The organism is Pseudomonas sp. BF-R-26, from assembly GCF_019947395.1.
Taxonomy (GTDB): domain Bacteria; phylum Pseudomonadota; class Gammaproteobacteria; order Pseudomonadales; family Pseudomonadaceae; genus Aquipseudomonas; species Aquipseudomonas farris.
In genome coordinates, this window is sequence record NZ_JAGYGK010000005.1 from 230686 (window position 1) to 287787 (window position 57102).

The 57102-nt window shown below is 55.6% G+C and carries 55 protein-coding genes (2 of these 55 cut by a window edge); 42 read left to right on the plus strand and 13 right to left on the minus strand.

Annotation, left to right across the window (positions count from 1 at the left end):
* The 17 genes from KGB18_RS08835 to KGB18_RS08920 all read left to right on the plus strand — a co-directional run.
* Positions 1 to 1108: the 3' portion of a bifunctional prephenate dehydrogenase/3-phosphoshikimate 1-carboxyvinyltransferase gene (locus tag KGB18_RS08835; RefSeq protein WP_261984325.1), read on the plus strand. 1100 nt of this gene lie to the left of the window's left edge; the window shows 1108 of its 2208 coding nt (coding positions 1101–2208); its start codon lies off the left edge, out of view; it ends in the stop codon at positions 1106 to 1108.
* Positions 1105 to 1794 carry a (d)CMP kinase gene (gene cmk / locus KGB18_RS08840; RefSeq protein ID WP_123723142.1) on the plus strand — a complete coding sequence of 230 codons (690 nt, stop codon included), beginning with the start codon at positions 1105 to 1107 and terminating at the stop codon, positions 1792 to 1794. The genes KGB18_RS08835 and cmk overlap by 4 nt, the downstream gene beginning before the upstream one ends.
* A gap of 120 nt (positions 1795 to 1914) precedes the next feature.
* A complete protein-coding gene (gene rpsA / locus KGB18_RS08845; RefSeq protein WP_008005961.1) occupies positions 1915 to 3606 on the plus strand; it encodes a 30S ribosomal protein S1 in 1692 nt (563 codons plus the stop codon).
* Positions 3607 to 3815: 209 nt separating this feature from the next.
* Positions 3816 to 4094, plus strand: coding sequence for a hypothetical protein (locus KGB18_RS08850; RefSeq protein WP_123723143.1), 279 nt, complete (start codon positions 3816 to 3818; stop codon positions 4092 to 4094).
* Between the two features lie 150 nt (positions 4095 to 4244).
* Positions 4245 to 4541 (plus strand): integration host factor subunit beta, encoded by a 297-nt coding sequence (ihfB, locus tag KGB18_RS08855; protein ID WP_020299643.1) that lies wholly within the window; start codon positions 4245 to 4247, stop codon positions 4539 to 4541.
* Between the two features lie 24 nt (positions 4542 to 4565).
* Positions 4566 to 4805 carry a LapA family protein gene (locus KGB18_RS08860; RefSeq protein WP_123723144.1) on the plus strand — a complete coding sequence of 80 codons (240 nt, stop codon included), beginning with the start codon at positions 4566 to 4568 and terminating at the stop codon, positions 4803 to 4805.
* Positions 4806 to 5032: 227 nt separating this feature from the next.
* Positions 5033 to 6109: a dTDP-glucose 4,6-dehydratase gene (rfbB, locus tag KGB18_RS08865; RefSeq protein ID WP_123723145.1), complete on the plus strand. Its 1077-nt coding sequence runs from the start codon at positions 5033 to 5035 to the stop codon at positions 6107 to 6109.
* Complete coding sequence (rfbD, locus tag KGB18_RS08870; protein ID WP_123723146.1) at positions 6106 to 6999, plus strand: dTDP-4-dehydrorhamnose reductase; 894 nt, start codon at positions 6106 to 6108, stop codon at positions 6997 to 6999. Before rfbB ends, rfbD begins: the two co-directional genes overlap by 4 nt.
* Positions 6996 to 7889 (plus strand): glucose-1-phosphate thymidylyltransferase RfbA, encoded by an 894-nt coding sequence (rfbA, locus tag KGB18_RS08875; protein ID WP_123723147.1) that lies wholly within the window; start codon positions 6996 to 6998, stop codon positions 7887 to 7889. Before rfbD ends, rfbA begins: the two co-directional genes overlap by 4 nt.
* A complete protein-coding gene (gene rfbC / locus KGB18_RS29890; RefSeq protein WP_123723148.1) occupies positions 7886 to 8866 on the plus strand; it encodes a dTDP-4-dehydrorhamnose 3,5-epimerase in 981 nt (326 codons plus the stop codon). The genes rfbA and rfbC overlap by 4 nt, the downstream gene beginning before the upstream one ends.
* Complete coding sequence (locus tag KGB18_RS08890; protein WP_123723149.1) at positions 8853 to 9527, plus strand: acetyltransferase; 675 nt, start codon at positions 8853 to 8855, stop codon at positions 9525 to 9527. The genes rfbC and KGB18_RS08890 overlap by 14 nt, the downstream gene beginning before the upstream one ends.
* A gap of 11 nt (positions 9528 to 9538) precedes the next feature.
* On the plus strand, positions 9539 to 10456 hold the full coding sequence (locus KGB18_RS08895; protein ID WP_123723150.1) for a hypothetical protein: 918 nt from the start codon (positions 9539 to 9541) through the stop codon (positions 10454 to 10456).
* Positions 10457 to 10548: 92 nt separating this feature from the next.
* The gene (locus KGB18_RS08900; protein WP_201060671.1) at positions 10549 to 11391 is read left to right on the plus strand and encodes a GNAT family N-acetyltransferase; all 843 of its coding nucleotides are present in this window, start codon (positions 10549 to 10551) and stop codon (positions 11389 to 11391) included.
* Positions 11384 to 12484, plus strand: coding sequence for a DegT/DnrJ/EryC1/StrS family aminotransferase (locus tag KGB18_RS08905; protein ID WP_123723152.1), 1101 nt, complete (start codon positions 11384 to 11386; stop codon positions 12482 to 12484). Before KGB18_RS08900 ends, KGB18_RS08905 begins: the two co-directional genes overlap by 8 nt.
* 81 nt (positions 12485 to 12565) lie before the next feature.
* A complete protein-coding gene (locus tag KGB18_RS08910; RefSeq protein WP_222839692.1) occupies positions 12566 to 13831 on the plus strand; it encodes an O-antigen translocase in 1266 nt (421 codons plus the stop codon).
* Positions 13832 to 14103: 272 nt separating this feature from the next.
* Positions 14104 to 14997, plus strand: coding sequence for a glycosyltransferase (locus KGB18_RS08915; protein ID WP_123723153.1), 894 nt, complete (start codon positions 14104 to 14106; stop codon positions 14995 to 14997).
* A 361-nt stretch (positions 14998 to 15358) separates the two neighbouring features.
* Entirely contained in the window at positions 15359 to 16399 is a 1041-nt protein-coding gene (locus tag KGB18_RS08920) for an MraY family glycosyltransferase (RefSeq protein ID WP_123723154.1), read from the plus strand.
* 120 nt (positions 16400 to 16519) lie between these two features.
* Here the strand turns inward: KGB18_RS08920 and KGB18_RS08925 are convergent, their stop codons facing one another.
* Positions 16520 to 16903, minus strand: a complete 384-nt coding sequence (locus tag KGB18_RS08925) for a hypothetical protein (RefSeq protein WP_123723155.1) — start codon at positions 16901 to 16903, stop codon at positions 16520 to 16522.
* A gap of 235 nt (positions 16904 to 17138) precedes the next feature.
* Between KGB18_RS08925 and KGB18_RS08930 the strand changes: the two genes are divergently transcribed.
* From KGB18_RS08930 to KGB18_RS08950, 5 genes are all read left to right on the plus strand, one after another.
* Complete coding sequence (locus tag KGB18_RS08930; RefSeq protein ID WP_123723157.1) at positions 17139 to 18053, plus strand: glycosyltransferase family 2 protein; 915 nt, start codon at positions 17139 to 17141, stop codon at positions 18051 to 18053.
* Positions 18050 to 19177, plus strand: coding sequence for a hypothetical protein (locus KGB18_RS08935; RefSeq protein ID WP_123723158.1), 1128 nt, complete (start codon positions 18050 to 18052; stop codon positions 19175 to 19177). The genes KGB18_RS08930 and KGB18_RS08935 overlap by 4 nt, the downstream gene beginning before the upstream one ends.
* A gap of 397 nt (positions 19178 to 19574) precedes the next feature.
* The gene (locus tag KGB18_RS08940; protein ID WP_123723159.1) at positions 19575 to 20372 is read left to right on the plus strand and encodes a Wzz/FepE/Etk N-terminal domain-containing protein; all 798 of its coding nucleotides are present in this window, start codon (positions 19575 to 19577) and stop codon (positions 20370 to 20372) included.
* A gap of 53 nt (positions 20373 to 20425) precedes the next feature.
* A complete protein-coding gene (locus KGB18_RS08945; protein ID WP_123723160.1) occupies positions 20426 to 21364 on the plus strand; it encodes an NAD-dependent epimerase/dehydratase family protein in 939 nt (312 codons plus the stop codon).
* A gap of 262 nt (positions 21365 to 21626) precedes the next feature.
* Positions 21627 to 23621 (plus strand): polysaccharide biosynthesis protein, encoded by a 1995-nt coding sequence (locus KGB18_RS08950; RefSeq protein WP_123723161.1) that lies wholly within the window; start codon positions 21627 to 21629, stop codon positions 23619 to 23621.
* Positions 23622 to 24066: 445 nt separating this feature from the next.
* On the opposite strand, the gene KGB18_RS08955 is transcribed toward KGB18_RS08950, so the two are convergent.
* The 3 genes from KGB18_RS08955 to KGB18_RS08965 are packed head-to-tail and all read right to left on the minus strand — an operon-like array spanning position 24067 to position 26831.
* Positions 24067 to 24468: a GtrA family protein gene (locus KGB18_RS08955; protein ID WP_123723162.1), complete on the minus strand. Its 402-nt coding sequence runs from the start codon at positions 24466 to 24468 to the stop codon at positions 24067 to 24069.
* Entirely contained in the window at positions 24419 to 25345 is a 927-nt protein-coding gene (locus KGB18_RS08960; RefSeq protein ID WP_123723163.1) for a glycosyltransferase family 2 protein, read from the minus strand. Before KGB18_RS08960 ends, KGB18_RS08955 begins: the two co-directional genes overlap by 50 nt.
* A 4-nt stretch (positions 25346 to 25349) precedes the next feature.
* Positions 25350 to 26831 (minus strand): hypothetical protein, encoded by a 1482-nt coding sequence (locus KGB18_RS08965; protein ID WP_148710225.1) that lies wholly within the window; start codon positions 26829 to 26831, stop codon positions 25350 to 25352.
* Between the two features lie 979 nt (positions 26832 to 27810).
* Here KGB18_RS08965 and KGB18_RS08970 point away from each other — a divergent pair.
* The 5 genes from KGB18_RS08970 to KGB18_RS08990 all read left to right on the plus strand — a co-directional run bounded on the left by KGB18_RS08970 (position 27811) and on the right by KGB18_RS08990 (position 32051).
* Complete coding sequence (locus KGB18_RS08970; RefSeq protein WP_052964079.1) at positions 27811 to 28146, plus strand: ComEA family DNA-binding protein; 336 nt, start codon at positions 27811 to 27813, stop codon at positions 28144 to 28146.
* 207 nt (positions 28147 to 28353) lie between these two features.
* Complete coding sequence (locus KGB18_RS08975) at positions 28354 to 29148, plus strand: SDR family NAD(P)-dependent oxidoreductase (RefSeq protein WP_123723166.1); 795 nt, start codon at positions 28354 to 28356, stop codon at positions 29146 to 29148.
* A 33-nt stretch (positions 29149 to 29181) separates the two neighbouring features.
* Positions 29182 to 30456, plus strand: coding sequence for a beta-ketoacyl-ACP synthase II (gene fabF / locus KGB18_RS08980; RefSeq protein ID WP_223569679.1), 1275 nt, complete (start codon positions 29182 to 29184; stop codon positions 30454 to 30456).
* Positions 30457 to 30530: 74 nt separating this feature from the next.
* Positions 30531 to 31184, plus strand: a complete 654-nt coding sequence (locus tag KGB18_RS08985) for a GntR family transcriptional regulator (protein WP_123723168.1) — start codon at positions 30531 to 30533, stop codon at positions 31182 to 31184.
* Positions 31185 to 31199: 15 nt separating this feature from the next.
* Positions 31200 to 32051 carry an urea carboxylase-associated family protein gene (locus tag KGB18_RS08990; protein WP_123723169.1) on the plus strand — a complete coding sequence of 284 codons (852 nt, stop codon included), beginning with the start codon at positions 31200 to 31202 and terminating at the stop codon, positions 32049 to 32051.
* 114 nt (positions 32052 to 32165) lie between these two features.
* Here the strand turns inward: KGB18_RS08990 and KGB18_RS08995 are convergent, their stop codons facing one another.
* Together KGB18_RS08995 and eat are read right to left on the minus strand one after the other, a co-directional pair.
* Positions 32166 to 32333, minus strand: a complete 168-nt coding sequence (locus KGB18_RS08995) for a DUF2897 family protein (RefSeq protein WP_008006000.1) — start codon at positions 32331 to 32333, stop codon at positions 32166 to 32168.
* Positions 32334 to 32477: 144 nt separating this feature from the next.
* Positions 32478 to 33842, minus strand: coding sequence for an ethanolamine permease (gene eat, locus KGB18_RS09000; RefSeq protein WP_008006002.1), 1365 nt, complete (start codon positions 33840 to 33842; stop codon positions 32478 to 32480).
* 404 nt (positions 33843 to 34246) lie between these two features.
* Between eat and kdpF the strand changes: the two genes are divergently transcribed.
* The 6 genes from kdpF to KGB18_RS09030 all read left to right on the plus strand — a co-directional run bounded on the left by kdpF (position 34247) and on the right by KGB18_RS09030 (position 42423).
* Positions 34247 to 34336 carry a K(+)-transporting ATPase subunit F gene (gene kdpF / locus KGB18_RS09005; RefSeq protein WP_007899818.1) on the plus strand — a complete coding sequence of 30 codons (90 nt, stop codon included), beginning with the start codon at positions 34247 to 34249 and terminating at the stop codon, positions 34334 to 34336.
* A gap of 8 nt (positions 34337 to 34344) precedes the next feature.
* Complete coding sequence (gene kdpA, locus KGB18_RS09010; RefSeq protein ID WP_223569680.1) at positions 34345 to 36039, plus strand: potassium-transporting ATPase subunit KdpA; 1695 nt, start codon at positions 34345 to 34347, stop codon at positions 36037 to 36039.
* Between the two features lie 10 nt (positions 36040 to 36049).
* The gene (kdpB, locus tag KGB18_RS09015; protein ID WP_223569681.1) at positions 36050 to 38107 is read left to right on the plus strand and encodes a potassium-transporting ATPase subunit KdpB; all 2058 of its coding nucleotides are present in this window, start codon (positions 36050 to 36052) and stop codon (positions 38105 to 38107) included.
* A gap of 213 nt (positions 38108 to 38320) precedes the next feature.
* A complete protein-coding gene (gene kdpC / locus KGB18_RS09020; RefSeq protein WP_123723173.1) occupies positions 38321 to 38866 on the plus strand; it encodes a potassium-transporting ATPase subunit KdpC in 546 nt (181 codons plus the stop codon).
* Between the two features lie 158 nt (positions 38867 to 39024).
* Positions 39025 to 41676 carry a sensor histidine kinase gene (locus tag KGB18_RS09025; RefSeq protein ID WP_201062677.1) on the plus strand — a complete coding sequence of 884 codons (2652 nt, stop codon included), beginning with the start codon at positions 39025 to 39027 and terminating at the stop codon, positions 41674 to 41676.
* A 48-nt stretch (positions 41677 to 41724) separates the two neighbouring features.
* Entirely contained in the window at positions 41725 to 42423 is a 699-nt protein-coding gene (locus tag KGB18_RS09030; RefSeq protein ID WP_008006017.1) for a response regulator, read from the plus strand.
* A gap of 141 nt (positions 42424 to 42564) precedes the next feature.
* Here KGB18_RS09030 and KGB18_RS09035 read toward each other — a convergent pair whose 3' ends face one another.
* The gene (locus KGB18_RS09035) at positions 42565 to 43605 is read right to left on the minus strand and encodes a patatin-like phospholipase family protein (protein ID WP_123723175.1); all 1041 of its coding nucleotides are present in this window, start codon (positions 43603 to 43605) and stop codon (positions 42565 to 42567) included.
* A 219-nt stretch (positions 43606 to 43824) separates the two neighbouring features.
* Here KGB18_RS09035 and KGB18_RS09040 point away from each other — a divergent pair, with 219 nt between their 5' ends.
* The 3 genes from KGB18_RS09040 to KGB18_RS09050 all read left to right on the plus strand — a co-directional run bounded on the left by KGB18_RS09040 (position 43825) and on the right by KGB18_RS09050 (position 45945).
* Positions 43825 to 44103, plus strand: a complete 279-nt coding sequence (locus KGB18_RS09040) for a hypothetical protein (protein WP_123357718.1) — start codon at positions 43825 to 43827, stop codon at positions 44101 to 44103.
* A gap of 46 nt (positions 44104 to 44149) precedes the next feature.
* On the plus strand, positions 44150 to 44917 hold the full coding sequence (locus KGB18_RS09045; protein WP_123723176.1) for a CHAD domain-containing protein: 768 nt from the start codon (positions 44150 to 44152) through the stop codon (positions 44915 to 44917).
* A gap of 230 nt (positions 44918 to 45147) precedes the next feature.
* Positions 45148 to 45945, plus strand: a complete 798-nt coding sequence (locus KGB18_RS09050) for an acyl-CoA thioesterase (protein WP_052964055.1) — start codon at positions 45148 to 45150, stop codon at positions 45943 to 45945.
* Here KGB18_RS09050 and KGB18_RS09055 read toward each other — a convergent pair whose 3' ends face one another.
* The 3 genes from KGB18_RS09055 to KGB18_RS09065 all read right to left on the minus strand — a co-directional run bounded on the left by KGB18_RS09055 (position 45946) and on the right by KGB18_RS09065 (position 49031).
* Positions 45946 to 46314, minus strand: a complete 369-nt coding sequence (locus tag KGB18_RS09055) for an Mpo1-like protein (protein WP_123723177.1) — start codon at positions 46312 to 46314, stop codon at positions 45946 to 45948.
* 218 nt (positions 46315 to 46532) lie between these two features.
* Complete coding sequence (locus tag KGB18_RS09060) at positions 46533 to 48014, minus strand: methyl-accepting chemotaxis protein (RefSeq protein WP_201062675.1); 1482 nt, start codon at positions 48012 to 48014, stop codon at positions 46533 to 46535.
* 207 nt (positions 48015 to 48221) lie between these two features.
* The gene (locus KGB18_RS09065) at positions 48222 to 49031 is read right to left on the minus strand and encodes a TatD family hydrolase (RefSeq protein ID WP_223569682.1); all 810 of its coding nucleotides are present in this window, start codon (positions 49029 to 49031) and stop codon (positions 48222 to 48224) included.
* A 237-nt stretch (positions 49032 to 49268) separates the two neighbouring features.
* Between KGB18_RS09065 and KGB18_RS09070 the strand changes: the two genes are divergently transcribed.
* The 3 genes from KGB18_RS09070 to KGB18_RS09080 all read left to right on the plus strand — a co-directional run bounded on the left by KGB18_RS09070 (position 49269) and on the right by KGB18_RS09080 (position 51797).
* Positions 49269 to 50690, plus strand: coding sequence for a transglycosylase SLT domain-containing protein (locus tag KGB18_RS09070; protein WP_223569683.1), 1422 nt, complete (start codon positions 49269 to 49271; stop codon positions 50688 to 50690).
* A gap of 103 nt (positions 50691 to 50793) precedes the next feature.
* Positions 50794 to 51228: a DoxX family protein gene (locus KGB18_RS09075; protein WP_223569684.1), complete on the plus strand. Its 435-nt coding sequence runs from the start codon at positions 50794 to 50796 to the stop codon at positions 51226 to 51228.
* A gap of 260 nt (positions 51229 to 51488) precedes the next feature.
* Complete coding sequence (locus KGB18_RS09080) at positions 51489 to 51797, plus strand: hypothetical protein (protein WP_052964043.1); 309 nt, start codon at positions 51489 to 51491, stop codon at positions 51795 to 51797.
* A 33-nt stretch (positions 51798 to 51830) separates the two neighbouring features.
* On the opposite strand, the gene greB is transcribed toward KGB18_RS09080, so the two are convergent.
* The 3 genes from greB to KGB18_RS09095 are packed head-to-tail and all read right to left on the minus strand — an operon-like array spanning position 51831 to position 55561.
* Entirely contained in the window at positions 51831 to 52328 is a 498-nt protein-coding gene (gene greB, locus KGB18_RS09085; protein WP_033057207.1) for a transcription elongation factor GreB, read from the minus strand.
* Positions 52329 to 52373: 45 nt separating this feature from the next.
* Positions 52374 to 54878 (minus strand): ABC transporter permease, encoded by a 2505-nt coding sequence (locus KGB18_RS09090; RefSeq protein WP_223569685.1) that lies wholly within the window; start codon positions 54876 to 54878, stop codon positions 52374 to 52376.
* Complete coding sequence (locus KGB18_RS09095) at positions 54878 to 55561, minus strand: ABC transporter ATP-binding protein (protein WP_007899869.1); 684 nt, start codon at positions 55559 to 55561, stop codon at positions 54878 to 54880. Before KGB18_RS09095 ends, KGB18_RS09090 begins: the two co-directional genes overlap by 1 nt.
* A gap of 10 nt (positions 55562 to 55571) precedes the next feature.
* On the opposite strand from KGB18_RS09095, the gene KGB18_RS09100 reads away from it, so the two are divergent.
* The 3 genes from KGB18_RS09100 to KGB18_RS09110 form a co-directional block, all read left to right on the plus strand.
* A complete protein-coding gene (locus tag KGB18_RS09100) occupies positions 55572 to 56177 on the plus strand; it encodes an arylesterase (protein WP_223569686.1) in 606 nt (201 codons plus the stop codon).
* A 56-nt stretch (positions 56178 to 56233) separates the two neighbouring features.
* Positions 56234 to 56527 (plus strand): hypothetical protein, encoded by a 294-nt coding sequence (locus tag KGB18_RS09105; protein WP_007899882.1) that lies wholly within the window; start codon positions 56234 to 56236, stop codon positions 56525 to 56527.
* Positions 56528 to 56799: 272 nt separating this feature from the next.
* A protein-coding gene (locus KGB18_RS09110) for a L,D-transpeptidase family protein (protein WP_123723185.1) crosses the window boundary here: on the plus strand, positions 56800 to 57102 show its 5' end (the start). Its footprint extends 669 nt past the window's final position; only the first 303 of its 972 coding nucleotides appear in the window; the start codon lies at positions 56800 to 56802; its stop codon lies beyond the right edge, outside the window.

Genomic DNA, 57102 nt, shown 5'->3' on the forward strand with positions numbered 1-57102 from the left:
CCACGGTCGCGTGACCATCCACGGCGTCGGTCTGCATGGCCTGAAGCCTGCGCCGGGCCCGATCTATCTGGGCAACTCCGGTACCTCGATGCGTCTGCTGTCTGGCCTTTTGGCTGCGCAGAGCTTCGATAGCACCCTGACCGGCGACGCTTCTCTGTCCAAGCGTCCGATGAATCGCGTGGCCAATCCGCTGCGCGAAATGGGCGCCGTGATCGAGACCGCTGCTGAAGGTCGTCCACCGATGACCATTCGTGGCGGCAACAAGCTCAAGGGCCTGACTTACACCATGCCAATGGCCAGCGCCCAGGTTAAATCCTGCCTGTTGCTGGCGGGTCTATATGCCGAAGGCAAGACCACCGTCACCGAGCCGGCACCGACTCGCGACCACACCGAGCGCATGCTGCGCGGCTTCGGCTACCCGGTGACCGTCAACGGCGCGACTGCCTCGGTCGAGTCCGGCCACAAGTTGACCGCGACCCACATTGAAGTGCCGGGCGATATCTCGTCCTCGGCATTCTTCCTGGTGGCAGCGTCGATTGCCGAAGGTTCGGAGCTGGTGCTTGAACACGTCGGCATCAACCCGACCCGTACCGGCGTGATCGACATCCTACGCCTGATGGGCGCTGACATCACCCTGGAAAACCAGCGTGAAGTTGGCGGCGAACCGGTAGCGGATCTGCGCGTGCGGGCAGCTAAACTCAAAGGTATCGAGATCCCTGAGGCGCTGGTTCCACTGGCTATCGACGAGTTCCCGGTGCTGTTCGTGGCTGCTGCATGTGCCGAAGGGCGCACCGTGCTGCGTGGCGCCGAAGAGCTGCGCGTGAAGGAGTCGGACCGGATCCAGGTGATGGCGGATGGTCTGCTGGCGCTGGGCGTCAAGTGCGAGCCAACCCCGGACGGTCTCATCATCGACGGCGGCCAGATCGGCGGCGGCGAAGTGCACGGTCACGGCGATCACCGGATTGCCATGGCCTTCAGCGTGGCTTCTTTGCGCGCTAGCGCACCGATCCGCATCCATGATTGCGCCAACGTCGCGACCTCGTTCCCGAACTTCCTCGCGCTGTGCGCGCAGGTCGGTATCCGCGTTGCACAAGAGGCTCAGTCGTGAAAATCATCGCACCGGTCATCACCATTGATGGGCCAAGCGGCTCTGGCAAAGGTACTGTCGCCGGGATGCTGGCCAAGCGTCTGGGCTGGAACTTGCTGGATTCCGGTGCGCTGTATCGATTGCTGGCGTTCGCGGCGTATAACCATGGCGTCGATCTGACGAATGAAGAGCTGCTGAAAAAACTTGCCGCTCATCTGGATGTGCAATTCATCGCAGCGACCGACGGTCAGCTGCAGCGCATTATTCTGGAAGGCGACGAAGTCAGCGATATCATTCGCACCGAAAGTATCGGCTCGGGCGCCTCGCAGGTCGCTGCGTTGCCCGCCGTTCGTGAGGCGCTGCTTCAGCGCCAGCGGGCCTTTCAGGAATCACCGGGTCTGGTGGCCGATGGCCGCGACATGGGCACGGTGGTATTTCCCGACGCACCGTTGAAGATTTTCCTGACCGCCAGTGCCGAGGAGCGTGCGCGACGTCGATACTTGCAGTTGAAGGGAAAAGTCGATGGTGTTAGTCTGTCGAGTCTGCTAGATGAGATACGTGCGCGCGATGAGCGTGACACCCAGCGAGCGGTAGCCCCGCTCAAACCGGCGGCTGACGCCATACAGCTGGATTCCACGGAATTATCCATCGATCAGGTGCTGGAACGCATCATGAGTGAAATCGCCATTCGCGATATTGCCGGGTGACCAAGAAACGACCCAGGGGACCAGTCATAGTCCTGTGCCGTTTCTTTAAATGAACGTAACCCACATCGTCTGGGATGTGGAGATGGGCGTATCCTTCGCCCTTATTCAACAGGAATTAAAATGAGCGAAAGCTTTGCGGAACTCTTTGAAGAAAGCCTAAAAACCCTGAACCTTCAGGCAGGCTCCATCATCACCGGTGTTATCGTTGATATCGATTACCAAGCTCGCTGGGTAACCGTTCACGCTGGCCTGAAGTCTGAAGCACTCATCCCGCTTGAGCAGTTCTACAACGATGCTGGCGAACTGACTATCAACGTCGGTGACGAAGTTCACGTTGCTCTGGACTCGGTTGAAGACGGCTTTGGTGAAACCAAGCTGTCCCGTGAAAAAGCCAAGCGCGCTGAATGCTGGATTGTTCTGGAAGCAGCCTTCGCAGCCGAAGAAGTGGTCAAGGGCGTTATCAACGGTAAGGTTAAAGGCGGCTTCACTGTCGACGTTAACGGCATCCGTGCGTTCCTGCCAGGTTCTCTGGTTGACGTCCGTCCAGTGCGCGACACCACGCACCTGGAAGGCAAAGAGCTGGAATTCAAGGTCATCAAACTCGACCAGAAACGCAACAACGTTGTCGTTTCCCGTCGCAGCGTCCTCGAAGCCGAGAACTCCGCCGAGCGTGAAGCTCTGCTGGAATCCCTGCAGGAAGGCCAACAAGTCAAAGGTATCGTCAAGAACCTCACCGATTACGGCGCATTCGTCGATCTGGGTGGCGTCGATGGCCTGCTGCACATTACCGACATGGCTTGGAAGCGTATCAAGCATCCTTCCGAAATCGTCAATGTTGGCGACGAGATCGATGTCAAGGTTCTGAAGTACGATCGCGAACGCAATCGTGTTTCCCTGGGCCTCAAGCAACTGGGCGAAGATCCATGGGTTGCTATCAAAGCCCGTTACCCAGAAAGCACTCGCGTTACCGCTCGTGTAACCAACCTGACCGACTACGGCTGCTTCGCTGAGCTGGAAGAAGGCGTTGAAGGCCTGGTACACGTTTCCGAAATGGACTGGACCAACAAGAACATCCACCCTTCGAAAGTCGTACAAGTCGGCGACGAAGTGGAAGTTATGGTTCTGGACATCGACGAAGAGCGTCGTCGTATCTCCCTCGGCATCAAGCAGTGCAAATCTAACCCATGGGAAGATTTCTCTGGCCAGTTCAACAAGGGCGATAAAATCTCCGGCACCATCAAGTCGATCACCGATTTCGGTATCTTCATTGGTCTGGACGGCGGCATCGACGGTCTGGTTCACCTGTCCGACATCTCCTGGAACGAAGTGGGCGAAGAAGCCGTTCGCCGCTTCAAGAAGGGCGACGAGCTGGACACCGTTATCCTGTCGGTTGACCCAGAGCGCGAGCGCATCTCCCTGGGTATCAAGCAACTGGAAAGCGATCCGTTCTCCGAGTACGTTCAAGAGAACGACAAAGGCGCCATCGTTAAAGGCATCGTGAAAGAAGTTGACGCTAAAGGCGCCATCATCACTCTGGCCGACGATATCGAAGCGACTCTGAAAGCCTCCGAAATCAGCCGTGACCGCGTTGAAGACGCGCGCAACGTTCTGAAAGAAGGCGAAGAAGTAGAAGCCAAGATCATCAGCGTTGACCGCAAGAGCCGCGTAATCCAGCTCTCGATCAAGTCGAAAGACGTTGAAGACGAGAAAGAAGCCATCCAAAGCTTGAAAGACAAGCCTTCGGATAGCATCGCTGCTGGTCCTACCACTCTGGGCGACCTGTTGCGTGCACAAATGGAAAAACAGAACTAAGTTCTGTCAGACCATAGAAAAAGGGCGACTTTAGTCGCCCTTTTTTGTGTCTGCGATTTGGTGAATCCTAGGGGGCGCTTTATTTCTTTCGTGAAACCAATGATCTACATAAGCTGTCTGTAACTTCATACAGGTCAATCGTCTATTCAAGGCTAGGCTTAGTCTGAAGTGAACGACCGCTGGGTAATGCGCCTGGCATAAGGAAGTGAATGAACAAGCTCATTGTCGTGATAGCAGTACTGACATTGGCGGGCTGTACCACGAGCGCCAAGACTCATGCGGTACGTGGAGTCAGTGGTATAGAGATCGATTGTTCAGGATTGGGCTCCGGATGGGAGAAGTGTCACAAGAGAGCTGCCAAGGAGTGCAAGGGTGCAGGTTATAAAGTCGTCGTAAGGTCCGATGACGCGAAGGAGGACGATGAGTTCCCTTTTGGCTTCAATCCCGCGGGTTATCTGACGCGCACCATGCTGGTTATCTGTAGATGAATACCGGGTTTGAGCAATGTTCCGATGTTCTGAAATCGGGCACCTCATTGCAAGGAAAGATATGTCAAAACTCGGGCTGTTCAAATTTCTCCGGGCATGCTAAAACCTTTGAAGCGCTTTTCCTAGCTGCTTGAAAAAGAAGGGAAAAATATGACGAAGTCGGAGTTGATCGAACGAATTGTCACCCATCAAGGGCTGCTCTCATCCAAGGATGTGGAGCTGGCCATCAAGACCATGCTTGAGCAAATGTCCCAATGTCTGGCCACCGGTGATCGAATCGAGATCCGTGGTTTTGGCAGCTTCTCCCTGCACTATCGCGCGCCGCGCGTAGGCCGCAATCCGAAAACCGGTCAGTCCGTCAGCCTCGACGGCAAGTTCGTTCCGCATTTCAAGCCAGGCAAAGAACTGCGCGATCGCGTGAACGAGGAAGAGGAGGAGGGGTTTTGACAGCTGCACTTCAAGGAACCACTGATGCGTAACCTCAAGCGCGTACTTCTCGCTGTATTTGTCCTGTTGCTCGTTCTCGCGATCCTGGCGTTCGTACTTGAGAACCAGCAAGGTGTGTCACTGCTGTTCCTGGGCTGGGCGGGCCCGCAGTTGCCAGTTTCGCTGGTCATGGTGATTGCGCTGCTGATCGGTATGGTAATCGGGCCGATTCTTGGCTGGTTTCTGGGACGTACGTCCAGAGCCTCTCGCAAGCGCCTTGTCTGATCGAGACAAACCTGCGGTACGCGTTGAACTTGCATCCCGGCTTGTCCATATCCATTAGTAAAACCTTCATTAAGCTGTAAAATGCTGCGCTTGACCGATTGAGGTGTTCCCGCATCGGTTCAGACTGACTCTGTCAGAAGCCACGGCTGACTTGATGGCTTTTGCATTCATGGATTAGACAGTGCGCGATTGGCGGCCCTGTCAGCAACTTAAGGGTATGGTTTCGCGTGAAAATTCTAGTAACCGGCGGCGCCGGGTTTATCGGCTCGGCAGTCATTCGTCATATCATCTCCAACACTACCGACTCCGTCGTTAACGTTGATAAACTGACTTATGCCGGTAACCTTGAGTCGCTGGCCGAAGCCAGCCAGAACTCGCGTTACGTGTTCGAACGCGTCGACATCTGCGACCGTGATCAAGTGGACCGTGTCCTGCGTGAACACCAACCGGATGCCATCATGCACCTGGCCGCAGAGTCTCACGTTGACCGCTCCATCTCCGGTCCGTCTGAATTCATCCAGACCAACATTATTGGCACTTACACCTTGCTGGAAGCTGCACGCCACTATTGGGCGGCACTGAATGAAGCGCGGAAAGCCAACTTCCGCTTCCACCATATTTCCACCGACGAAGTCTACGGAGACCTCGAAGGTCCGGAAGACCTCTTCACCGAAACCACGCCGTATCAGCCAAGCTCGCCGTACTCGGCCAGCAAGGCCAGTTCCGATCACCTGGTTCGCGCCTGGAGCCGTACCTACGGCTTGCCGACTCTGGTTACCAACTGTTCGAACAACTACGGTCCTTGTCACTTCCCTGAGAAGTTGATCCCGCTGATCATCCTCAATGCACTGGAAGGCAAGCCGCTGCCGGTCTATGGCAAAGGCAACCAGGTCCGTGACTGGCTCTACGTCGAAGACCACGCCCGCGCACTTTACAAAGTCGTGACCGAAGGCGTAATCGGCGAGACCTACAACATCGGCGGCCATAACGAGAAGCAAAACATCGAAGTGGTGCATACCCTGTGCGCACTGCTCGACGAACTGCGTCCGGACTCCGCTCATCGTCCACACGCCAGCCTGATCACCTACGTTCAGGATCGCCCAGGTCACGACCAGCGTTACGCGATCGATGCCAGCAAAATCCAGCGCGAACTGGGTTGGACACCGGAAGAGACCTTTGAAACCGGCATCCGCAAAACCGTCGAGTGGTACCTCAGCAACACTGAGTGGGTAGCTCACGTGAAGAGCGGCAGCTACCAGCAATGGATCGACCAGAACTATACGGATCGTTCGGACAAGGTATGAAAATCCTCCTGTTGGGAAAAAACGGCCAGGTCGGCTGGGAGCTGCAACGTTCCCTTGCACCGCTTGGCGAGTTGATCGCCCTGGATCGTCACCCGGTGGATGGTTTGAGCGGCGACCTGTCTGATCTTGATGCATTGCGTGCGACGATCCGTCAGGTCAGGCCCGACGTTATCGTCAATGCTGCCGCTTACAACGCCGTGGATAAAGCCGAGTCCGAGACGGAGCTGGCCGACCTTGTGAACGGTCAGGCAAGTCAGGTCATGGCTGAAGAAGCCGCATCCTTGGGTGCCTGGCTGATTCACTATTCGACCGACTATGTTTTCAGTGGTGAAGGCCTGACGCCATGGCAAGAGACAGATGCCGTCGCTCCGGTTAATCACTACGGCTCCAGCAAACTGGCCGGCGAGCAAGCAATTACTGCCTCGGGCTGCAAGCATCTGATCTTCCGCACCAGCTGGGTCTATGGCGCGCGCGGCAACAACTTTGCCAAGACCATGCTGCGCCTGGCTAAGGATCGCGACATCCTGAGTGTCATCGCCGACCAGATCGGCGCCCCCACCGGCGCAGATCTGATCGCTGACGTGACGGCGCTCGCCATTCGGCAAGTCTTGCAGCGTCCTGAACTGGCGGGCTTGTATCACTTGGCGGCCACCGGCGAAGTGTCCTGGCACGGCTACGCCAGCCATGTGATCGGTTTTGCCAAGGTCAACGGTGAAGAGCTCGCCGTCACGGCAATCAATCCAATAGATACAATGGCCTACCCAACACCGGCGCGTCGCCCTCTGAACTCACGGTTGAATACTCAGAAGCTGCGCGACAATTTTTCTCTACACTTGCCGGATTGGCAAAGTGGTGTCACCCGAATGCTTATGGAAGTCCTGAATAAATGACCACGACAAATCGTAAAGGCATCATCCTCGCTGGCGGTTCGGGCACTCGTCTGCATCCGTTGACCCTCGGCGTGTCCAAGCAGATGCTGCCGATCTACGACAAACCGATGATCTTTTATCCGCTATCAGTGCTGATGCTCGCAGGTATGCGAGAGATTTTGATCATTTCCACTCCCGAAGACTTGCCTTGTTTTCGCAAATTGCTGGGTGACGGTAGTCTGTACGGCATTAAGTTGACATATGCGGAGCAACCTAGTCCGGATGGCTTGGCACAGGCTTTCATCATCGGTGAAGAGTTCATCGGCAAAGACCCTTGCTGTCTGATTCTGGGTGACAACATTTTCTACGGCCAGCACTTCTCAGACAACTTGCGTTCCGCAACGGCCAGAAAGGAGGGCGCAACTGTATTCGGTTATCACGTTTCTGACCCTGAGCGATTCGGTGTAGTTGAATTCGATGCCTCGGGTCGTGCTTTGAGCATTGAAGAAAAGCCAGTAAAGCCTAAATCCAATTACGCGGTCACCGGACTGTATTTCTACGATAACGATGTAGTTGAAATCGCTAAGAGCATTAAACCTTCAGAGCGGGGTGAACTGGAAATCACCGATGTCAATCGGGCTTATCTGGAACGCAAGACACTCAGCGTGGAAATGCTTGGACGCGGTTTTGCCTGGCTCGACACAGGCACGCATAACTCCCTCTTGGAAGCCAGCCATTTCGTTCACACCATCGAACAGCGCCAAGGCCTGAAAGTGGCTTGCCTGGAGGAAATTGCATTCAATAATGGTTGGATATGCCCAGAGCAACTACAGACTCAAGCTGATAAATTAATAAAAACTGGATATGGGCAGTATTTACAAAAAATTCTAGATGAGGGACGTCACTCGTGAAGCTCCTTCAAACTTCTTTACCTGATGTAGTTGTTCTAGAGCCTGTGATTTATGAAGATTCGCAGGGTTGGTCTATGCAGAGTTTTAATGAACCTGCATTTCACAAGGTACTTAAAAAGGCCGGTTTTTCGGTGCCGCGGCCTCTAATTCAGGATAACCATTTCTGTTCAAAGAAGGGTGTGATCCGAGGCTTGCATTATCAGCTTCCTCCCCATGCCCAAGGCAATTTGATCAGGGTAGTAAATGGTTCAGGTTATGTTGTGGTCGTCGATGTACGTCGCGATTCTCTGACATTCGGAAAATGGGTTGGCGTTGAGCTAGATGCTGTTAGTCAGCGCATGTTGTGGGTTCCCGAGGGCTTCGCACACGGCTTCGTTGCCTTAGAGGATAATACGCATTTTTTCTATAAGACAACCAATGATCACCATAAGGAATCGGAGCGAAACGTCAGGTGGAATGACCCGAGTATAGGTATAGATTGGCCTAAATTTACGGAAATATCCATTAGCACTAAAGATGAAGTTGCTCCTCTCTTAAAGAACAGCGAGCCACACTCTGAGTTTCTTCAAGGCACTACCGAGTTAATGGATCTAAAGGTAATTGGTGATAAGCGCGGAAGTTTGATCGCTCTCGAGCAAGGCCTAAATATTCCCTTTGCGATAAAGCGGGTTTATTATATATACGATACTCTCTCTGATGTTGGTCGTGGTTTTCACGCGCATCGGCGTTTAGAGCAAATGGCAATTTGTGTATCTGGAAGTTGTAAAATAGTAACCGATGATGGAGTCACCAGGCAGCAGATAGGCTTGGATTCAGCGAGTAAAGCCTTGATCATACGCAATATGATATGGCGTGAGATGCATGAGTTTAGTAATGATTGCGTCCTTCTTGTGTTGGCCAGTGAACCCTATGATGAGTCCGACTATATTCGGGATTATGATCAATTCATTAAGGAGGTGAGTTGTGGAAAAAAATAAAAAGCTAGTAATCGCTGGGGCGGGCGAGTTAGCAATGATCGCCTATGAATATTTTACGTATGACTCTGCTTACGAAGTTTGTGGATTCGCCGTTGAGCGAGACTATATCGAAAGTGATACACTTTATGAGTTGCCTATCGTTCCCTTTGAGGATATGCAGCAACAATTTCCCCCTTCCGAGTTTGAAGTGTTTGTGGCGATTCCCGCGTCACAACTCAATCGCTTGAGAACGCGTTTGTATCAGAGCGTTAAAGAGAAAGGCTACACCTGTGCCACCTATATCAGTTCTCGCGCATTTGTATGGCGGAATGCGAAAATAGGGGAGAATTGTTTTATATTCGAAAATAATACCGTGCAACCTTTTGTTGAGATTGGGAATAACGTAATTCTTTGGAGCGGTAATCATATCGGTCACCGCTCGGTGATTGAGGATAACTGCTTTATTTCCTCGCATGTGGTTGTTTCGGGCTATTGTAGAATCGGGGAGTCTTGTTTTTTAGGGGTGAACTCTACGCTTAATGATCATGTGACGGTCGCACGGGACTGTATTGTGGCTTCCGGTTCGTTAGTATCGAAAGACCTGAAAGAGCCTGAGCGTATTTATTATGGTTCTCCAGCAAAAGAACTACCTAAGAAAAGTTCACTCAGCGTTAAATTGTAGAGGAAGGCGTCATGAAGTGGAACAAGCTAGGTCATGTCTTTTCTCCAACCGGAACTAACGATTGGAAGAAAAATTCTGCGCTGACGCCTACACCGATTCTACTGAACGATAATGTAATCCGTGTATATGCAGGGTTCAGGGATGAAGAGGGTGTTAGTAGGATTGGTTATGTGGACGTCGATGCGCAAGACCCTACTAAAGTCCTCAAGGTTTCTGAGGTTCCAGTTTTGGATCGGGGGCGAGACGGGTGCTTCGATGACAATGGCGTTATTCTAGGTGACATTGTTAGATGTGGTAACGTCCTGCGGATGTACTATGTTGGTTTTCAAATAGTTAAGCGTGCAAAATTTTTAGCATTCACAGGATTGGCGGAAAGCACTGATGGTGGCGAGACATTTTCGCGTGTTTCTGAAGTGCCTGTCATGGACAGGGCTGAAGCCGGAACAACGATTCGTGCGATCCATTCTGTTCTGTTCGAGGACGATGTCTGGAAAGTATGGTATGCGGTGGGTGACTCTTGGACATTAATCAATGGCAATCACTACCCTGACTACAATATTTGGTACACAGAGTCTGTCGACGGCCGAATATTTAACCAGCAAGAGTTGTTATGTATAGATGTGGAAGGAGATGAGTATCGGATAGGGCGGCCCTCAGTATACAAAGTAAAAGACAAATATTATATGTTTTATACTAAGGGCGGCACATCCGGTAGTGACTATTTTCCAGGTGTGGCCGTATCCAGCGATGGGAAGCATTGGGAACGTCGTGATTCGAGCCTTGGTTTGACACTTTCTGAAAGTGGCTTCGACTCTGTGCATCTTTGTTATCCAAGATTAGTCACTGCAGCAGAAAAGACGTTCTGTTTTTATAACGGAAATAATATGGGGGCAGAGGGGTTTGGTGTGGCGGAGTTGTTGGAATGGTAGTTTGCGAGTTTTATTCAGCCACCAGAAAAAACGAGTGGGATAGTTTTGTTGTAGACTCCAAGACTCCATTGTTTCTATTTAAAAGAGACTTTATGGAGTACCACTCGGATCGATTTATTGACGCCTCATTGATGATTTATGAGGAAGAAGTACTGGTCGCTGTGTTGCCTGCGTCTCGTAACGAGGATGTTTTGGTCAGCCACGGTGGTTTGACATACGGCGGCTTGATTCTGTCTCAAAAGGTAAAGGCTGAAACTGTTCTAGAAAGCGTTGAAGCTATGATGCTTTTTGCTAGATCTCACAAATTTAATAAGATTTTATACAAGGCTACTCCTTACATATTTTCAATTCATGGTGCACAAGAAGACCTGTATTCATTGTTTAGAGTCGGAGCTGAAATTGTTCGTAGGGATCTGTCGAGCATTATTTTCCTAGATCGGCGATTGAAGCTTTCCAAAGGCAGAAAGTGGCTTATTGCTCGGGCAAAAAAGAATAATTTAGTTGTGACTGACTCCAATGACTGGGGTGAATTTATTGGTTTGCTGAATGGTGTGTTAGAGAAACATGGGGCTGTAGCAGTTCATACGCCACAAGAACTTGAGTTATTGTCATCTCTTTTTCCTGAAAACATATCTCTCAGAATCGTCAAGTCTGAAGGAAAGTTGCTGGCTGCGACCTTGCTTTTTAAATTTGGTACTGTCGTCCATACTCAGTATTTAGCGACAAACTCCGAAGGCAAAGAGGTGGGGGCGTTAGATTATCTTATTGAAGCCTGTATTCAAGAGAGCCTAGACAGCGGATTTAAGTATTTTAGTTTCGGGGTGTCTACTGAGAATGGTGGAAAATACATCAACTCAGGTCTGCTTGCTCAAAAAGAAAGTTTCGGTGCCCGTGGTATGGCAATTGATTTTTATGAGATTAAACTAAATGATTAATTTTCTTGACTTGAAAAAAGTAAATCAGGCCTACGCTGTTGAATTGAAAGAAGCCTGCGCAAGAGTTATTGACTCTGGTTGGTATATTGGTGGTCAAGAACTATCAAAATTTGAGCAAGAATTTGCAACCTATTGTGGTTCTCAGCACTGTGTTGGTGTTGCTAATGGGTTAGATGCTTTGAGTTTGACCCTCAGAGCCTGGAAGGAAATGGGTAAGCTGGAAGACGGCGACGAGGTAATTGTTCCCGCCAATACTTATATTGCCAGTATTCTGGCGATCACAGAAAATGGCTTGGTGCCAGTTCTCGTTGAGCCCGATGAGCATAGCTTCAATTTGTCACCTCAACGTGCAGAGCGCGCGATAACCAATCGGACTAAAGTCATTTTGGCGGTGCACTTGTATGGTCAACTGGCAGAGATGCCGTCACTGTGCGCGCTGGCAAAAAAATACAACCTATTGGTGCTAGAAGATTCCGCTCAAGCTCACGGTGCGAGCATTAATGGCCGCAAGGCAGGTACTTGGGGAGACGCTTCAGGGTTCAGCTTTTATCCAGGTAAAAACCTAGGGGCTCTCGGTGACGCAGGGGCAGTCACAACCGACGATGTTGAACTGGCGTCTGTTGTCCGTGCACTAGGCAACTATGGAAGTTATAAAAAATATGAAAACCAATATAGGGGTGTGAACAGTCGTTTGGACGAAATTCAAGCGGCAATGTTGAGAGTTAAATTACGTCATCTGGATCGTGAAATAATGGTGAGGAAAACATTGGCTAATCAATATATAGCCAATATTGATAACGCTCTGATTCAGGTTCCATCACTTGCTCTTCAAGAACAGCATGTATGGCATTTGTTTGTTGTGCGTAGCGAAAGGCGTGATGAGTTGAAAAGCTATCTGTACGGCCATGGTATTGAAACGCTGATCCACTATCCTATCCCGCCACACAAACAAAACGCTTATAGAGCCTTGGCTTCGGAACATCATCCAGTAACGGAAGCTATACACCGGACAGTACTAAGCTTGCCGTTAAGCCCAGTCACTTCTGCTGCTGAAGTCAGTATGGTAATCGACCATTTGAACGCCTTTTCTTAAAATCGTTGTGTTTTAGCTTGGCCGGGGAATAAGTTAGCTTTAGAAGGGGCTAAAGCTAATATTTTTACAATGCTGCGTTAAATGGTTTTGATTTTGAATATACTAAAAACTGGTTTGCTAACCTCTATCGCTACAGTTGCTCGATTACTGTCGGGTTTCTTGGTGATGAAGTTTGTAGCGATTTTAGCTGGGCCTGAAGGCGTTGCACAACTCGGCCAGTTTATGAGTCTCACAGCCTTACTGGTTGTATTTTCGGGAGGAGGAGTTGGCGCAGGTGTAGTCAAGTATTTGGCGGAATACCGTGAGCAAAATATCTCTCTACAAATACTACTAAACTCAGCATTTTGTTTTTCCCTCGCCTCGTCGTTAGTGATGTGTATAGTGGTGCTCGCTTTTAGCGAGCATTTGTCGATTTGGTTGCTTGGTGATCTGCGCTATAAAAGTCTGATTATCGTACTAGCGTTCGCACAGATTTTTGTAGCACTGCATAATTTAATTATCGCAATCGTCAATGGCATGATGGATGTGAAGCGTCTTGCTGCGATACACGTAGGAGGGGCCGCTCTTGGGGTGCTCGCCCCATTGGTATTGGGCTATTATTATCAGTTGTACGGTGTGCTTCTGGCTTTTTTGTTGGCTCAAGCGAGTCTGTTGTTTGTTAGTTTTATGTTTTATAAGAAAAGTGACTATTTCAACTGGAGTTATTTTGCTCTAGTCTGGGATGTTGAGATGGTTAAAAAGTTGTCACATTTCTCGGTGATGACGTTAACTTCAGCCCTTCTCGCTCCAGCAGTCCAAATTGCTACTCGAAATATTTTAGCTGAAAAATTTTCCTGGGAGCAAGTCGGGTATTGGCAGGCGGTTAGCAAAGTATCGGAAGCCTATTTGCTGTTCATAACCATGGCGATCAGTGTTTATTATCTTCCCAGGTTGTCTGCAATTATAGATAAAAAGTTGTTCATTTCTGAAATTAGAACTGCTTATCAATACTTGATCCCAATTGTTATTGTGTCAGCGTTGGGTATATATTTTTTTCGTGATTTCATTACTCAGGTGCTGTTTTCTTCCGAATTTTCGAATGCGCTTTATCTTTACGCTCCGCAACTGCTCGGCGATGTCATTAAGGTAATGTCTTTTATACTATCTTTTATAATGCTCGCTAAAGCCATGACGAAATTATTCATATTCTCTGAGGTGTTTTTCAGTCTGACCTATGTGGCCTGGGTGTATTTTTTGACGGAGCACTTCGGACTGGTTGGTGCGATGTACGCTTTTGTTGTGAATTACGCGATTTATTTTGTATTCAGTTTTGTGGTTGCTCGTCGGTTTATAGTGAGTATGAGGTGAGGAAGGTCATTGTGGTAATGGCATTTAGGTCGAAGATTATTGCTCGGCCGAGATAATTGATTTTATGATGATTACTAGTATGTATTATTGTAAAGTGTTTTTTAGCAGTGATCATTGTTTAGGCGGAGTTAGCATCTCTCAATGTGGGATTTAGAATTATTCCGATTTCCTGCTCTTGGTAGTGGTGAGGCTAATGCCTCAGCCGTTTGAATACCTGTTGGCTAGGGATGTTATTGAGCGATCGGTGATCGAGAAGGGAGGTCTTGTTGGATATGGTTAAAATTGCTGTACTATTAGCTGCCTATAATGGCGTTAAATGGTTGCCTGCACAGGTTGAATCAATTCTTCAGCAAAAAAATGTTGATGTAAATATTTTTATTAGCGTCGACTCTTCTAGCGACGCAACAGAGGCATGGGTTAGCGAACTGGCGTTAAATAATACCCAGGTCAAAGTTCTTCCTCACGGCGAACATTTTGGTGGGGCGGGTAGAAATTTTTATAGGCTTATCCGTGACGTAGATTTTTCTGAATTTGATTATATAGCTTTAGCTGATCAAGATGATATTTGGTTAGCCGATAAGTTGAGCGCTGCTCACGAGAGGATTTCGGAATCGTGCGCTTCGGGTTATTCCAGTAATGTAACTGCATTTTGGTCTGATGGGCGGAAAGTCTTGCTTGATAAAGCACAGCGGCAACGTAAGTATGATTTTTTGTTCGAGGCAGCTGGGCCTGGCTGCAGCTATGTTCTTAAAGTGTCTGATGCGCTTGAGTTCAAGCGATTTGTAATAGCGAATTGGTCGCGTGTATGTGAAGTATCTTTGCATGACTGGTTGGTGTATGCCTGGTTTAGGTCAAGTGGTCTGAGTTGGTACATAGACCCGGTCTCTCATATGCTCTATCGTCAGCATTCAAACAATCAATTCGGCGCTAATACTGGTATTAAAGCTCTCGTGGCCCGTTTGTCTTTATTGCGAAGCGGGTGGTATCGTGGCGAGGTCAGTAAAATTTCAGGTTTATTGGCAGATAAGGCCCAAGGATTACCGGCTTCCTTGCTCAAGCAGGGTAAGATTCCTTCCTCTTTTTTGATTCGCAACTGGGCTAGCTTGCGTCGTCGATTTCGCGATCGAGTTTTTTTGTTGGTAATGGTTGTTCTGGGGATTTATTAGGTATGAGTTGTGCAGTGGCCTGACTTTTTGTGACTTTCACCCCTATGCTCTTAGGTTAAGCGGTATTGAGTGTTTGACATTAAGGTTTTTGAATGTTGGAAGAGCTATCCCGCTCTTCTGGCAGAAAGTCAATTATATATCGATCAAAATATTGGCGCGCAGGCGGGTCGTTTTGAATTTTCAGCAGGGCGTTGAAATCTTGAGTAGAATTTTTTGGGATGTATAATCCTATCGAAATCTTTGCGAATCAATGAGATTTCGCATGTTAATAACTTACGCTCTTGTGCAATCGAGTTCACTTGTATCAGCTGGGGAAGCGGCTGAAATCTGCTGCGGAGCAATAAATGGAGCATAAAAAATAATGATTCAGTGGCTGTTCCTTCCTTTCGTTATTCTCCTGTCTTTAACGCTGACTGAGCTGTTGAGGCGTTATGCCCTTGCGCGCAGCATTATTGATATTCCAAATGCTCGAAGTTCTCATTCGGTTCCAACGCCTCGTGGTGGGGGGGTAGCGATTGTTTTGGTTTTTCTCTCGTGCCTGCCATTTTTGGCATGGATGCAGTTGGTGCCGGTCACTACGTTGGTCGCGGTAGGCGGAGCTGGAGCATTGATCGCAGTGATCGGATTTATTGATGATCATGGTCATGTCGCCGCTAGATGGCGCTTATTAGGACATTTCGCTGCCGCTGCCTGGGCATTGTTTTGGCTGGGTGGTTTACCTGCGATCGTCATTTTCGGCTTGACTATTGACCTGGGATGGTTTGGGTACGTTCTATCTGCGCTTTACTTGGTATGGATGCTAAATTTGTACAATTTTATGGATGGGATCGATGGCATCGCCAGTATCGAAACGATCTGCGTATGTATGGGGGTCTGTTTGCTTTATTGGGTAAGTGGTTTTGATAGCATGGTTTGGCTTCCCCTTTCACTCGCTAGCGCTACTGCAGGTTTTTTGTTTTGGAATTTCCCGCCTGCGCGAATTTTTATGGGCGATGCCGGAAGCGGGTTTTTAGGGGTTGTATTGGGAGTGATTTCCATTAATTCTGCCTGGGCTTCTTCACAATTGTTTTGGGCAATGTTGATTTTGCTTGGCGTGTTCATCGTAGATGCTACTTTTACTTTAATGCGTCGTTGTGTGCGTGGTGACAAAGTCTATGAAGCACATCGCAGTCATGCCTATCAGTTTGCATCTCGACGCTTTGGTAAGCATTTACCGGTAATACTGGCGGTCGCAGCTATCAATGCGTTTTGGCTGCTCCCAATTGCCCTAAGTGTGGTTTTGCTAGGAATGGACGGTGTGTTCGGTCTGATTTTTGCCTACTTTCCTTTAATAATTCTGGCGGTGAAATTTCACGCTGGTGAATTGGAAAATGCCGACGGCCTCGGTGGTGGTAAGATTTAACGGATTGCTAAGATAAGTTTTTGTCGACAAACATAGACATGCATCATGTAGATATAGTGATGCGGCTAGGTGAAGCTTGTCGCAAATTTACGGGCATTATTACTAGCATCAACTGCTTGTTCAAAAACAATCCTCGTGAGTTATTGCTTGGGCTGTCGCGCCGTAAAAAGCGACAGCTTCAAGTTTCAATCGACGTCGTATTCGTGTAACTGCCTCATCAATTTGCGAGCGACCAAGGACTCCGGCACCTTGCAGACGTTCGATGATTCCCACCGATTCATCGACACTCTGATCATCAGGATTGATACTCGTGATGCCTCTGTTTTCAAGAAAGTAGCGCTTCGAACCCTTAATCAACTCTGCGTACGGCTCCTGTACTGGCTTAGCCACAAATACGATTGCTGTCTGTAGACCATTGCGGTCTTGACCCAGCTGTAGGTCGGGAATCTGACCCTTGGCGCTGACCTCAAGTACTCCTGTAAGGTTGCCTACACGGAAAACCATGAAATATCTCAGTGCGGGAGACTCGCAAGGCACCGCGAAACGACTAAAAGATCAGCTTTCCGCAGCCCTCACAGAGGCAAAAGGCGCTCGCATAAGAAGCCTGGATGGACTGAACCTGATGCAGACAATTGTTTCAAAGGGGGACCCTTCGGTTGACTCTCTGCAAGCCATAGTATATAAAATACGATTATTCAATTAGGCCTTATTTCGGTCGCAACAATGTCCGGAGGACGTATTGGTACCTTTAGTATCTTACATCGTACCTGCTTACAATCATGACCAATACGTTCAATGTTGCCTTGATAGTATTTTAGCCGATGTTTATGGCAATAAAGAAATTGTAATCATTGATGATGGTTCTACCGATAACACCGCGAAGGTGATCGAGCAATGGCTGTCACGCCATGCCGAGAGCATAAACGTTATCTATAAGAGTCGCCCAAACAAAGGTGTAACGGCGACTATAAATGAGCTCACAAGTTTGGCAAACGGCGATTTTCTCAGGTTGGGCGCCAGTGATGATTATTTCTTGTCGGGAGGCAGCCAAAAGCTGGTCGACTATTTGCTAAACTGCCCGGATAAGTTGGCTGTCATTGGTGACTCCATCGTTGTCGACGAGCATGGCAAAGTGATCCACGACAGCGGTATGACCGGCTTGCACCGAGCGAACAAGCAAAGATACCTATCGGAGAAAGGCATTATAGCGTCGGTTATTAGCGACTGGGCGGTTGCGGGCCCTGTCCCGATGGTGCGTAGAGCATTCGTTACCGACGGTGAAGGCTGGGACGAGGGGCTACGGATTGATGATTGGGATTTTTTTCTCCGGATTGCGGCACAAGGTGGGCTGGGCTTTATCGATGAGCGCGTATGTGCATACCGAGTACACAACACCAATACCTGCCGGACTCCCGACGTCGTGTCCAGAATCAGGAATCTCGAAGAGTCCGGAAAAGTAGCAAAACGGCACATCGCAAAATTCCACGGTCCTTATAAAAAAATGCTTCAAGCACAGTGTTACTTGGTCGACGCAAAGGTCGCATTTTTAAAACACCAGTGGCTCAAGACGTCATTTTATATGGCAGGATATTTTGCATTTAACATTGCGGGGGAGTTGCAAGGCATGAGCAACTCTAAAAAGGGCGGCGTGTGAAAGATTTTCATCGGTCTCCCTCGATATTTTTCTCATTGCCCTTGCTGGGCAGTTGCATTATTGCGCTGCTTACATTTGAACTGCCTAAGGGTTACGGCGTCGGTATTTCGATTTTGATGGTGGTCGCCGTCTTGGCCATAGTGTTCGATTCGATACTAGGTATTCGTTTGCCCGCGCGCCGCGCACTACAACTCGTGCCCTTTGATCGCTCGCCCGAATGCTATTGGGTGAAGGTGTTGGCTTGGTCGGTGCTGGTGGCCTGCATCCTCGACTTGACCTTATTTCCATTGCCATTACTTAATCCTGAGATCTATGCCAACTTCGACGGAGGTCGATCGCATGTTCGACATATCTCGAATATGTGCTGGGTACTTCCCATTGTAGGATTGCTTTGCTACCCAGACAAACGCATCAGAGTTCTTTTCATTGCTATAGGACTGGCATTTCCTGTTCTGGTACTGGACCGAAACCGGCTTTTTGCCTCGGTGTATGGATTGGCCGTAACCATGGTCTTTTTCTCCAAGCGGCAAATTCCCTGGAAAACCCTGATTGCCAGCTTGCTAGGGGCACTGCTTCTTTTTGCTAAATTGGGGCAATTTCGTTCGGGGCGCCTTGATTGGGTGGCATTACCTTTCAGCGACTTCTATGTCGCGGCTTCAGCCGGCTTTAAATGGATTTTACTCTACATTGGTGCGGGAATTTATAACTTTAGTTCCATAATGGCCAAAGGTTACATCGACTCAGATTTCTTGATTAATCAATTGGTCCCCCAGGCAGGCGGAGTAGAAACCTTGGGATCTACTATCCCATTTGATGAGCCTGTCATTAACGTTGGAACTGAATACTTTCCCTTCCTGATGGCGTGGGGGTCTGTGGGGGCGGTGGGTGCGGCGTTGTTTTTGTACCTGTCGCTAGTCGCGTCCGTTTATTTCTTCAGGAAGCGCCCAAATATAATCTCGTTCTTGATATTTTTACGCATCAGTTACTGTTGTGTGATGGCAGGCTTCGCTCCCCAAGCCTACACTTGGACCAATTTGGGCTTCATTGCGTTGTGTCTACTCATGCAAATCTTTACATACCGGGTGCCCTTAATAGCCCTATCGAAATATGACAGAAAAAGCTAAGCCTGAGTCTGATTTATGCAGCGGGTGTGACAGCTGTACTCACACGTACCTGTATTTCAGTACAATACATCCCGAATTTATTTGTGCCAGTAGTGGCACGGTATTCTCTTGCACCTTGGCGTTATCGAGGTGGAGGTCGCATCGTATGGTGGCAGATCAATACGACTCCACGTATTTGCGCAAAAATTTAGCGGAACCCGGCCCTTTTTTATATGGTTTTAGATGATCGCTTCTGGTCGTCCGACAGCTGGGCCAGCTTGCTCCTGCAGATGTGCAATTTGTCCGCGAGCTTATGCTGGGTTTGCATTTCCTGTGTCTTCTCAACAGTCTTGGGAAGGGCGCGGATTATCGAGTTCGGACCAGATAGCCTAACTTCAACTTACGCGAGTGATGCTTTATGCACGACCCTGAAGTGAAAAATGATGTGGAAGCTTTTACATTTGTGTCATTGCTGAAATTTTTGACACAAGGCTGGAAATTTATCACTGCCGGCGCTGTTTTGGGCTTAGTGGGAGCTAGCGCCTATTTATGGGTTACCCCATCAGAGTACGAAGCCTCTGCGATAATAAAAATGGCTGAAAACCGTGGGTTGGATGGTGACGGCACTCCGATTTCAAACCAGATCGAATCTGCAACTTCAGTCATCGCGCGGCTGAACAGCCCTGCTGCTTATTCGGGCGAAGTCCTGCGTGAGTGTGGCCTCGACGATGTGCCAGAGGCTAAACAGCGGATGACTAGGCTGGCTCGGTACACCGCCGAAGGTCAGCCAGCTTTCCTTATGGTCAACGTCCGAGCTCGAGGCGCGGAGCTTGCTTCAAAATGCGCCGAAGGTATCTTCGAGTTGGTTCGCCAGCAACAGGATGTCTTAAGCCAACCCGGCCGGGAACGTCTTTCGCAAATGGTTGCTGACCTTCATAAATCGAGACAAGCTCATTTAGACGCGCTAGGGGGCGGGGGTGGGTTGGCAGAGGGAATGGCTATCTACCTCGCGCACCGAGATGCCATCAACAAAATCGAAGCTGTATTGCGCAGGTACGAATACGCATTGGGTTACATGCCTACGCAGTTGATTTCTGTTTATCCTATTCCTAAAGCCGTATTCCCGCGGCAAACACCCGTTATTCTTTTGGGGCTTATCACCGGGTTGCTGGTGGGGCTTTTGGCGGCTTGCCTGAGGCGCGTTGGCAAAAGCTGAAAGCATGTTCCAGTCGCAGGGCTGGCGCATGACAGTTTAGCTAAGGGGGGTGCATGAAGATATTTGTGACAGGAGCCTCCGGGTTCATTGGCCGTAACTTATGCGAGCAACTTTTGGCTGAGAGGCATGAAGTTGTGGCGCTGCATCGTAGGCTTCCGGAAATCGCTTGCGGCGAAGTAGTGCTTGGAGAGCTCGACGACATCGGAGCCTGGTCAGACCGACTGGAATCAGTCGACTGCGTCATTCATCTGGCGGGACGGGCACATGTGAAAAATGCCAATGAGCAAAACCCGCTGGAGGCGTTTCGGAAAGTCAATCGAGATGCATGCATTCGACTAGCTGAGGTCTGCTTGTTACGTGGTGTACAGCGGTTTGTTTTCATTAGTTCCATCGGTGTGAACGGAAATGAAACACACGGAAAGGCATTCACTGAGCTGTCACCAGCAGCCCCCCACGCTCCTTATGCGATTGCCAAGCACGAAGCTGAAGTGGGTCTGACTTCTCTTTTTAAAGACACGCCTACCGAACTGGTGATTATTCGCCCACCGCTGGTGTACGGGGCTCACGCACCGGGGAATTTTCGGCGTCTATTGAAACTGGTCGCCAGCGGTGCGCCGATGCCGTTCGCTGGGGTAGCCAACAGGCGCAGTGTTATCGGCGTTGAGAGCCTTTGTAATTTCATCTTGCTCGCTGCACAACATCCTAAGGCGGCGGGGGAATTATTCCTGGTCGCTGATGAGCCAGCAATATCCACTGCTGCTATGGTGCGAGCACTGGCGCGAGGGATGGGTAAGCGAAGTATACAGTTGCCTGTTCCGCCAGTATTGCTGAAGACATTGTTCTCACTGGTAGGCAAGCAAGCACTTTATCAGCAGCTTTGCTGTTCACTGGAAGTGGACAGCTCCAATGCCCAGCGGACGCTGGGCTGGATTCCCGAACGTAACGTCGAGGAAAACCTTCGGAAAGAGAGCGCCAGTTACCGAGGTTTGTAGTCTTGAAATCGGTGGGGTTATGGAGCGCTTACAGTAAATCTGCTTTTACGCTGCTCGTCCTGAGCGCCGGAACCGGCCTATCGCGCGCTCAGATTGTCCATCGCAACGTCCGCCACGATTAACCCACATTAGTCTAATGGGTCGCACAAACCTGTCAGTAGATCCTGGATGTCGTTTTTTCCTGTTACGACGATGCTTACCTACGTACAATGGACTTAAACGAGTTCAAGCAAGGGAGTAGGGCGTTTTGGGGCAAGGCTATATGGATAGGCTGAGGATGTTTTTGCTGGGACTTCCGCGTCGGCAGAAGCGGTTAATCCAAGTGTTCACAGACGTTATACTCGTTTGGGTAGCACTGTGGATGGCGTTCGTGGTGCGTTTGGGGATTGATGAGATGATCAATCCTTTCAAAATTCCTATATGGCTATTCGCCTGTGCGCCAGTTGTCGCGATTCCCTTGTTCATACGGTTCGGCATGTACCGAGCCGTAATGCGGTATTTTGGTAACGATGCCCTTGTTGCCATCATTAAAGCGGTCAGCCTTTCCTCGCTGATCCTGGCTTTGATAGTCTACTGGTACAGCAATCACGAGGCAGTTGTTCCCCGGTCTGTCATTTTCAACTACTGGTGGTTGAGTCTCGTCATCATCGGCGGCCTGCGCCTATGCATGCGCCAATATTTCATGGGCGACTGGTTCACAGCCGCCCAGCACGTTCCTTTCACAAACCGTGATGACGGTTTGACCAAAGTTGCTATCTACGGCGCGGGCGTAGCAGGCAACCAACTGGTAGCAGCATTGCGTATGGGGCGTGTCATGCGACCGGTCGCATTCATCGATGACGACTCCAGCATTGCCGATCGCTCCATTTCCGGTTTGCACGTCTACAAACCCAAACACATTCAGCAGATGATCGATGTCACTGGTGCCCAGGAGATCCTTCTTGCGCTGCCGTCTTCGACCCGCGCTCGGCGCCGGGAAATTCTCAATGTACTGGAAGGGTTTCCGCTACACGTGCGCAGCGTCCCCAACTTTACCGATTTGGCCAGCGGCCGCGTGAAGGTTGAAGATATTCGGGAAGTCGATATCGCCGACTTGCTAGGTCGCGACTCGGTGCCTGCGCAGCCTGAGTTGCTGGAACGCTGTATCCGCGGTAAAACGGTCATGGTAACAGGCGCTGGCGGCTCGATCGGGTCTGAACTGTGCCGACAGATTTTCGCCCTGGGACCCACTACGCTGCTGCTGTTCGAACACAGTGAATTTAATCTCTACAGCATCCTGTCCGAACTTGAGCAGCGCAGTTGTCGAGAGTCGTCTGCGATTCGGCTGTTGCCAATTCTTGGGTCCATCCGTCATAAAGAAAAGCTTCTGGATGTGATGAAAACCTGGCGTGTCGACACGGTCTACCACGCTGCCGCCTACAAGCATGTGCCGATGGTCGAGCACAATATTGCTGAAGGCGTGCTGAATAACGTAATTGGAACGCTCAACACGGCTCAAGCGGCACTACAGGCGGGTGTGTCCAATTTCGTGCTGATATCGACCGACAAAGCGGTCCGTCCAACAAACGTAATGGGCAGCACCAAGCGTCTCGCCGAGTTGACATTGCAAGCGCTGAGCCGCGAGATTGCCCCCGTATTGTTCGGCGATAAGATGAACGTTTCGCACGTCAACAAAACACGTTTCACGATGGTTCGTTTCGGCAATGTCCTTGGCTCGTCGGGTTCCGTCATCCCGCTATTCCATAGCCAGATCAAGTCGGGCGGACCGCTGACGGTTACCCATCCAAAGATCACCCGCTATTTCATGACCATTCCTGAAGCAGCGCAACTGGTAATCCAGGCAGGCTCCATGGGGCAGGGCGGCGATGTGTTCGTGCTGGACATGGGCGAGCCGGTGAAAATCGTTGAGCTTGCGGAGAAAATGATCCATTTGTCGGGATTGAGTATTCGTTCGGAGAAGAACCCGCACGGCGACATTTCTATCGAGTTCACTGGGTTACGTCCAGGCGAAAAACTGTACGAAGAGCTGCTGATTGGCGAAAACGTATCGGCTACGCAGCACCCGATGATTATGAGCGCGAACGAAGATCACCTTGCCTGGGACGTCCTGAAAGGTCGTTTGATTGACTTGTTGGCGGCAGTTGATCAAGACGACTACTCACGTGTTCGCCAACTTCTGCGCGAAGCAGTCAGCGGCTACACCCCCGACGGCGAAATCGTCGACTGGATTTACCAACAACGTCGCCTCGAACCCTGATTGTTTCACATCTCGGTGGAGGAGTTTTGGAAGCGAAGGGGATCGGGAAAGCGATTTTGGATAAGCGTCGCGAATAAAATCGTGGTGAGCTAAGCTTGTAGCTCAACACCAGGGCCGGTCATTGACCGGCCTTTTTGCATTCTGGTGGTGGTGGCGGTGCAGCCCCTTCCAGCGGCGGATTTAAAGTTACGACTATGATATCTCGATTAAATGATTGACCAGTCAGCAAACCGTGTACTTGGTTTTCGCCAGATTGAACATACCATTGCGAGTGCTGACGCGGATCTTCTTGCAGGGTGAATCTTGAGTGCGGACTATTCCGTGTTACGCATCATGTCGATGGCCTTTACATCCTTGAAGCACTCGGGTTTTTAGCTCATCGAGGTCGTTCAGTACCCAAGCCCGGTGTGCCAGCCCGAGCAGTGGTGTTTTTCACCGCGCCACGCTATTTCACAATAAACCGAGCAAGTAGGAAGGTGATCGGCAGGGTGATAACCACAACTAGGAGCGGAGCTAGGGTGATGGGGATAGATAGCTGTTCAACAGCGAGGTATATCAAGCATAAACCACTTAGGTATTGAACGATGTAAACAAGCGGGAACGAAAGAAGCTTTTTCAGGGAGAGGGGTTCGTTGAAGACGTAGCGCGCATTGAGAACGTACGAAATTACGATACTTAAGGCATACGAAAGAGAATAAGCATATGTGTATACCATCACTTGAATAAACACTAGATAGAAAATATATCCGGCGCCGGTATTGATGCAGCCAACGATAAGAAATTTAATGAATTCGAAATTAAAGAATTTCTTCTTCAATAACTGCATGAGGGTGTCTGTTGACCTCATCAAATATCCTCCAAATATATTCGCTCATTACACCAAGCATTACTATGATCAGGCCCAACAGGAAGGATACGAGGGTGGCCAGTGTCGCAAACCCAGGCACTTCAACCTTGCCAAACAGAGCACTCAGCACCACAACGGTGCCATAAGCGAAGCTACCCAGCGACACTATCAGGCCTATTGCCGAAATCAGCCTGACCGGAGCGAAGGAAAACGAAAAAATGGAGTCGATAAGCAGCTTCCATTTTTTTCCGAAAGTCCACCTGGATTTTCCATGCTCACGAGCCACGCGAACGTAAGGTATTTTTTCGGGGGTGAACCCTAGCCAAAATGGGAATAGAGGGAAGTTGATATGCTTGCCACTGTCTTTAAGGTAGGGCAGAAGCTGGGCGTCCATGAGAGCGAGGTCAAAACCATTTTTCGGATAGCTTGCCATTACGAACTTGCGCAATAGCTTGTAATACACTGCTGAAAATATTTTTGACCCCAATGGGTCTTGTCGATCTGTGCGCTCACAGATGATGTACTTGGAACCGTTTTTCCAGCGGCTAATCATTTCCGGGATAAGCTCTGGCGGGTCCTGAAGGTCAGCGGCCAAGAACAGAAAACAATCCCCAGTGATGTAATTGAGGCCAGTTTTTACCGCGCTGATGGCTCCGAAATTACGACTTAGCTTGATCACTTTGCTGCCCGGGCGCGTAATCACAAACTGTCTGAGCAAATTCAGTGAGTTGTCTTGGGAGCCGTCGTCGACGAAAATGAGCTCCAGCAGCATGTCTTGTTGATTAAGTAATTGCTCTATATAAAGAAGTTTGCTGAATAGATCCGGCAAGGAGCCTTCGTTAAAATAGACAGGTACCACAATGGATAGCGTTTTCATCGGATCATACTTCCTGTGTAGATGTGCGCACGGGTGAGCTGGACGGTTGGCGCAGCAATGTAAGCAGGCTAATGAAGCAGAGCAGCGTCACAGCGAGAAAAACACCATACATCTGGTGAGAGATCCACGGGCCGGAATACATGTAGAGCATCTGGTCCGGGAATGTCTGGAAGTTACCCGTCCAAGGGCCGACATTTATACTCAGCCAGAACCTGGACAGGATCAGTGCCATGCCTGCGACGGCATAGGTAAGCCACCAGTCGACCTTGCGCTCATCCCCCAACTGGTTCAGTGCCTGGCACGTCAGCATTGCAAGAGCCGGCCAGGCATTGAGGAACTGACGTGATTCGGAGCCGATGGACAGGAAGGCAAACAAGGCGATGAAGACACTGAGGCCCAGGCCTTCGGCTTTTGCCTGCGCAGCGATACGCGGCCAAAGCAAGATGGCGATCATGTAAAACGGACCATAGTGCATCGCGTGCGCAACGACGTTGATCAACGGGTTTGACAAGGATGCCTGTGTAAACAGGCCTAGATAGGTGGTGATTGTGAGTGGGCCAGGCGTCCGGTCGGAAAAGTGAAAGACTATTGCTTTGACCGAGACGTACAGGAGGATGCCCACTACCACTGGAGCCACCTTGATGTACCTGGATGCTCGCAGATAGGCGGGCACGTCGATCATCGGCTTCAGCGCTAAGTAAATGTAGGTAATGAACAGAATTATGCTGAGTGGAAGAATCTCTTTCTTGAAAACGGTTGTGCCTAAGGATTGTCGTAGACCATTGGCATATAGGTAGGCGGCAAGCGCAATCAGGGAGATGGCAACCAGCAATGCTAACAGGTGGCTATGCAGAGAGGGCGGGCGGTTAGCGACGCTGGCCCTACCTAGCATGATCATCGGTAGTGCACCGTAAAGCATCGTGGGCCATACAAAGCAGCAGAGGAAGCTGAGCACTACCAAAAGGGTGAAGCGATTTTTGATGTAGGCATAGAAAATACCCAGGCCTAGGACGTAACCGGAAATATCTGTCAGAGTTGGGTTATATGATAGATTGGTGAGTACAGGGTAATTGAAAAACAGTGCGCTGAAGCCCAGGAAGTAAATAGGCACTCGCCATTGATAATGTCGGCCGATCAGGATGAGTAGTCCGGCTGCAATGACAAGTAGGCCGACATTGAATAAGTAGAAGGCGTGAATCACTCGAGGGGTTGAAGTTATATCATAGCCCAGTAACTTCGTGGTGTTATGAATGATGATGGAGGGGAGAAGACGGCCGATATAATACTCGGACACTGTGTGACTGTTAAGTATCTCTATTGAATCGCGTTGCGCCCAATCAGCATAGGCAGCGCCGTCCCAGCCTAGGCCATCGTTGTGCTGAATTCTTTCACCGTGATTGAAATTAAAAGAGAACCAGAACACCATGAACAGGACCCCCACACAGCCCATTAGTGCATGGCGGTCAATACCAGATAACTTATTCATTTCAATGTATTTTTCTTATGGTGCACAGCCGGCAGGCCGCGATTACGAAGTTTATCCACCAATAGAGGAGGCGTGTATTGTGCATTGGGTATTTCGCGCTGTTTTGGACATCATGTGGATATAGCCCCCATTCACTGAATGTTTTTCACGGCTCAATGCATTTTTCAAGAACTGGTAATATTATCAGAAAGGGTGTAGCTTAATCAAGTGGGGTAGTGGCCAGCGTTGTATCTAGAATAAATCTTTGAGAAAATAGCTGTGGTATTTAGGTCATGCCACTCTCGGCCGCAAACAGATGAGCTCACAAGAGTTAGCCTAGGCATCTCTGGCCTTCTGCCGACCCAGCACCATCTCTTTCGCAAGAGCAATTTCACTGCGACGCCTCTCTCTTTCATGCATGAATTCCCGCCGAATTCTGATCTTGTCCCCTTCCTTCCTCACATAATCAACGAAAACTAACCGCCCTTAAGGCCGCCATTTTTGACTGTCTGTTGGGTTGAGCGCAGAGCCGTTGAAGTTATCGACAACTTATGGGCTGCCTTAGACACCTTCGACAGGAAAGAAGAGTTCATCAATCTGACGCTTATGATGCTGATGGCTCTGGAGTGCTGCAGCTTTGCTCAACAGTTTCCCTGCCACTTGCATGGCAGTCAGCGCCGCTATGCCTTAATTAGGTGGTCAATCAGCGACAGGGGCGATAATTGACCGGCCTTTTTGAAAATACGCTAGGCATGGCGCGTCGTGCGCAAGAGCCAGCGAGCCACGTGCCCTCGCGCGTCCAACTCCTGCGTGAAAACCGTCAGCGGTTACAGTCCCGATGGCGAAATCGTCGACTGGATCCACCAGCAACGCCGTCTCGAGCCCTGATTGTTTCACATCTTGTAACGGACACATTTTTGACAGCTCTAGTACATCGCCTAAGTTTAGGAGGCAGCTTCGGAAAAGCTGCTTTCTCAATTGATGTCATGGAGCTTCATTTATGCGTACTGGCTATTTCTACTCTCTGGTTTTTGCCCTGCTCACCAGCGCCTCTATTGCGGCCATTGCCGCGCCGACAGCGGCGCCGGAGGCTGCCAAGGCACCCTTGATGCTGGACGTCGCCGCCAAGGCTCAAACCGGTAAGGTCGATCTCAATGGGGCTGATGCGCCGACTCTGCAGCGCGAGTTGTCCGGGATTGGTGAAGCGAAGGCCAAGGCGATTGTTGCTTATCGTGAGAGTAATGGGCCGTTTTCGTCCGTCGACGAATTGCTGGAAGTGAAGGGGATTGGCAAAGCCATTCTGGACAAGAATCGCGAGAAGCTGGAAGTGAACTAAGCTTGTAAGTCCACACCAAGAGGCCGGTCATTGACCGGCCTTTTTGCATATTGCCGTGGAGGGTGATCTGACGCCTTTCATCAGGGGAGAAAAATTACGGCTATCATATGGCGCTTGGATTATGCCTATAATAAATTCGTTATTCGCTGAAGCGCTTTGACATTCAGGCGCTTCACCTTCCTCAATCGTCCTCCAGGGAGCATTGTCATGAATTCTGTCCAGAACCAGGGTACGGCCCTGGTCACCGGAGCTTCTTCCGGCATTGGTGCGGTTTACGCGGAGCGGTTGGCGGCGCGTGGTTTTGATTTGTTGCTGGTGGCCCGTGATCAGGAACGGCTGGAGGCCGCGGCGAGCAAGTTGCGCGCCGCGCATGGGGTTCAGGTGGAGGTGCTGAAGGCGGATCTGACGCAAAAGGATGACGTGTTGAAGCTTGAGCAGCGTCTGCGCAGCGATTCGAGTATCAGCCTATTGCTGAACAACGCTGGTGTCGCGGCGGATGGTTTGCTCGCCAACGCTGATATGGATCAGCTGGAGCGTTTGATTCAGCTGAACGTCACCACGGTGACGAGGCTGGCCTCGGCGGCGGCTGCCGGTTTTTCCAAGGCCGGTCGGGGGACGATCATTAACATTGCGTCGGTGGTAGCGTTGTTTCCTGAGCGGTTCAATGCGACGTACAGCGCGAGCAAGGCTTATGTGTTGAGCCTGACTCAGTCGTTGAACGAGGAGCTTGCGGGCACCGGGGTCCAGGTTCAAGCGGTGTTGCCGGGGGTAACACGCACCGAGATTTTGGAGCGTTCCGGTATCGATGCGTCCCAGATTCCGGCGGACATGATCATGGAAGCGGGGGAGATGGTTGACGCAGCGTTGTCGGGTCTGGACCAAGGTGAGTTGATCACCATTCCTTCCTTGCCGAATCTCTCTGAGTGGGAGTCCTATGTAGCGGCGCGTCATGCGATGGCGCCGAATCTGTCCAGAAGCACGGCTGCCACGCGTTACAAGTGAGGCGCCATTGAATCGGCTTGAGGTATTTGCGTTATGAGTAATCGTCGAGTGGTAGTCACGGGTATGGGCCTGGTGTCACCGTTGGGTAGTGGCGTCGAAGCGGTTTGGGCGCGTCTGTTGGCCGGGCGCTCCGGGTTGCGGGCGTTACCGGACGAGGTGGTGGCCGATCTGCCGGCCAAGGTCGGTGGCGCGGTGCAGACGCTGGCGGAAGATCCTGAGGCGGGTTTTGATCCGGATCGGGCGACGCCGCCCAAAGAGCAGAAGAAGATGGACCGCTTCATTATGTTTGCCATGGAGGCGGCGCGTCAGGCAGTGGAACAGGCGGGTTGGCAACCGCAGGACGCCAATGCCCAGGAGCGTACTGCAACTATCATCGGCTCGGGCGTGGGTGGTTTCGGTGCGATTGCCGATGCGGTGCGCACCACCGACAACCGTGGCCCGCGACGTTTGTCGCCGTTCACCATCCCTTCGTTTTTGGTCAATCTCGCCGCGGGCCATGTGTCGATCAAGCACGGTTTCAAGGGGCCTTTGGGGGCTCCGGTAACGGCGTGCGCGGCCGGGGTTCAGGCGATTGGTGATGCGGCGCGGCTGATTCGATGTGGCGAGGCGGACATTGCAGTGTGTGGCGGTGCGGAGGCGGCGATCGATCGTGTCAGTCTCGCCGGGTTCGCGGCGGCCAGGGCCTTGTCCAGCGGTTACAACGATACCCCGGAACGCTCCTCGCGGCCGTTCGACAGTGGCCGCGATGGCTTTGTGATGGGCGAGGGCTCGGGCCTTCTGGTAATCGAATCCCTGGAGCATGCCCTGGCGCGCGGCGCTCAGCCTCTGGCCGAACTGGTCGGTTACGGCACCAGCGCCGATGCCTATCACCTGACCGCGGGGCCTGAAGATGGCAGCGGTGCGCATCGGGCGATGTCGCTGGCGTTGGCTCAGGCGGGCATTTCGCCGGCACAGGTGCAACATCTCAACGCTCACGCAACCTCGACTCCGGTTGGGGATTTGGGGGAGTTGGCGGCCATCAAGTCGCTGTTCGGCTCGGACAACAAGATAGCGGTAACGTCGACCAAGTCCGCGACCGGGCATTTGCTCGGCGCCGCAGGCGGGATCGAGGCGATCTTTACGCTGTTGGCACTCCGCGATCAGGTGGTGCCGGCCACGCTCAACTTCGATAACCCGGATCCAGCCACCCAAGGCGTGGACATTGTTCATGGTCAGGCGCGGCCAATGACGATCGAGTACGCCATGTCCAACGGCTTCGGATTTGGCGGCGTGAACGCCAGCGTGTTGTTCAAATATTGGGAGGACTAGTTCACGACAGGTGATGGCACGAATAGTGATTACTTATTCGCTGACGATTGTTGAACAATCACGAGGCGTTGAGTATGAACAGCGGACTGTCCCTGGCCGACCACATCACATTGGAGTTACGCGCTGACATCATCGGCGGTCGTTTGCTGCCCGGCATGGCGCTGGTGGAAAACGATCTGGTGTCGGCTTACAACGCCTCGCGAAACACAATTCGCGAGGCGTTGCACCGTCTGGGGCAAGAAGGGTTGACCCGTTATATCCGCAACAAAGGCGTGATGGTGCGCAGGTTGGGGGCTGATGATGTGCGCGATCTGTTCAAGGTCCGTCGCACGCTGGAGTTGCAAGCCATCAGCGCCAGTCAGCCGCTGCGTGATTATCAGTCCGACCGGATGCTTGAAGCCCTGGAGGCCACCGAGCTGGCCCGGGAGCGTGAGGACTGGCGTGCCGTCGGCACCCACAGCCTGGCATTTCACCAGCACATCGTCGGATTGCTGCGCAGTCCATTGTTCGATGAGTTCTTCACCAACGTCGTCGCGCAATTGCGCCTGGTGTTTTGCACCGCTCCCGATGAATCACGTTTTCAGGCGCCCTGGCTGGCGCGCGACCGGCAGATACATGACTTGCTGGCCGACGGCGATAAGCGCGCGGCCGGGGACGCCATGAGCCTTTATCTCGACGACTCCGAACACCTCCTGTTGCAGATGCTTGCCCCTTCTTCCCATCACTGATCGAGGATTTGTGCCATGTACAAAGACTATCCGGCGGCTTATCAAGTCAGCAAAGGCTCGGCCTTGCAGGTAGACACGGCTTTCTACGAGAGAGTCCGGGACAAGAAAGAGGGGCGCACGCTGATCGAGCAGTTCGAAGTGCCGATCCGCACCGGCCGTGCCTGGAATGTGCCGGCCGGGCATGTGTTCAGGGTCACAACCCCGGTCGGCCCGCAAGTCGGGGACTTCAATGTCTGGAATGCCCATGACCCGCGCGAACGCTTGTGGGCTGCGCGAACCCGGCAGTTGCAAGGGGCGCATGTCAGCACCCATGACCGGCTCTGGTCGAACCTGCCTTTCTTGCGGCCGCTGGTGACCATCACCGACGATAGCTTGGCCGGGTACGGCATCGACGAACATGGCGGGCGTTTGCACGACTTACTGGGGACGCGCTGCGATCCGTATGTGAACAAAATGCTCACGGGCGAAGACTTCCATCATCACTGCCACTCGAATTTGACTCGCGCAGTGTTGCCCTATGGCCTGACCGAGTTTGACGTGCATGATGTGCTGAACATTTTTCAGTGCACCGGCCTGAATCATGACGACATGTACTTCATGAAAGCCTGCCCGGCACAGAAGGGCGATTACCTGGAGTTCTTTGCCGAGATTGATTTGCTGTGCGCGTTGTCGACGTGTCCGGGTGGCGATCTGTCCCTGGCCATGTGGGGGCCGGATGCGCAGGATCCGCTGAGTGTGTGTCGGCCGCTGGGGGTGGAGATTTATCGGTTGGAGGATGCGTTGCTTGAAGGCTGGAGCCAGCCGGAACGTGCGGCCTACAAAGGGCTGCATGGCTTGCACATTGCCAAGGCCGATTGGGAAAAGTAAGTGCTAAAAGCAAGAGCAAAAAGATCGCAGCCTTCGGCAGCTCCTACAGGGAAACACATATTCCGTGTAGGAGCTGCCGAAGGCTGCGATCTTTTGATCTTTTGATCTTTTGATCTAGCGGTCCTGCGCATCCTTGGCATCCGCTTCCGCGTTGCGTTCGGCGACGCGTTTGCGTTGCTCTTCGGTCAATTCGACCTTGTTGGCAGTGTCGCGCAGCATCATCAAACCGCCAACGATCGAGCCGATGGCAACGATCAGAATCAACCAGGCATACCAGGGCATAGGGCTCTCCTTGAGGGCAGGCCGATTGGCGGTTTCGCCGATCGATCGTGCATACCACTTTGAGCGATTAATTTTCGCAGTGGTTCCATTCTATGCCTGATATGCCGTAGACGCCGTACATCCTTGCAGGCGCGGTGTGTGAAGTCAGAGCCCGGTCAACATCGCATCCGCCGGCGCATCGGCACGCAATTGCGCGGTGAGCATGAAGTACACGAAACCCACTGCCATGAAGCCGAGGAAGATCAACCCGATCAAGGTGTTGAACCAGGCCATCGCCACCAGGCAAACCACCGCCAGCACCAGCGCAATGAACGGCACCAACGGGTAGCAAGGCGCGCGGAAAGTGCGTTCCAGGTTCGGCTCGGTTTTGCGCAGTTTGAACAGGCTGAGCATGCTCATGATGTACATCACGATCGCGCCGAATACCGCCATGGTGATCATCGCTGCCGTCAGTGTCATGCCGCCGAGGTTGATCAGGCCGTCGCTGTAGATCGCCGCGATGCCGATCACGCCACCGGCGATGATCGCCCGGTGCGGGGTCTGGAAGCGCGACAGTTTGGCCAGGGATGCCGGCAGGTAACCGGCCCGGGCGAGGGCGAAGAACTGCCGCGAGTAGCCGAGGATGATCCCGTGGAAACTCGCCACCAGACCGAACAGGCCGATCCATACCAGCATGTGCAACCAGCCGGAGCTTTCGCCGACCACGGCTTTCATGGCTTGCGGCAGCGGATCGTTGATGTTCGACAGGGTGCGCCAGTCGCCGACGCCGCCGGCAAAGAACATCACACCCATGGCCAGCAGCACCAGGGTCAGGATGCCGCTGATGTAGGCTTTGGGAATCGTGCGTTTAGGGTCCTTGGCTTCTTCGGCAGCCATGGCTGCACCTTCGATGGCCAGGAAGAACCAGATGGCAAACGGAATGGCCGCGAACATGCCGGCAATCGCTGGCGCACCGAACACATCAGAACCGGCCCAGCCGTTGAGGGCGAAATTACTGAAGCTGAACGCCGGGGCGACCACGCCCATGAACACCAGCAATTCGGCGACCGCCAATACGCAGACCACCAGTTCGAAGGTCGCGGCGAGTTTTACGCCGAGGATGTTCAAGCCCATGAACACGATGTAGGCACCGACCGCCGCGTGTTTCGGGTCGAGGGCCGGAAACTGCACGTTCAGATAGGCACCGATCGCCAGGGCAATCGCTGGTGGGGCGAAGACGAATTCAATCAGGGTCGCCAGTCCGGCAATCAATCCGCCCTTTTCGCCAAAGGCGCGGCGGCTGTAGGCAAAAGGACCGCCGGCATGGGGAATGGCGGTGGTCAGTTCGGTGAAACTGAAGATGAAACAGGTGTACATCGTGGCGACCATGAACGAGGTCACCAGGAAACCAAGTGTCCCGGCAACGCCCCAGCCGTAACTCCAGCCGAAGTACTCACCGGAAATCACCAGCCCGACCGCGATACCCCACAGGTGGAGCGTGCCCAGCGTGGGTTTGAGTTGTGTGTTCATGCGTTGCTCCCGGAACGGTTTGGAAAAGCTCGGGGAGGGTGTGTGCAGTGGGCGTGCCATTTTGCGGATGGGCGTCGTAAAGCGCTGAAAGCTGTCGTATCGGGGATGTTCGCCGCTGGATGAGTGCTTTTTGTGCGCCAGTTGGGGGCGTTGTTGCCTGTTCTGCCGTCTTCGCGAGCAAGCCCGCTCCCACATTTGGAATGCGTTTACCCACACAACTCCGATCCCTGTGGGAGCGGGCTTGCCCGCGATGAGGCCCGCCGGAACACCGCTGTAACAAAGCCATAAACCCACTCTTTACGCATTCTTTATGCCCCGCACCACCCCTCGATCTCGCTCCTTTACAGCCTCCCTGCAGACAATCACTCCACACGCGGCAATACGCCGTAACACGGAGAACTTCCATGAGCGTTCTGGACGGGGTGTCACTGCTATTGGCAGTGGGGCTGTTCATTTATCTGTTGGTTGCGCTGTTGCGCGCGGACCGGAACTAGGAGCGGCTATGCACAGTTATGACTATTGGCTGATCATCGCCTTCTTCGCCGTAGTGCTGATCCCGGCACCGTTTCTGGGGCGCTTCTACTACAAGGTGATGGAAGGGCAGCGCACTTGGCTTTCGCCGATCCTCGGGCCGGTGGAACGTGGTTGCTATCGGGTGGCGGGCGTTGATCCGCAGGCCGAGCAGAGCTGGCAGAAATACACCCTGGCCTTGCTCGCCTTTAACCTCGCGGGTTTTTTGCTGCTGTTTGCGATCCTGCTGTTTCAGGATCACTTGCCGCTGAATCCGCAAAACCTGCCGGGTCAGGAGTGGACGCAAGCCTTCAACACCGCCGTCAGCTTCATGACCAACACCAACTGGCAGTCCTACAGCGGCGAAGCGACCCTCAGCTACCTGAGTCAGATGGTCGGCCTCACCGTGCAGAACTTCGTCAGCGCCGCCACCGGCCTCGCTGTGTTGGTTGCGCTGTGTCGTGGCATCGGTCGCAAGTCCACCAAGACCCTGGGCAACTTTTGGGTCGACATGACCCGCGCCACCCTCTACGGCCTGCTGCCGTTGTGCCTGCTGCTGGCGCTGTTCCTGGTCTGGCAGGGCGTGCCACAAACCTTCGCCCACTACGTGAACGCCGTGACCATGCAAGGCGTCGATCAGGTGATCCCGCTCGGCCCGGCTGCCAGCCAGATCGCGATCAAGCAACTGGGTACCAACGGCGGTGGTTTCTTCGGCGTCAACTCGGCGCATCCATTCGAGAACCCGACAGCCTGGAGCAACCTGTTCGAAGTCTCCTCGATCATTCTGATTCCGGTCGCGTTGGTGTTCACCTTCGGTCATTACGTGAAAGACCTGCGTCAGAGCCGCGCGATCATCGCCTGCATGCTGGCGCTGTTTTTGATCGGCGGTGCGACATCGCTGTGGGCTGAATACCAACCCAACCCGACCCTGGCCAACGTCGCCGTCGAACAGACTGCGCCGCTGGAAGGCAAGGAAGCGCGTTTCGGTACCACCGCCACCGTGCTGTGGTCGGTGACCACCACTGCGGCGTCGAACGGTTCGGTCAACGGCATGCACGACAGCCTCAACCCGCTGAGCGGCATGGTCGCGATGATCAACATGATGGTCGGCGAAGTGATCTTCGGCGGCGTCGGAGCCGGGCTCTATGGCATGTTGCTCAACGTGCTGATCGCAGTGTTCCTCGCCGGACTGATGATCGGCCGCACTCCGGAATACCTCGGCAAGAAACTGCAAGCCCGGGAAGTCCAGTTGCTGGTGGTGACTTTGCTGGTGATGCCGGTCGGCGTGCTGGTGCTCGGCGCGATTGCCGCCAGCCTGCCCGGCCCGGTCGCGGCGGTGAGCAACCCCGGCGCTCACGGTTTCAGTCAGTTGCTTTATGCCTACACCTCGGCCAGTGCCAACAACGGCTCGGCGTTCGGCGGCTTCGGTGCCAACACCGCGTTCCACAACCTGATGCTGGGCCTTGGCATGTTGATTGGGCGCTTCGGTTACATCCTTCCGGTACTGGCGTTGGCTGGCAGCCTGGCGATGAAGAAAACCGCCCCGATTGGCCAGAACAGCTTCCCGACCCATGGCCCGCTGTTCGTGACCCTGTTGACCGTGACCATTTTGCTGGTGGGTGGTTTGACCTTCTTGCCGACGCTGGCGCTGGGCCCGATTGCCGAACATTTGAGTATGGGCTTCTAAGGAATCCATCATGAATATGCCTGTAAGCAAAACCGTCGTCGCCAAGGCGCCGGAACAACAGAAAACCGCGATCTCGGCCCTCTGGCGTCCGGCGCTGGTGCAAGCCTTCGTCAAGCTCGACCCACGGCAATTGCAACGTGCGCCGGTGATGCTGGTGGTCGAACTGACCGCCATCCTCACCACTGTGCTGTGCTTCATTCCCGACAACGCCGTGCCGACTTTCGTCGCCGCGCAAATCGCGTTGTGGCTTTGGTTCACCGTGTTGTTCGCCAACTTCGCCGAAGCGCTGGCCGAAGGTCGCGGCAAGGCCCGCGCCGACAGCCTCAAGGCCGGTAGCGAAGGCTTGAGTGCCCGTCGCAAAACTGCCAATGGCAGCTTTCAAGTGGTACCGGCCACCAGCCTGCGCAAGGACGATGTGGTGCGCGTCGAAGCGGGGGAGATGATTCCCGGTGACGGCGAGGTGATCGAAGGTATCGCGGCGGTCAACGAAGCGGCGATTACCGGTGAATCGGCGCCAGTGATTCGTGAGTCCGGTGGCGACCGCTCGGCCGTCACCGGCAACACCCGACTGGTATCTGACTGGCTGCTGGTGCGCATCACCGCCAACCCCGGCGAGTCGACTCTCGACCGCATGATCGCGCTGGTCGAAGGCGCCAAACGCCAGAAAACCCCGAACGAAGTGGCGCTGGATATCCTGCTGATCGGCCTGACCCTGATCTTCCTGCTGGTGGTGGTGACCCTGCAACCGTTCGCTCACTTCGCCAACGGCAGTCTGCCGTTGGTGTTTCTGGTGGCGTTATTGGTCACGCTGATTCCGACCACTATCGGCGGTTTGTTGTCGGCCATCGGTATCGCCGGGATGGACCGTCTGGTGCGCCTGAACGTGATCGCCAAATCCGGTCGCGCCGTGGAAGCGGCGGGGGACGTTCACGTCCTGTTGCTGGACAAGACCGGCACCATCACCTTCGGTAACCGTCGCTGCTCCGCGGTCTATGCCGCGCCAGGTGTCACTGCCAAAGAACTGGCCGAGGGCGCGTTGTTTGCCTCCCTGGCCGATGACACCGCTGAAGGCAAATCCATCGTCGAGTACCTGCGCTGTCTTCACCCGCAACCCGAGCCGTCCGCTGACGTATTGACCGCCGTGCCGTTCAGCGCTGAAACCCGCCTGTCTGGTGTCGACTATCAGGGCCGGGTCTATCGCAAAGGCGCGGTGGATTCGCTGCTGACCTTCGTCGACCTGAAACGCGCCGATCTGGCCGCGCCTCTGTCGCGGGAAATCGACAAGATTGCTCAGAGTGGCGGTACGCCGTTGCTGGTCTGCGTTGACGGAAAATTGCTCGGTGTCATCCACCTCAAGGACGTGGTCAAGCCTGGCATCCGCGAGCGTTTCGCCGAGCTGCGCAAGCTGGGGATTCGCACGGTCATGGTCACTGGCGACAACCCGCTGACCGCTGCTGCGATTGCCGCTGAAGCAGGCGTGGATGACGTGCTGGCTGAAGCCACGCCGGAGAAAAAACTGGCGCGCATTCGTCACGAGCAGAACGACGGGCGCCTGGTCGCCATGTGCGGTGACGGCGCCAACGACGCCCCGGCCCTGGCCCAGGCGGACGTCGGCATGGCGATGAACGATGGTACGCAAGCGGCGCGTGAGGCGGCGAACATGGTCGACCTCGACAGCGATCCGACCAAGCTGTTGGACGTGGTGCAGATCGGCAAGGAATTGCTGGTGACCCGCGGTGCGCTAACGACCTTTTCCATCGCCAACGACGTGGCCAAGTACTTCGCGATCCTGCCGGCGCTGTTCGCCTCGATCTACCCGCAACTGGGTGTGCTCAACGTCATGCACCTGAACAGTCCGCAGAGCGCGATTCTGTCGGCGATTGTGTTCAATGCCTTGATCATCGTGGTGCTGATTCCGCTGGCGCTGCGCGGTGTGCGGGTGCAGGCGGTGAGCGCGGCGGCGTTGCTGCGGCGCAATCTGCTGATCTATGGACTGGGCGGGATACTGGTGCCGTTCGTGGGCATCAAGGCGATCGACATGTTGTTGACGGCGTTGCATCTGGTTTAGCGGTTGCTGCTTGAGGCAGGGGCTTTTGTGGCGAGGGAACTTGCTCCCGCTGGGCTGCGAAGCAGCCCCACCTCAGGCCACCGTGTTTATTCAGGTACACCGCATTCACCAGGTTTACGACTGCTGCGCAGCCGAGCGGGAGCAAGCTCCCTCGCCACAGGTGATGTGTGTGCCTTCCGAGTGATGAATATTCTTCGAATCGAGGATTTTGAAATGTCCACACTGATACGTCCGGCTCTGAGCCTACTGGTGCTGATGACCCTGATCACCGGCGTCGCTTACCCCTTGGTGGTCACCGGTGTCGCCCAGGTCGCCTTCCCGGACCAGGCCAATGGCAGCCTGGTGCGTGACGCCGACGGCAAGGTCCGCGGTTCGTCGTTGATTGCCCAGGATTTCGTCGGCGACACCTGGTTCCACCCACGGCCATCGGCCGGTGCCTTTGCCACCGTGTCGAGCAGCGCCAGCAACTTCTCGCCAAGCAATCCCGCGCTGGCCACTCGGGTTATCGACGAGGCCAATAAATTGCAGGTGCCGGGGCAGGGCCCGGTGCCGTTGGCCTTGCTGACCACCTCCGGCAGTGGCCTCGATCCGCACTTGCCACCGGCTGCGATTGCCTATCAACTGGCGCGAGTCGCGGCGGCGCGCAATCTGCCAGTGTCTACGCTTGAGCAATTGCTGGACGCGCACATCGAGCAGCCCTTGGTGGGGCCGCCGGTGGTGAATGTGTTGGCGCTGAATAGGGCGTTGGAAAAACTGTAGATCGGTGGCGCCGCCAATCGCGGGCAAGCCCGCTCCCACAGGAGGCGATGGTGGATACACGATTTGTGACCACCATCGATCACTGTGGGAGCGGGCTTGCCCGCGAAGAGGCCCTGACAGTCACTGCATCAATATCAGAATGAGAGAGAACTTCAAGCATGAGTGACTCCGGCCGCGCCGACGCGCTGTTAGCAGACCTGCCCCGCGATGGCCGTGGCCGGCTCAAGGTGTTCCTTGGCGCAGCCCCGGGGGTCGGCAAGACCTACGCCATGCTGCAAGCCGCACACACTCAACTGCGCCAAGGCGTGAAAGTCATGGCCGGGGTGGTCGAAACCCACGGTCGCGCCGAAACCGAAGCGCTACTGGCTGGCTTGCCGCAGCAGCCGTTGGTGCGCTCGGAATACCGCGGCGTGATGCTCGAAGAGATGGACCTCGACGGTCTGATCAAAGCCAAGCCGAAACTGGTGCTGGTGGACGAGCTGGCCCACAGCAACGCCCCCGGCAGTCGGCACGCCAAACGCTGGCAAGACATCCAGGAATTGCTCGCCGCCGGCATTGACGTGTTCACCACGGTCAACGTCCAGCATCTGGAAAGTCTCAACGATCAGGTGCGCGGCATCACCGGCGTGCAGGTGCGCGAAACCCTGCCGGACTGGGTGTTGCAAGAAGCCTACGAACTGCTGCTGATTGACCTGCCGCCGCGTGAGTTGCTGGAGCGTCTGCGCGACGGCAAGGTCTACGTGCCGGAGCAGGCGCGGGCGGCCATCGATGCGTTCTTCACTCAGACCAACCTCACCGCCCTGCGTGAATTGGCGATGCAAACCGCTGCGGCTCAGGTCGATGACGATCTGGCGCAGGGTTATCGCCAGTTGGGGCAGGCTGCACCGGCCGTGCGCGGTCGTTTGCTGGTGGGCGTCGATGGCGATGCTCAGGCCGAGCGTCTGGTGCGTCACGCCAGTCGCGTCGCCCAGCGCCGGCATCTGCCGTGGAGTCTGGTGCATGTGGACAACGGCCGTGTGCGCGACGAGCAGTCGCGCCTGCGCCTGCAAAGTGCTCAGCAACTGGCCGAACGCCTCGGTGGAGAAGTGGTGCTGCTGCGTGCCGGCGAGGTGGCGAAAACCCTGATCCAGCACGCCGCCGAACGCCGCGCGAGTCTGGTGTTGGTCGGTCAGTCCCGGCAGCGTTTGCGTCGACGGTTGTTCGGCGGCGGTCTGGCGTCACGTTTGCTGCGTAATGCTCGTGGGCTGGAAATCAACGTGCTCGACAGCGATCAGGAACAGCATCAGCCGCGCCAACGCTCGGCGCAATCGCTGGTCTGGTTCGACTACGCGTTGGCGCTGGTGGCGACGGTGCTTGCCAGTGCCTTGGCCTGGGCGGTGGAGAGCTTCTTGCCGTTGCCCAATATTTCGCTGGTGTTCCTCGCGGCGGTGTTGCTGGTGGCGGTGCGCAGCAGCCTTGGTCCGGCGCTGGCCTGCGCGGCGCTGTCGTTTCTGACCTATGACTTTCTGTTCATTCCGCCGAACTTCTCTTTCACCATCCAGCGTGAAGAAGACGTGCTGACCTTGCTGTTCTTCCTGCTGATGGCGGCCCTCACCGGCAACCTGGCGGCGCGACAACGGCGACAATTGCAGGCGTTGCGCGACACTCAGGAAGAAACCAGCGAACTGCTCGACCTGTCGCGCAAACTCACCGCCGCCACCGACCGTCAGGCCGTGGTCAGCGCTGCGGCGCAACACCTCAATGGCTGGACCGACCTGAAACTGTGTCTGCTCAATCGCGATGGCCAGAGCGGTTGGAAAGTTGAAACCGGCGGGCCGCTGGAGTTCTCCGAAGCCGAGCGCGCCGCCGCCGATTGGGCCTGGCAACATGATCAACCGGCCGGCGCAGGCACCGGCACCTTGCCGTTCGGGCGCTGGTGGTGGTGGCCGTTGTCGGTGGACGATGGTCCGCTGGCACTGCTCGGCGTGTGTGCCAAAGAAGGTCAGACCCTGAGCGGCCAGCGTCGGCGTTTGCTGACCGCACTGAGCCAACCGCTGGCCCAGGCGTTGGCTCGGGCGCAACTGGCCGATGACCTTGAGGCGGCGCGCTTGCATGGTGAAACCGAGCAACTGCGCAGCGCGCTGCTGGCCTCGGTGTCCCACGATTTGCGCACGCCGCTGACTTCCATGCGCGGCAGCATCGACAGCCTGCTGGCGCTTGGCGAGGCGATTCCGCTGGAGGACCGTCGCGAACTGCTCGAAGGCACCCGCGATGAAGCCGAACGGCTGGATCGCTACATTCAAAACCTGCTGGACATGACTCGCCTCGGCCACGGCGCCCTGAAGCTGGCGCGGGACTGGGTGTCGCCGGCAGACATCGTCGGCAGTGCACTCAATCGTCTGCGCGCGGTGCTGGCGTCGTTGCAGGTCATTACCGAAGTACCGGCCGAATTGCCGCTGCTCTATGTGCATGCCGCGTTGATCGAGCAAGCGCTGGTCAACGTATTGGAAAACGCCGCGCGTTTCTCACCGCCTCGCGGGCGACTGGAATTGCGTGCCGGGGCCACTGACAGCGAGCTGTTTTTTTCGGTGAGCGATGAGGGGCCGGGAATTCCGGAGGAGGAGCGGGCGAAAGTTTTCGACATGTTCTACACCGCCGCTCGCGGCGATCGCGGCGGGCAGGGTACCGGGCTGGGGCTGGCGATCTGTCAGGGCATGGTCGGCGCCCATGGCGGGCGGATCAGCGTCGCCGATGGCATCGAAGGGCGCGGCACCTGCATCACGTTGCACCTGCCGTTACAGACTCAGCCGGGATTGGACAGTGAAGCCTGATCTCACCTGCGCTACTCTCTTGCCACTTCTTTGTGTTGATGTGAATTCATGAGCCAGACCGCGACCATTTTGGTCATCGATGACGAACCGCAGATCCGCAAATTCCTGCGCATCAGCCTCGCCTCCCAAGGTTACAAAGTGCTGGAGGCCGGCACCGGCACGGAAGGCCTGGCCCAGGCCGCATTGAACAAACCCGACCTGCTGGTGCTCGACCTCGGCCTTCCGGACATGGACGGCCAGCAGGTGCTGCGCGAGTTTCGCGAGTGGTCGACGGTGCCGGTATTGGTGCTCTCGGTGCGCGCCAGCGAAGGGCAGAAAGTACAAGCCCTGGATGGCGGCGCCAACGACTACGTGACCAAGCCGTTCGGCATCCAGGAATTTCTGGCCCGAGTGCGCGCGTTGCTGCGTCAGGCGCCGACCGGTGAGGCCCAGGAAGCGGCGCTCTCCTTCGGCCCACTCACCGTGGACCTGGCTTATCGCCGGGTGCTATTGGACGGCGCCGAAGTGGCGCTGACGCGCAAGGAATATGCGGTACTGGCGCAACTGGCGCGGCATCCGGGGCGGGTCATCACCCAGCAGCAACTGCTCAAGGACATCTGGGGCCCGACCCACACCGAGGACAGCCACTATCTGCGAATAGTGGTCGGGCACCTGCGGCAGAAACTGGCGGATGATCCGACTCAGCCACGGTTCATCGTCACCGAAGCGGGGGTGGGGTATCGGTTGTTGAGTGAGGGCAGCCTTTAGTTTTTGTGGTGGCTGATCCTGCGCCTTCGCGGGCAAGCCCGCTCCCACAGTGTTCCGGGTGTTCACAGATCATGTGACCGCCACAAAACTCTGTGGGAGCGGGCTTGCCCGCGAAGGGGCCCTTTCATTCACCCAAGAACCTCAAGACTCCCGCTCATTCTCATACCGATCCAGCGTATCCCGCGCAATCTCGCGCCCCAGCGCGATCAACTCAGGTGCCTTGTAAAATTCGAAAAACCGACACACCCGCTTAGGCACGTTGATCAGGATATCCGGCGGATACCCGGCAATCTTGTACTGCGCCAATGACGTCTGCATCACCTCGAAACTCTGGTTGATCAAGTCCAGCAAGGACGCCGGCCCGACGTTGTCGATGATGAACGACCCGGTGGCGGATTTCGGTGCGCCGTTGCTTTCCGGGGCTGCCGCCGGTTGCTGGCCTTCGGGCGCGGCGGATTCGATCCACGGATTAATCTCGGCCGCTTCTGCCATCAACGCTTCCTTCTCCAGCAGCAGCAATTGTTCCGCCTGTTTACGGCGGAATGGCATCTTCGAGCCCAGCGAGTTGATCAGGCTGTCGAAGCGGGTCTTGAACGCGGCCGGGCGCTGGATCACTGGCAGTTGATAATGACGCTGGTTGGTGGAGTTGAGGTTGACCGCGATGATCAGGTCGCAATGGCTCGACACCACCGGCACGATCGGCAACGGGTTGAGGATACCGCCGTCCACCAGCATTCGATTGCCCTGCATCACCGGCGTGAACAGGCTGGGGATCGCCGCCGAGGCGCGCATGGCCTGGTGCAGGCAGCCTTCCTGAAACCAGATTTCCTGTTGGTTGGTCAGGTCCGTGGCCACGGCCGTGTAGGGAATGCGCAGGTCTTCGATGTTGATTTCGCCGACGATCTTGCGGATCTGCCCGAAGACCTTTTCCCCACGAATCGCGCCCAGGCGAAAACTGACGTCCACCAGACGCAACACGTCGAGGTAATCCAGGCTCTCGATCCAGTCGCGATAATCGTTGAGTTTACCGGCGGCATAGATCCCGCCGACCACTGCGCCCATGGAACAACCGGCGATGCAGGCGATGTCGTAGCCGCGCCGCTCGATCTCTTCAATGACGCCGATATGGGCGTAGCCCCGGGCGCCACCCGAGCCCAACACCAGTGCGACACGCTTTTTCATGAATCGACCTCTCTGACAAGGTTCAACAATGCACCTATCGAGGGGCAAGCTTCAATCGCTATGGTCGTTCGGCGGGGCGATAGCGTCGTTTTTTGACACTCAATAAAGGCGAATGGGTATCCTCGCGAGCGCTATAGTTTCCACTGCGGGTCCAAGGCACTTTTCACGCGCCAGGCCGTCTTAGCTGCACGACTGTTTATTATCTTTGAGGTGTGAGTGATGAAAGCCTGGATCTGTGTGCCTTTGATTGCATTGGCGCTAGCCGGTTGTGCCGGTAAAACCGCTTACCGTGACAGCTGCGGTAGCCAACTCGACGCCGCCTGGCATGAGTTGGACCTGGCCAAGGTCGAAGGCTTTGCCGGGACCGTCAGCTACTCCAAGGCGCTGTCGTTGCTGACCGGTGCCAAGACCCAGCAGCAATTCGAAGCATACGAGGGCTGTACCAAGAAGGCCGAGAAGGCGCGCTTCTACATTCGTGAGTCTCGCGCTGGCCGTTGAAGCATGATGTAGCACACTTGGGGTAATTCGATTCAGGGAGCAAGCGATGTCTGCCTTGGTTGATCGGTTGGTGGCTCAAGTTCTGAGCCTGGACGTTCGCTTGCTCGCCTGTCAGGCACGCTTGAGTGCCCGCACTGACTCTGAAGCGCTGCACGATCTACGCACCACCGTGCGGCGTTTGCGCAGCCTTCTGCGGCCCTTGCGCGGTTTGCCCGGGGTCGAGCAACTGGAAGCGGCGGCATCCCGGGTCGGTGACCTGACCACGCCGTTGCGCGATCGCGAAGTGCTGGCGGCGTACTTGCTCGAGCACGATCAACCTGAGGCCGCGCACCGACGCATGGTGCGGATGGCCGAGGCTTATCCCCTCGTAGCGGCGAGCCCGGAACTGGCGCAGATGCTGATGATCCTCGACGCCTTTCCGCGTTTTCTGCGGGCTTCCCAGCGTCAGGGCTTGCTCAAGGGCTTGCGCAAGCGCATCGAAAAACGCCTGGGCAAACAATGGAAGAAACTCGACCAGGCCCTGCATGACCCCGCCCATGACCGCCATCGCCTGCGCCTGCTGATCAAGCGCGTGCGCTATGGCATCGAAGCCTACCCCGAGCTGGATCGCTTGCCGAAAGCGGCCCTGCCCAGACTGAAATCGGCGCAGGCTGCCTTGGGTGATTGGCACGACAGCTGGCAGTGGCTGGACCGCGCCAAAGAAGAGCCCGATTTGCAGCCATGTGTCGCGGTCTGGAAAACCACCTTGGCCAAGGCCGAAGCGCGCGCCGACCGCGTCCTCGACAAATTCAGCGCCGCCTGCTTCAAATCCTGAAACCACCAAAGATCAACTGTGGGAGCGAGCCTGCTCGCGATGGCGGCATGACAGCCAGCATCAATGTTGAATGTCATGGCCTCATCGCGAGCAGGCTCGCTCCCACATTAGTTTGTGTGTTCAATGTTGGCACGGCTCATCTGTCAGTGATTTTGGCCGGAATAAGCGCTGTGTCGGTTTTGCGGGCTGGTTAAGATCGTTCCATCCATTTTCCTGCCTCTGAGGTTTCCATGCACTTTTCCGATCTGCTCGACGCTGTTCGCAGTCAGCCGCAGGAGTTGTCCATTCCGGCCGAATGGGGTCAGGGGCGGGCGAGTTTTGGTGGGCTGATAGCCGCCTTGCAATACGAAGCCATGCGCGCAAAAGTCCCGGCGGATCGTCCAGTGCGTTCGCTGGCAATCACCTTTGTCGGCCCGGTCGAGCCCGATGTGCCGGTCAGCTTTGAAGTCGATGTGCTGCGCGAAGGCAAAGCCGTCAGCCAGGTACTGGGCCGGGCAATGCAGAAGGGGCAAGTGGTGACGTTGGTCCAGGGCAGCTTCGGTGCCTCGCGACCTTCCGAAGTGGCGGTCACGGCCAACGCTGCGCCCGAGATGAAACACTGGGACGACTGCCAGGAAATGCCCTATATCAAAGGGGTGACCCCGGAATTCATGCGTCATTTGGCAATGCGCTGGAGCATTGGCGGCCTGCCGTTCACCGGCAACACCTCCCGCGATATGGGGGGTTGGGTGCGCTTGCGTGGAGAAGGGAAAGACGAGGTGGTCAACGAGGCGCATATTCTGGCGCTGGTCGACGCTTGGCCTCCGTCCTTGTTGTCGCATCTGAAGAAACCGGCGGCAGGCAGCACGCTGACCTGGACCATCGAATTCGTCCAGCCGTTGCTGGCATTGAGCACGCTGGACTGGTGCAAGTACCTGGTTGAAATCGAGTATGCCGCTGATGGCTACGGGCACGCCGCCGCAAAACTATGGAGCGAAGACGGCCAGTTGATCGCCATGAGCCGGCAGACAGTCACGATTTTCGCCTGATCAGTGACGACGACGGTGGCGTTCACGCCAGGCGCGCCACCAGCCGCCACTGAAGAAAAACCGTGGGAAGGTCAGGAACTGCTCGACCATCAAGCGTGATACCGCATCTTTGCGATCACTGAACGGCTCGGAGGCCTGCGCCTCCAGGCGGTGACCGTGACGCTGCAGGCCCAGGGCGGCGATCAGGCCGATAACGCCGATCGCGATGCTCGCCAGATCCAGGCTGAACACCCCCGAGACCATCAGCAAAAACGCCACGATGAACAGCGGCACGGCAATCAGGTGCAACACCAGATTGGTCGGGTGCTGGTGATTATGCGGGTACGCTCGCCATTGCCAGGCGGGAAGGTTGGGATGACGTTTGCCCATGATGCATATCCTTTGATTCGTTGAGGCGCTTGAATAAAGAATAGGCTTGGCGCGGGCCGTCGGCGAATCAAGGCTGGCTATCGGCGCAATAGGTGTGATGGTCAGGATTGATGTTGCTCGATCTGACGCCTTCGCGGGCAAGCCCGCTCCCACAGGTAATGCGCAAATTTTGCAATAGCGCTGATCCTGTGGGAGCGGGCTTGCCCGCGATGGGGCCGTCACAGTTTCAGCTGACCGATAGCCTTGCTCAATTCCCCCGCCAACATCGCCAGCTCATTGCTGGTAATCGCTGAATTCACGGTCTGCTGCACGGTGTTTTCGGTCACGTCGCGAATGCTCACCACCGCCCGATTCATCTCCTCCGCCACATGGCTCTGCTGTTCGGCTGCCACCGCGATCTGCGTATTGCTTTCACGCATCTGCGCCACCGCAGTGGTGATTTCGGCCAGGGCCACACTGGCTTCCTGAGCCTGTTGCATGCAGTCATCTGCCTTGTACGAGCTTTCCTGCATGAAGTCCACGGCGTCCCGGGTGCCAGCCTGCAGCGCTGAAACCATGGTGGTGATCTCGTCGGTGGACGCCTGGACGCGTTTGGCCAGGTTACGCACTTCATCGGCGACCACCGCAAACCCGCGGCCCATTTCACCGGCCCGGGCCGCTTCGATGGCGGCGTTAAGGGCCAGCAGGTTGGTCTGTTCGGCGATGCTGTGGATCACGCTGACCACGCCGTTGATCTTCTGGCTGTCTTCGGCCAGACGCTGAATCATCTCGGCCGTTTGCTGCACGCCGGTGGACAATCCGCCAATCGATATCTGCACCCGAGTGACTACTTCCTGGCCACTGCCAGCCAGGGTGTCGGCGGTTTGCGAGAGGTCGCGGGTGGCGCCGGCGTGTTGGGCGATGTGATGGACAGTGGCAGTCATTTCGTTGATCGCCGTGGCGGCCTGATCGGTTTCGCTTTGTTGACCGAGCATGCCGTGACGCACCTCGTTCATGCTCGACGCCAGCCGCGCGGCACCGACATCCAGTTGCCGGGCAGTGCTGGCGACGGTGTTGACCACCCGCTGGTAACCGGCCTGCATGGCGTTGAAGGCGTTGGCCATCTGCCCGACTTCATCCTTGCAAGCCAGCGGCACACGGGCCGACAGGTCGCCGGTTTTCTCGACGTGGAGCATCACGTCTTTCAAGGTGTTGAGCTGGCTGAGCAGGAAGCGGATCAACAGTTGCGACGCACCGAGCATCGCCAGCATCAAGATGAATACCGCTACCGCGTAGTGGGTGAAGCGTTCGCCGAACACTTGGCTCAGGCTCGGGCCATAGGCAATCACCGCGATCTGTTGACCGTCAGGCCGAGTGAACACCTCGGCGCCCATCAACGGGTTTTCACCGTACAGCGGCATAGCGTTGATCTCGACCCAACCGTTGGTATCGGTCAGCTCCAGCACCGGTTGCCCATTCAGTAACGGCGCCTGCCCGCGATTGAAGGTCAGCAGGTGATCGGCCTTGGGCAGCGGCTGCCCGGCAGGCCAGGCATTGATCAATCGCGCCTGGGCCTGGGCCGACGCTTGGGCGGCGTGGCTGCGGGCCTGTTGTTCAAGCTGTACGGCGTACAGCACCAGCAACAGGGTGGTGACGAAGGCGACGGCGTTGACCGCCCAGAATTTGTATTTCAGCGAGATGTTGCTAAGCCAGGCACCCATGGAGGTCTTCTCTGATAGCGGAAACAGTTTTGGCAAGGTGCCAGTATTGTGCCGCTACTCAGGACGTTGAATCTTGATGTGGATCAACGGGCACCACCGCCAACCTGTGGGAGCGGGCTTGCCCGCGATAGCTGTGTATCAGGCGCCAGAGATGTTGACTGATATTCCGTCATCGCGGGCAAGCCCGCTCCCACAGGTTGGCGGTGGTTATTGGGGGATTGAGGGCAGACCGAAGAACGCCCGCGCACAGGCCGTGCTGTGAGCAGCCAAATCTTCCACCGTTTCCCCACGATGCAACGCCACCTCACGCAACACTTCAGTCAGATACGCCGGCTCGTTGCGACCATTCTTCGGCTTGGGGCGCAGACTGCGGGGCAGCAGATACGGCGCATCGCTCTCCAGCATCAAGCGCCCGCGTTTAATCTCTTTGACCAGCGGATGCAGGTGCGTACCCCGGCGTTCATCGCAGATCCAGCCAGTGATGCCGATGTGCAAATCCAGATCGAGGTAGCTGAACAGCGCCTTTTTTTCACCGGTGAAGCAGTGCACCACGGCGGCCGGCAACTGGTCGCGGTAATCACGCAGGATCTCCAGCAATCGTTGGCTGGCATCGCGCTCATGCAGGAACACCGGCAATTGCAGCTCGACCGCCATCGCCAGATGTTCTTCTAAGACTTTTTCCTGTTGCGGGCGGGGCGAGAAATCGCGGTTGAAATCGAGGCCGCATTCACCCACGGCGACCACGTTTTGCTCCTTGAGCAAACTGCGCAGACGCTGAGCGCTGTCGGCGTTCCAGTCGCTGGCCGAGTGCGGGTGAATACCGGCCGTAGCGAACAGCCGCTGAGCACTTTCGTCCAGTTGGTGGCACAGCTCCAGCGCCTGTTCACTGCCCTCGACGCTGGTCCCGGTGAGCACCAATTGGCGGACCCCGGCAGCATAGGCACGGTCGAGTACAGCCTGGTGTTTGTCGGCGAAACTGGGGTTGGTCAGGTTGACGCCGATATCGATGAGTTGCATGGTGCTACCTCGGACCAAAGGCCGGAAAGCATATCAGAGCTGTAGATTTATAAGAAAAGCCAAGAACTACAACCAGTTAAAGCTGTCTGTTGAGGCCGCGCGCGAGGTCAGGGTTGGTAGATTTGCCATCACTGTGCCACTCTCACGCACTTTACCAGCGCTTCAGGCGCTCTGTTTCTGTCGCTCGACGTCATGAAATCACCCATGAGGTCGGCCAGTATTCTTTCCGGAGAGTGGATGATTCGTCCCTCGGTTTTGTTACTGCTGTGTTGCTCGTTGCTGCTGCCAATGCCGGCGGTTGCGCGTCTGGCCGGACCGTTGCAAGCCGTGCCGGCGGCCAAGGTCCGCGACTTGGCGGAGATTCGCAGCAGTCGTGTGTTGCGGGTGTTGGTCAACCAGAGCCGCAACAGCTCCGGTGAAGTCCAGGGCCAGGCCATCGGCGTCGAATACCACCGCCTGCGCGCTTTCGAACAATACCTCAACGGCCATGCCCGTGACGGCCAGGAAATCACCCTCAAGATCATTCCCAAAGCCAAGGATCAACTGCTCGGCGCGTTGCAGCGCGGGGAGGGTGATCTGGTCGCGCCGGGGGAATTGCTCGATCCGCAATCGGGCCTCGCGGTCAGCACCAGCCAACCGATCGCCAGCGATGTGCCGTTGCTGCTGGTGGGGATCAAAGGCGAACGACGTTACACCCGTCTCGAACAACTTTCGGGCAAAACTCTCGCGCTGCCCACCGGCAGTGCCGCCGGGGATGCGGTCAGTCAGATCAATCAGAAACTCGCGCTGCACAAACTGCCTCCGGTGACGATCGAGTGGGTCGATCCAAGCCTGGCGGTCGAGGATGTGCTGGAAATGGTCCAGGGCGGGATCTTTCATCTGACGATCGTCGAGCAACCGATTGCCGAACGCTGGGGCAAGATCCTGCCCAAATTGCGCTTCGATCGTCAGGTCCTTATCAGCGAACCAGGCGAGGAATACTGGTTCGTGCGCCGCGATGCCTCGATGCTGCGTTCGAGCATCGATCGCTTCCTGACAACCTACAAGAAGCCGTCGGACCAGGATGCGGCGTTCCTGCGGATCTATCGACGCTTGTATCAAGTGCACTATCCCTTGGCCAAGGCCGATCGGCAGCGCTTGGAAAAACTTCGACCGGTGTTGCAAAAACATGCTGAAGCCCAAGGGATGGACTGGCTGAACCTGGCGGCGCTGGCTTTCAAGGAGTCGGCGCTGCAACCCAACGCCAGAAGCGGCAGCGGCCCCACCGGCCTGATGCAAATCACCCCGTCCGCGGCGCAACGGGTTGGGGTCAGTAATATTCAAAACCTCGACGCCAATGTGCAGGCCGGCGCGAAGTACCTGGCGATGATCCGTCGCAAGTTTTTTGCCAGCCCCAAACTCAATGAGCGTGAGCGCATGGCGTTCGTGCTGGCGGCCTACAACATGGGACCGGAGCGGGTTCAAGGCATGCGCGCCGAGGCCCGGCGACGGGGCTTGAATCCTAATCAATGGTTCTTCCAGGTTGAGCGCATTGCCATGGAGCAGGTGGGAATGGGGGCTGTCAGCTATGTTAATAGCGTGAACAAGTATTACCTGGCGTTCGATCGGGAACGGGAATCGTTGGAGCCCCAGGGGCAAAAAGTTGCCTCACGGAAATGATCGACTAAACTGATTGTTATGGTGGGTTTTTTGCGCTTTTAACATGAATTTAATTGATTAATATGGCGGCCAACCAACACACATTCACAATGGATGACACAGCATGAGCACACTGATCAACAAGGTACTGTCCACCCGCGCGGGCTACGGTCTGACGATTCTGCGTATTTTCGTCGGCATTATCTTCGCGGCCCATGGCTCACAGAAACTCTTCGGTGCATTCGGCGGCTACGGCATTGCCGGCACCGCGCAGTACATGGAAAGCATCGGGCTGGCACCTGGTCATCTGATGGCGATCCTGGCGGGTGGTACCGAGTTCTTCGGCGGTCTGGCGCTGATCATCGGCCTGCTGGTACGCCCGGCAGCGCTGGGGCTGACCTTCCTCTCGCTGGTGGCTATTTTCACGGTGCACATCAGCAACGGTCTGTTCATGGCTAACAACGGTTATGAATTCGCCCTGGCGTTGCTCGGTGGCAGCCTCGCGGTGCTGATCGAAGGTGCAGGCAAGCTGTCGGTAGACCGCGCCATCACCGACTGACCGTTCTGACTCAACAAAAAGGCCTGCATTGTGCGACGCACTGTGCAGGCCTTTTTTGTTGCGCGTGATTCTTGACACTGTCCGGTCAGCTTCTCTAGGATGCTGCCCATGCGCCGATTTAAACAGCTACTTGCGGGGCGCCAGGTGACTCATTCAGTTGCCGATAGAAGCTTGAAACAGGCTTCGAAATACCGCTAAAGCGCTGGTTCGGTGTTGCCTCTCACCTGCCATGCAGACTTTTGAGGCAGAGACACGACACAATGAATGCATTAAGCCCCGTTATACGCCCCGCGCCGATCACGGCACACCTCACCCAGCGCAATCCAAAAATCCTGCTTGGCGGTAAACATCAGCCGACGCTTTTGCGTTACCTCGATGGCTGGCCACGTCGTACCGGTGGGCCTGCTGCCTTCCTGATTCAGTTTGTCGACGACGGTGAGTCACTGGCACGGTTTGCCAACGACAGTTTCGATCTGGCGGTGATTCTGGCACCCAACGCCGAGGATGCGCCGGAAGTGATCAGGCAGCTGACTCGCGTGGCTCGCCAAGGGCTGATTACCCGTCGCTGAGGTTCAGAGCGCTGTGGCTCAGAGCGCCGCGGCTCAAAGATACTCGATCGCCACGATATACACGCATTGTTCACCGGTCGGTGTCTGGACCCGCACTTCGGCGTCCAGTGCTTTGCCAATCAAGGCGCGCGCCAACGGTGAGTCGATACTGATCAGGCCTAGTTTCAGGTCCAGCTCATCCGGCCCGACGATGCGATAGCGCGACTCTTTGCCGTCTTCATCTTCAATCGTGACCCACGCGCCAAAGTAAACCTTGTTCGGATCGCTGGGTTTCTCACTGACAACCTTGAGCGCTTCCAGGCGTTTGGTGAGAAAGCGCACGCGACTGTCGATCTCGCGCAGCATCTTTTTGCCGTAGGTGTATTCGGCGTTTTCCGAGCGATCGCCCTGTGCCGCCGCCTCGCTGACCGATTGCGTCACTTGCGGTCGACGCACATGCCAGAGTTCATGAAACTCGGCCCGCATCCGCGCTTCACCTTCGGGGGTGATCAGCGCGGTGCCAGCGGTGCGGGGAGGGCGATAACGGCTCATGGCGGCTTCTTGTGGTTGAATACGTGATCAGAGCGCTTGAGTTTATCAACCCTCGCGCAAGACTGTCAGGGGGCTGGCGTTCAAGGCGCGGCGCGTGCCGAACACACCGGCACCGCCGATCAGCACGGCCCCGATCAGCGGCAACACCAACAGCCATGGATGCGGGTGCCAAGGCAGGTCGAAGGCATAACGGTAGAGCACCATGCTCACCAGTTCCGAACCCAGTGCCGCCAACAATCCGCTGACCGCGCCGAGCAGGCCGAACTCGATCCGCCGGGCCCTGACCAGCAACTGTCGTTCGGCACCCAGCGCTCGCAGCAATGCACCTTGGCGAATGCGTTCATCCAGCGTTGCCTGCAACCCGGAGAACAACACCGCCATCCCCGCCGCCAATACAAACAACAGCACGTATTCCACCGCCAGGGTTACTTGAGCGAGGATACTGCGCAGCTGCGCGAGCAAGGCTTCGACTTGCAGAATGGTCACTGCCGGAAAGCTGCGGGACAGGTCGACGATCTGCTGATCGTGACCGGCCGCCAGATAGAAACTGGTCAGGTAGGTGGCCGGCAAGTCCTTCAAGGTGCCTGGCTGGAAGATCATGAAAAAGTTCGGCTGGAAGTTGTCCCAGTTGATCTCCCGCAGGCTGGTGACTTTCGCCTCCCGATTGACCCCGCCGACGGTGAACACCATGTGATCGCCGAGCTTGAGTTTGAGGCTTTCGGCGACTTTACCTTCCACCGAAACACCGGGTATTTCATCTGCTGGTTGCTGGCCCCACCAGTTGCCGGCGGTGAGTTTGTTGCCCGCTGGCAGGTCTGCCGCCCAGGTCAGGCTCAAGTCGCGTTGAATGGCTCGATCACCGGCCGAATCCTTGCTGACGATTTCCTGTACCGGTTCGCCGTTGATGCTGATCAGCCGTCCCGGCACCACCGGGTACAGCGGCGCCGATTGTGCCGACAACTCCATCAGTCGATCGGTAAAGGCTTGCTTGTCCGCCGGCAGAATGTTCAGGGCGAAATAATTCGGGGCATTTTTCGGCAACTGGTTTTGCCAGGTGTCGAGCAATTCGCCACGCAGCAAAGCGATCAGCGCCATGGACAGCAGAATCAAACCGAAGGCCAGGGCTTGACCCGCCGCCGCCAGTGGATGGCGCAGCAGTTGGCCCAACCCGAGGCGCCATGGCAATGAGGCGCGCGCGAGCATCCGGCGCAGGCTCTTCAGTAGCAGCAACAGCAAACCGCCAAGCACCAGTGCCGCGATCACACCGCCGCCGAGCAGGGCGAAGGTCAGCAACAGGTCCAGGCTCAAGCGCCACATGATCAGGCCGAGGGCGCCCAATGCCGCGCCATAAACAATCCAGGTGCTGGACGGAATCGGCAGCATGTCGCGACGCAACACGCGCAGCGGCGGCACTCGACCCAATGCGGCCAGTGGCGGCAGGGCGAAACCGGCCAGCGCGACCAGCCCGGTGCCGATCCCGGCGAAGGCCGGGAACAGGCCCCCCGGTGGAACATCGGTCGGCAGTAAATCACGCAGCAGCGCAAACAGCCCAAGCTGTGCCAGCCAGCCGAGCAGGGCGCCGCTGATGCTGGCGAGCAGTCCGAGTACGGTCAGTTGCAGACTGAACAGCACCATGGTTTCCCGACGGGACAGACCCAGGCAGCGCAGCAATGCACTGGCATCGAATCGGCGAGTGGCGAAGCGTGTCGCCGACAACGCCACCGCCACGCCGGACAGCAACACTGCGACCAGACTGGCCATGTTCAAATAACGTTCAGCCTTGCCCAGGGCGCCGCCGATCTGTCGATTGCCGTCCCGGGCATCCTGGATGCGTTGGTTGGCCGCCAGCCCGGGTTTGATCAGTTGACGATAGGTTTCCAGCGCCTCGGCTTTGCCGCGCCAGAGTTCCCGGTAACTGACCCTGCTACCGGGTTGCACCACACCGGTCGCCTCAAGGTCGCCAAGGTTGATCAGCACCCGTGGTGTCAGGCTGTAGAAATTGCCGGCGCGATCCGGTTCGTAGGTCAGCACTCGCGCCAGCGTCAGGGTTTTCATGCCGACATCGATGCTATCGCCGATCTTCAAGTCCAGTGCGGTCAGCAGTCGCGCTTCGACCCAGGCTTCGCCGGGTTTCGGACCGCCACCGGGTTCTTCCGGCGCGAAGGGCGCTGGGGCGCTTTTCAGTTCGCCACGCAACGGGTAGACGTCATCGGCGGCTTTGATACTGGACAGCTGAATACCGTTGTCGGTGGCAATGACGCTGGAAAACTCCACTACTTGAGCGTGCTCAAGGCCCAGCTCAGTGCCGCTCCTTACCTGCTCGGGCCGCGCCGGTGAGCTACCTTCGAGCACCAGGTCGGCGCCGAGAAATTCGGTGGCGCGCAGCATCATGGCGCCGTTCAGGCGGGCACCGAAGTAACCGATGGCGGTACTCGCCGCCACGGCCACCAGCAAGGCGAAGAACAACACGCGCAACTCACCGGCGCGGGCATCGCGCAACAGTTGGCGGATGGCGAGACTGAACAGGCGCAACAGCGGCAAGCGTGCCATCAAGGCTCCAGAGGGGCGACCAGCAGGCCGGCTTCAAGGCGGATCAGGCGCCGGCAGCGATGTGCCAGGCGTTCGTCGTGGGTCACCAGCACCAGGGTCGTGCCGCTTTCCTGGTTGAGTTCGAACAACAGATCGCTGATGCGCTCGCCGGTGTGGCTGTCGAGATTGCCGGTGGGTTCATCGGCGAACAGCACGTCGGGCTCAGCGGCGAACGCCCGGGCAATCGCCACGCGTTGTTGCTCGCCACCGGAAAGCTGACGTGGCGAGTGGGTCAGGCGTTGGCCCAGACCGACTCGTTGCAGCAGTTCGGTAGCCCGCTCGCGGGCGTCTTTGCGGCCATCGAGTTCCAGCGGCAGCATGACGTTTTCCAGGGCGTTGAGACTGTCGAGCAGCTGGAATGATTGAAAGACAAACCCCACGTGCTCGGCGCGGATGCGCGCGCGCTGGTCTTCATCGAGATTGCTCAGGCCTTGCCCGGCGAGGGTGACTTCGCCGCTGCTCGGCAGGTCGAGGCCGGCGAGCAGGCCCAGGAGGGTGGATTTGCCGGAACCCGAAGCACCGACGATGGCCAGGCTATCGCCCTTGTTCAGTTCCAGGCTGAGTTCGTGCAGGATAGTCAGTTCACCTTCCGCGCTCGGAACCACTTTGCTGAGGTTCTTCGCGGTGAGAATGCTTGCGCCCATGGAGAATCCGATGCGAGTGTGGTTTTTGAGTGCTGGCCTGGCCTTGATGTGCATGGCCCAGAACGCAGCGGCGGGTACAGTCCTGATCGTTGGCGATAGTATCAGCGCCGGTTTCGGCCTGGATACCCGCTTGGGGTGGGTGTCATTGCTTGAGCAACGGCTCAAGCGCGAAGGTTTCGACGATAAAGTGGTCAATGCATCCATCAGCGGCGACACCAGTGCCGGAGGCCGGGCGCGCCTGCCGGCGCTGCTTGCAGAGCATAAGCCAGAGTTGGTTATCCTCGAGTTGGGGGGCAACGATGGGTTGCGCGGAATGCTGCCAACACAATTGCAACAAAATCTTGCGTCGATGATCGACAGCTCCCGCGCCAGTGGTGCCGAGGTATTGCTACTGGGTATGCAACTGCCACCCAACTACGGTGTGCGTTACACCCAGGCCTTTGCCGAGGCTTTCACCAAGGTCGCCAACGATAAAAAGATCCCGCTGGTGCCGTTTTTTCTCGACGGTGTGGGCGGTCATCCGGACCTGATGCAAGGCGACGGCCTGCACCCGGCTGCGGCGGCTCAGGACAAGTTGCTGGAAAATGTCTGGCCGACACTGAAACCGCTGCTTTGACGCTTTTCTAGTGGCGGTGTTTCGGCTAAGGTGGCGCCCCCGATTTGGAGCCCCCGATGCCGCGTCCTGCCTGGTCCCTTTTTGCCTACCAACTGATCGAGCCTGACGAACAGCTGGATCTGTTCGCCTGCCAGGAAGTGCGGGTACATCTGGTGACCCGTCAACTGGAGTTGGGCGGCTCGGCGGACCGAACCTTGTGCGGCAGCCTGTTGCCGGCGCAACCGCGCTGGTCGAGCGTCGACCGCACCGTGTTCCAGGATCAGCGCCTGTGCTCGCTGTGCCGGGCCATTCTGGAATCGCAAAAACGCGGCACCTCGCCGATCTGGCCCGAGTTGCGGTTCGAGCTTTAGGGCCCTGTGGCGAGGGAGCTCCTGTGGCGAGGGGGCTTGCCCCCGTTGGGTCGCGCAGCGGCCCTGAACAGGCGCTGCAGTCTGTGAGACATTTCTCGATCACCGCGATGACGACTGCTGCGCAGCCGAACGGGGGCAAGCCCCCTCGCCACAGGTAAGTCCCCTCACCGCCGATCCCCCCAACCACAGGTCTTTACGTCTCCCCGAAATAACGGGCGGCGGTGTACAATCCCGTTTTTATACCCTTGTCGATCATGCGAAGGATTTTCCGGATGTTGCCGCGCTTTCCCGCCGTCACCCGCTGCCTGTCTCTTGCCGCCCTCTGTGTCGCGGGTCCGGTAGCAGCATTGGAGCTACCCCTGCCACCCCCTGGTGAAGACATCATCGGTCAGGTGCAAGTGATCAAGGCCAAGTACGAAGATACCTTCGCCGACCTTGGCACCACCTACGATCTTGGCTATTCGGAAATGGTCGCGGCCAACCCAGGCGTTGATCCATGGTTGCCGGGCGCCGGTACCGAAGTGGTGCTGCCGACGCGCTTCATCCTGCCGCCGGGGCCCCGTGAAGGCATCGTC

Coding starts and splice junctions, on each gene's coding strand:
- KGB18_RS08995 (WP_008006000.1), bottom strand. CDS start 32,333: ATGCCCTGGTATGCCTGGTTGATTCTGATCGTTGCCATCGGCTCGATC.
- KGB18_RS08975 (WP_123723166.1), top strand. CDS start 28,354: ATGAATTCTGTCCAGAACCAGGGTACGGCCCTGGTCACCGGAGCTTCT.
- rfbA (WP_123723147.1), top strand. CDS start 6,996: ATGACCACGACAAATCGTAAAGGCATCATCCTCGCTGGCGGTTCGGGC.
- KGB18_RS09035 (WP_123723175.1), bottom strand. CDS start 43,605: ATGAAAAAGCGTGTCGCACTGGTGTTGGGCTCGGGTGGCGCCCGGGGC.
- KGB18_RS09060 (WP_201062675.1), bottom strand. CDS start 48,014: ATGGGTGCCTGGCTTAGCAACATCTCGCTGAAATACAAATTCTGGGCG.
- KGB18_RS09090 (WP_223569685.1), bottom strand. CDS start 54,878: ATGGCACGCTTGCCGCTGTTGCGCCTGTTCAGTCTCGCCATCCGCCAA.
- KGB18_RS09030 (WP_008006017.1), top strand. CDS start 41,725: ATGAGCCAGACCGCGACCATTTTGGTCATCGATGACGAACCGCAGATC.
- fabF (WP_223569679.1), top strand. CDS start 29,182: ATGAGTAATCGTCGAGTGGTAGTCACGGGTATGGGCCTGGTGTCACCG.
- KGB18_RS08850 (WP_123723143.1), top strand. CDS start 3,816: ATGAACAAGCTCATTGTCGTGATAGCAGTACTGACATTGGCGGGCTGT.
- KGB18_RS08905 (WP_123723152.1), top strand. CDS start 11,384: ATGATTAATTTTCTTGACTTGAAAAAAGTAAATCAGGCCTACGCTGTT.
- KGB18_RS08945 (WP_123723160.1), top strand. CDS start 20,426: ATGAAGATATTTGTGACAGGAGCCTCCGGGTTCATTGGCCGTAACTTA.
- KGB18_RS08900 (WP_201060671.1), top strand. CDS start 10,549: ATGGAGTACCACTCGGATCGATTTATTGACGCCTCATTGATGATTTAT.
- KGB18_RS09050 (WP_052964055.1), top strand. CDS start 45,148: ATGCACTTTTCCGATCTGCTCGACGCTGTTCGCAGTCAGCCGCAGGAG.
- KGB18_RS09040 (WP_123357718.1), top strand. CDS start 43,825: ATGAAAGCCTGGATCTGTGTGCCTTTGATTGCATTGGCGCTAGCCGGT.
- KGB18_RS08860 (WP_123723144.1), top strand. CDS start 4,566: ATGCGTAACCTCAAGCGCGTACTTCTCGCTGTATTTGTCCTGTTGCTC.
- kdpC (WP_123723173.1), top strand. CDS start 38,321: ATGTCCACACTGATACGTCCGGCTCTGAGCCTACTGGTGCTGATGACC.
- ihfB (WP_020299643.1), top strand. CDS start 4,245: ATGACGAAGTCGGAGTTGATCGAACGAATTGTCACCCATCAAGGGCTG.
- greB (WP_033057207.1), bottom strand. CDS start 52,328: ATGAGCCGTTATCGCCCTCCCCGCACCGCTGGCACCGCGCTGATCACC.
- KGB18_RS08970 (WP_052964079.1), top strand. CDS start 27,811: ATGCGTACTGGCTATTTCTACTCTCTGGTTTTTGCCCTGCTCACCAGC.
- KGB18_RS09055 (WP_123723177.1), bottom strand. CDS start 46,314: ATGGGCAAACGTCATCCCAACCTTCCCGCCTGGCAATGGCGAGCGTAC.
- KGB18_RS09065 (WP_223569682.1), bottom strand. CDS start 49,031: ATGCAACTCATCGATATCGGCGTCAACCTGACCAACCCCAGTTTCGCC.
- KGB18_RS09105 (WP_007899882.1), top strand. CDS start 56,234: ATGCCGCGTCCTGCCTGGTCCCTTTTTGCCTACCAACTGATCGAGCCT.
- KGB18_RS08915 (WP_123723153.1), top strand. CDS start 14,104: ATGGTTAAAATTGCTGTACTATTAGCTGCCTATAATGGCGTTAAATGG.
- eat (WP_008006002.1), bottom strand. CDS start 33,842: ATGAACACACAACTCAAACCCACGCTGGGCACGCTCCACCTGTGGGGT.
- rpsA (WP_008005961.1), top strand. CDS start 1,915: ATGAGCGAAAGCTTTGCGGAACTCTTTGAAGAAAGCCTAAAAACCCTG.
- KGB18_RS08895 (WP_123723150.1), top strand. CDS start 9,539: ATGAAGTGGAACAAGCTAGGTCATGTCTTTTCTCCAACCGGAACTAAC.
- KGB18_RS08910 (WP_222839692.1), top strand. CDS start 12,566: ATGGTTTTGATTTTGAATATACTAAAAACTGGTTTGCTAACCTCTATC.
- kdpF (WP_007899818.1), top strand. CDS start 34,247: ATGAGCGTTCTGGACGGGGTGTCACTGCTATTGGCAGTGGGGCTGTTC.
- KGB18_RS09025 (WP_201062677.1), top strand. CDS start 39,025: ATGAGTGACTCCGGCCGCGCCGACGCGCTGTTAGCAGACCTGCCCCGC.
- KGB18_RS09095 (WP_007899869.1), bottom strand. CDS start 55,561: ATGGGCGCAAGCATTCTCACCGCGAAGAACCTCAGCAAAGTGGTTCCG.
- KGB18_RS09100 (WP_223569686.1), top strand. CDS start 55,572: ATGCGAGTGTGGTTTTTGAGTGCTGGCCTGGCCTTGATGTGCATGGCC.
- KGB18_RS08985 (WP_123723168.1), top strand. CDS start 30,531: ATGAACAGCGGACTGTCCCTGGCCGACCACATCACATTGGAGTTACGC.
- KGB18_RS08925 (WP_123723155.1), bottom strand. CDS start 16,903: ATGGTTTTCCGTGTAGGCAACCTTACAGGAGTACTTGAGGTCAGCGCC.
- KGB18_RS08950 (WP_123723161.1), top strand. CDS start 21,627: ATGGATAGGCTGAGGATGTTTTTGCTGGGACTTCCGCGTCGGCAGAAG.
- KGB18_RS09070 (WP_223569683.1), top strand. CDS start 49,269: ATGATTCGTCCCTCGGTTTTGTTACTGCTGTGTTGCTCGTTGCTGCTG.
- KGB18_RS09080 (WP_052964043.1), top strand. CDS start 51,489: ATGAATGCATTAAGCCCCGTTATACGCCCCGCGCCGATCACGGCACAC.
- KGB18_RS08955 (WP_123723162.1), bottom strand. CDS start 24,468: ATGAGGTCAACAGACACCCTCATGCAGTTATTGAAGAAGAAATTCTTT.
- KGB18_RS09075 (WP_223569684.1), top strand. CDS start 50,794: ATGAGCACACTGATCAACAAGGTACTGTCCACCCGCGCGGGCTACGGT.
- KGB18_RS08990 (WP_123723169.1), top strand. CDS start 31,200: ATGTACAAAGACTATCCGGCGGCTTATCAAGTCAGCAAAGGCTCGGCC.
- rfbD (WP_123723146.1), top strand. CDS start 6,106: ATGAAAATCCTCCTGTTGGGAAAAAACGGCCAGGTCGGCTGGGAGCTG.
- KGB18_RS08940 (WP_123723159.1), top strand. CDS start 19,575: ATGCACGACCCTGAAGTGAAAAATGATGTGGAAGCTTTTACATTTGTG.
- KGB18_RS09045 (WP_123723176.1), top strand. CDS start 44,150: ATGTCTGCCTTGGTTGATCGGTTGGTGGCTCAAGTTCTGAGCCTGGAC.
- KGB18_RS08965 (WP_148710225.1), bottom strand. CDS start 26,831: ATGAATAAGTTATCTGGTATTGACCGCCATGCACTAATGGGCTGTGTG.
- KGB18_RS08920 (WP_123723154.1), top strand. CDS start 15,359: ATGATTCAGTGGCTGTTCCTTCCTTTCGTTATTCTCCTGTCTTTAACG.
- kdpB (WP_223569681.1), top strand. CDS start 36,050: ATGAATATGCCTGTAAGCAAAACCGTCGTCGCCAAGGCGCCGGAACAA.
- kdpA (WP_223569680.1), top strand. CDS start 34,345: ATGCACAGTTATGACTATTGGCTGATCATCGCCTTCTTCGCCGTAGTG.
- KGB18_RS08960 (WP_123723163.1), bottom strand. CDS start 25,345: ATGAAAACGCTATCCATTGTGGTACCTGTCTATTTTAACGAAGGCTCC.